The organism is Paraneptunicella aestuarii (genome assembly GCF_019900845.1).
GTDB lineage: Bacteria > Pseudomonadota > Gammaproteobacteria > Enterobacterales > Alteromonadaceae > Paraneptunicella > Paraneptunicella aestuarii.
Window position 1 is genome coordinate 2,364,531 of the sequence record NZ_CP074570.1, and the last position, 57,671, is coordinate 2,422,201.

Annotated in this window: 30 protein-coding genes and 1 pseudogene (2 of these 31 cut by a window edge); 24 read left to right on the top strand and 7 right to left on the bottom strand. The window is 42.8% G+C overall.

The window, feature by feature from the left end; all coding sequences use genetic code 11:
- From KIH87_RS09720 to KIH87_RS09765, 10 genes are all read left to right on the top strand, one after another.
- A protein-coding gene (locus KIH87_RS09720) for a methyl-accepting chemotaxis protein (RefSeq protein WP_232361339.1) crosses the window boundary here: on the top strand, nucleotides 1–2,227 show its 3' portion. It extends 110 nt beyond the left edge of the window; 2,227 of the gene's 2,337 nt are visible here — the last part of the coding sequence; the start codon falls outside the window, past its left edge; it ends in the stop codon at nucleotides 2,225–2,227.
- A 582-nt stretch (nucleotides 2,228–2,809) separates the two neighbouring features.
- Nucleotides 2,810–2,995, top strand: coding sequence for a hypothetical protein (locus KIH87_RS09725; RefSeq protein WP_232361340.1), 186 nt, complete (start codon nucleotides 2,810–2,812; stop codon nucleotides 2,993–2,995).
- Nucleotides 2,985–4,091, top strand: coding sequence for an LPO_1073/Vpar_1526 family protein (locus KIH87_RS09730; protein WP_232361341.1), 1,107 nt, complete (start codon nucleotides 2,985–2,987; stop codon nucleotides 4,089–4,091). Before KIH87_RS09725 ends, KIH87_RS09730 begins: the two co-directional genes overlap by 11 nt.
- 101 nt (nucleotides 4,092–4,192) lie before the next feature.
- The gene (locus KIH87_RS09735) at nucleotides 4,193–4,960 is read left to right on the top strand and encodes a hypothetical protein (RefSeq protein ID WP_232361342.1); all 768 of its coding nucleotides are present in this window, start codon (nucleotides 4,193–4,195) and stop codon (nucleotides 4,958–4,960) included.
- A gap of 428 nt (nucleotides 4,961–5,388) precedes the next feature.
- Nucleotides 5,389–5,571, top strand: coding sequence for a hypothetical protein (locus KIH87_RS09740; protein WP_232361343.1), 183 nt, complete (start codon nucleotides 5,389–5,391; stop codon nucleotides 5,569–5,571).
- Nucleotides 5,572–5,878: 307 nt separating this feature from the next.
- Nucleotides 5,879–7,399 (top strand): thymidine phosphorylase family protein, encoded by a 1,521-nt coding sequence (locus KIH87_RS09745; protein ID WP_232361344.1) that lies wholly within the window; start codon nucleotides 5,879–5,881, stop codon nucleotides 7,397–7,399.
- Between the two features lie 103 nt (nucleotides 7,400–7,502).
- On the top strand, nucleotides 7,503–8,399 hold the full coding sequence (locus tag KIH87_RS09750; RefSeq protein WP_232361345.1) for a ribose-phosphate diphosphokinase: 897 nt from the start codon (nucleotides 7,503–7,505) through the stop codon (nucleotides 8,397–8,399).
- Between the two features lie 115 nt (nucleotides 8,400–8,514).
- Nucleotides 8,515–9,525: a DNA/RNA non-specific endonuclease gene (locus tag KIH87_RS09755; protein WP_232361346.1), complete on the top strand. Its 1,011-nt coding sequence runs from the start codon at nucleotides 8,515–8,517 to the stop codon at nucleotides 9,523–9,525.
- 231 nt (nucleotides 9,526–9,756) lie between these two features.
- Nucleotides 9,757–10,374: a GTP cyclohydrolase II gene (gene ribA, locus KIH87_RS09760; protein WP_232361347.1), complete on the top strand. Its 618-nt coding sequence runs from the start codon at nucleotides 9,757–9,759 to the stop codon at nucleotides 10,372–10,374.
- Between the two features lie 67 nt (nucleotides 10,375–10,441).
- Nucleotides 10,442–11,734, top strand: coding sequence for a glycosyltransferase family protein (locus tag KIH87_RS09765; protein WP_232361348.1), 1,293 nt, complete (start codon nucleotides 10,442–10,444; stop codon nucleotides 11,732–11,734).
- A gap of 49 nt (nucleotides 11,735–11,783) precedes the next feature.
- On the opposite strand, the gene KIH87_RS09770 is transcribed toward KIH87_RS09765, so the two are convergent.
- Nucleotides 11,784–12,368, bottom strand: a complete 585-nt coding sequence (locus tag KIH87_RS09770; protein WP_232361349.1) for an NADPH-dependent FMN reductase — start codon at nucleotides 12,366–12,368, stop codon at nucleotides 11,784–11,786.
- A 695-nt stretch (nucleotides 12,369–13,063) separates the two neighbouring features.
- On the opposite strand from KIH87_RS09770, the gene KIH87_RS09775 reads away from it, so the two are divergent.
- The 7 genes from KIH87_RS09775 (at nucleotide 13,064) to katG (ending at nucleotide 42,529) form a co-directional block, all read left to right on the top strand.
- Nucleotides 13,064–14,464, top strand: a complete 1,401-nt coding sequence (locus tag KIH87_RS09775) for an amidohydrolase family protein (RefSeq protein ID WP_232361350.1) — start codon at nucleotides 13,064–13,066, stop codon at nucleotides 14,462–14,464.
- A 99-nt stretch (nucleotides 14,465–14,563) separates the two neighbouring features.
- Nucleotides 14,564–15,658, top strand: a complete 1,095-nt coding sequence (locus KIH87_RS09780; protein ID WP_232361351.1) for a TauD/TfdA family dioxygenase — start codon at nucleotides 14,564–14,566, stop codon at nucleotides 15,656–15,658.
- A 60-nt stretch (nucleotides 15,659–15,718) separates the two neighbouring features.
- Nucleotides 15,719–25,789 (top strand): non-ribosomal peptide synthetase, encoded by a 10,071-nt coding sequence (locus KIH87_RS09785; protein ID WP_232361352.1) that lies wholly within the window; start codon nucleotides 15,719–15,721, stop codon nucleotides 25,787–25,789.
- Nucleotides 25,786–37,833: a non-ribosomal peptide synthetase/type I polyketide synthase gene (locus tag KIH87_RS09790; RefSeq protein WP_232361353.1), complete on the top strand. Its 12,048-nt coding sequence runs from the start codon at nucleotides 25,786–25,788 to the stop codon at nucleotides 37,831–37,833. The genes KIH87_RS09785 and KIH87_RS09790 overlap by 4 nt, the downstream gene beginning before the upstream one ends.
- Nucleotides 37,834–37,883: 50 nt before the next feature.
- Nucleotides 37,884–38,948, top strand: a complete 1,065-nt coding sequence (sbnB, locus tag KIH87_RS09795) for a 2,3-diaminopropionate biosynthesis protein SbnB (RefSeq protein ID WP_232361354.1) — start codon at nucleotides 37,884–37,886, stop codon at nucleotides 38,946–38,948.
- A complete protein-coding gene (gene sbnA / locus KIH87_RS09800; protein WP_232361355.1) occupies nucleotides 38,945–40,027 on the top strand; it encodes a 2,3-diaminopropionate biosynthesis protein SbnA in 1,083 nt (360 codons plus the stop codon). The genes sbnB and sbnA overlap by 4 nt, the downstream gene beginning before the upstream one ends.
- A gap of 282 nt (nucleotides 40,028–40,309) precedes the next feature.
- Nucleotides 40,310–42,529 carry a catalase/peroxidase HPI gene (gene katG / locus KIH87_RS09805; protein ID WP_232361356.1) on the top strand — a complete coding sequence of 740 codons (2,220 nt, stop codon included), beginning with the start codon at nucleotides 40,310–40,312 and terminating at the stop codon, nucleotides 42,527–42,529.
- A gap of 192 nt (nucleotides 42,530–42,721) precedes the next feature.
- Here the strand turns inward: katG and KIH87_RS09810 are convergent, their stop codons facing one another.
- On the bottom strand, nucleotides 42,722–43,876 hold the full coding sequence (locus KIH87_RS09810; protein WP_232361357.1) for a S8 family serine peptidase: 1,155 nt from the start codon (nucleotides 43,874–43,876) through the stop codon (nucleotides 42,722–42,724).
- A 1,081-nt stretch (nucleotides 43,877–44,957) separates the two neighbouring features.
- Between KIH87_RS09810 and KIH87_RS09815 the strand changes: the two genes are divergently transcribed.
- The 4 genes from KIH87_RS09815 to KIH87_RS09835 all read left to right on the top strand — a co-directional run bounded on the left by KIH87_RS09815 (nucleotide 44,958) and on the right by KIH87_RS09835 (nucleotide 48,856).
- Complete coding sequence (locus KIH87_RS09815; protein ID WP_232361358.1) at nucleotides 44,958–45,536, top strand: hypothetical protein; 579 nt, start codon at nucleotides 44,958–44,960, stop codon at nucleotides 45,534–45,536.
- A 388-nt stretch (nucleotides 45,537–45,924) separates the two neighbouring features.
- Nucleotides 45,925–47,238, top strand: a complete 1,314-nt coding sequence (locus KIH87_RS19395; RefSeq protein ID WP_269751490.1) for a methyl-accepting chemotaxis protein — start codon at nucleotides 45,925–45,927, stop codon at nucleotides 47,236–47,238.
- 229 nt (nucleotides 47,239–47,467) lie between these two features.
- Nucleotides 47,468–47,875: a CBS domain-containing protein gene (locus tag KIH87_RS09830; protein ID WP_232361359.1), complete on the top strand. Its 408-nt coding sequence runs from the start codon at nucleotides 47,468–47,470 to the stop codon at nucleotides 47,873–47,875.
- 564 nt (nucleotides 47,876–48,439) lie between these two features.
- The gene (locus KIH87_RS09835; RefSeq protein WP_232361360.1) at nucleotides 48,440–48,856 is read left to right on the top strand and encodes a hypothetical protein; all 417 of its coding nucleotides are present in this window, start codon (nucleotides 48,440–48,442) and stop codon (nucleotides 48,854–48,856) included.
- 427 nt (nucleotides 48,857–49,283) lie between these two features.
- Here KIH87_RS09835 and KIH87_RS09840 read toward each other — a convergent pair.
- The 3 genes and pseudogenes from KIH87_RS09840 to KIH87_RS09850 all read right to left on the bottom strand — a co-directional run.
- Nucleotides 49,284–49,679: pseudogene (locus KIH87_RS09840) on the bottom strand (transposase); the annotation flags it as partial.
- 321 nt (nucleotides 49,680–50,000) lie between these two features.
- Nucleotides 50,001–50,639: a hypothetical protein gene (locus KIH87_RS09845; protein ID WP_232361361.1), complete on the bottom strand. Its 639-nt coding sequence runs from the start codon at nucleotides 50,637–50,639 to the stop codon at nucleotides 50,001–50,003.
- Nucleotides 50,639–51,544, bottom strand: a complete 906-nt coding sequence (locus tag KIH87_RS09850) for a DUF4747 family protein (protein WP_232361362.1) — start codon at nucleotides 51,542–51,544, stop codon at nucleotides 50,639–50,641. The genes KIH87_RS09845 and KIH87_RS09850 overlap by 1 nt, the downstream gene beginning before the upstream one ends.
- Nucleotides 51,545–51,787: 243 nt before the next feature.
- Here KIH87_RS09850 and KIH87_RS09855 point away from each other — a divergent pair, with 243 nt between their 5' ends.
- Nucleotides 51,788–52,219 carry a hypothetical protein gene (locus tag KIH87_RS09855; protein WP_232361363.1) on the top strand — a complete coding sequence of 144 codons (432 nt, stop codon included), beginning with the start codon at nucleotides 51,788–51,790 and terminating at the stop codon, nucleotides 52,217–52,219.
- A 971-nt stretch (nucleotides 52,220–53,190) separates the two neighbouring features.
- Here KIH87_RS09855 and KIH87_RS09860 read toward each other — a convergent pair.
- Nucleotides 53,191–54,936 carry a J domain-containing protein gene (locus KIH87_RS09860; RefSeq protein ID WP_232361364.1) on the bottom strand — a complete coding sequence of 582 codons (1,746 nt, stop codon included), beginning with the start codon at nucleotides 54,934–54,936 and terminating at the stop codon, nucleotides 53,191–53,193.
- Nucleotides 54,937–54,942: 6 nt separating this feature from the next.
- Complete coding sequence (locus KIH87_RS09865) at nucleotides 54,943–56,634, bottom strand: molecular chaperone HscC (RefSeq protein WP_232361365.1); 1,692 nt, start codon at nucleotides 56,632–56,634, stop codon at nucleotides 54,943–54,945.
- Between the two features lie 223 nt (nucleotides 56,635–56,857).
- Between KIH87_RS09865 and KIH87_RS09870 the strand changes: the two genes are divergently transcribed.
- Nucleotides 56,858–57,517 (top strand): response regulator, encoded by a 660-nt coding sequence (locus KIH87_RS09870; protein WP_232361366.1) that lies wholly within the window; start codon nucleotides 56,858–56,860, stop codon nucleotides 57,515–57,517.
- On the top strand, nucleotides 57,514–57,671 hold the 5' portion of the coding sequence (locus tag KIH87_RS09875; protein WP_232361367.1) for an ATP-binding protein. Its footprint extends 1,213 nt past the window's final position; 158 of the gene's 1,371 nt are visible here — the first part of the coding sequence; it begins with the start codon at nucleotides 57,514–57,516; its stop codon lies off the right edge, out of view. Before KIH87_RS09870 ends, KIH87_RS09875 begins: the two co-directional genes overlap by 4 nt.

The window sequence follows — 57,671 nt, forward strand, 5'->3', positions numbered from 1 at the left end:
CCTGGTAAAAGAGTTTGATGAACGTCTGGTTGGTATACGTGATGCGCAAAAGCACCAGATAGAATCCTATTTCTCCACCATTCAAAATCAGGTTATCACCCTTGCCAGTTCCACGATGACCCAAGACGCCATGCGAGATTTTACCTCGGCGTTCCAAACCTTCGAACAAGATGTCCGCCTGCCTGTTTCTCAAGAAGATATAACACGTAGTTTGAATAATTACTATCAAGATGAATTTGGCAAAAAATACAGAGAAATGAACGAAGGAAGGCAAGTAAATACCCATGAGTTAATTCAATCTTTATCAGAAAATGCCAAAACAATTCAGTATATTTATATTAGTGGCAATAAATTTCCATTAGGTGAGAAAGATAAGTTAATTAATGCAGAAAACCCATCCAGACATAATCAGTTTCATGAAAAATATCACCCGTCATATCGGCAATTCTTATACTCTTTCGGTTATTACGATATTTTTCTAGTGGATTTGAATGGAAACGTTGTTTATACCGTTTTCAAAGAGCTGGATTTTGCTACCTCACTAACCAACGGTGCTTATAAAAATTCAGGTTTGGCTAACACCTTTAAACGCGCCGTCGCACTTTCCTCTGGTGAAAGCGTGTTGGTTGACTTTGAGCCTTATAGCCCTTCTTACGAAAGCCCCGCATCATTTATCGGCACACCAATCGTTAGCGAAGGACGCACAATTGGCGTATTGATATTTCAGATGCCCATTGAACGCATCAACAGCATTATGACGTTTAATAAAAATTGGCATGGCAGCGGCATGGGGAATAGTGGAGAAACCTATCTTGTTGGGCAAGACATCAAAATGCGCAGCAATAGTCGATTCCTGATAGAAGCGCCTAACGAGTTCTTCAAAGCTGTGCAGGGAAATTTCGAGAGTAGCGTTATTGATGAAATGAAAAGTAAGGAAACCACGATTGGATTACAGACGGTGAACACCGAGTCAGTGCAAAGAGCATTAAAAGGGAATTCGGGCATTACTTTGGTCAAGGATTACAGGGGAGTGGATGTGATTTCTGCCTATACTCCTCTGAATATTTCGGGGGTGAATTGGGTATTGTTAAGTGAAATTGATAAGGATGAAGCATTTTCATCCTTAGGTTCTCTGGAAAGTGCGCTGACTGTCACGGGGTTGGTTATCGCGTTGATTTTGGGCATTGTAAGTTTCCTGCTATCAATCATCATGGCAAAAAGTATTGCTCGTCCTATTAATCAGATGATTTCCTTTATTAATAACAGTGCTTCTAATCTCGATTTCTCTAATCGTTATCAAATAACCAAAACGGTAGAAGCCAATGACGAAATCCGGGATTTGGCAATCAGTTTTAATACTATGGTTGGGTCTGTGGAATCCACAGTTAAAGACGTTAAGCAAGCGTCATCCGTGCTATTAAAAGCAGTATCAGAACTGATGAGCAAGTTTGAAGAAGCGAAAAACAAATCGGCTGAACAATCTAATCTTACCGTCCAGATCTCCGCAGCCATTGAACAGTTGGCCATGACATCAAAAAGAGTGGCTGAAATTGCCAATCAAACCAGTGAAATGAGTAATGAAGGTGTGGAAAAGTCTAATGCTGGACGCGATTTGGTTATAGTCAATCAGCAGAATAGCGAAACCCTGGTTAATGAAATGAGTTCGACCAATGAAGTTATGAAACAACTGGAAGAACAAACATCGAATATTGGCAAAGTGCTTGAAGTAATCGTTGCTATTGCCGAGCAAACCAATTTATTGGCATTAAATGCCGCTATCGAAGCCGCCCGAGCCGGTGAACAAGGCAGAGGTTTCGCTGTTGTCGCTGATGAAGTGAGAACATTGGCTAAGCGAACTCAGGATTCAACCGGGGAAATCAGTCAAATAATTCGAGACTTACAATCAGGTAGTAAAGTCACGGTCGCTTCCATTCAAGAAGCCAACGAAAGAGCAGAAGATACCAAACGTATAGCACATGACGTGGGAGGGGCACTTAACACCATTATTGGTATTATTCAGCAGATCGAAGCCTACAACACGGAAGTGAATACCGCAGCGTCGGAACAAAGCCATGTAACAGAGGATATGTCTCAGCGAATTTCAGCTGTTACGGTGTTGGCGGAAGATAATCGAGAGCTCATGGACGAAGCCGAAAAACGCGCCTTATGGGTTTCTGAAAAATCCCGTGAATTGGAAAATATGGTGAAAAACTATAAGGTGAGTTAGGGCGTATTTTGGAGCTGTTTGCTTTATTTTATTAGGTTTTTAAGTTGTCCCTCTTGTCACTGGTTATGTGGCGGTTTTTGAGTTCGAGTGAATCAATTCAATACATCGAACGCAAATAAAAGCTAATCGCGAAAAATTCGCCATGTCCAACTCGTTATAGCTAGACAAAACATTTTCAACAAATGGTGCTAAATGCTAGTAGTCATTAGCTTCATCAGCTCGATTTCACTTAAAGAAAATAATATTTCTCATTTCGTAGTCTTAAGCTATTGAAAGCGCTCTCATTCAACGGTTGTTTTTACTACCTTCGTAATTCTCGGTTTTCGTCTCGAACAAGCGATGGGTTTTAACTTATTGATTCTAATAAAAAGAAAACCTAAGATTTAAATTATCAGGAGCCTGTGAAAATACCAGTTCTTGCTTTCCTAAAATAATATATGGAAAAGATTCTGGTAATTCGATTTAACCTATTGCTAAAATTGGAGGAAGTTTTTCTAGTTGATTTTTTTGGTATGGTTCTAAAAATGCCCATAATGAGAATTCATAGTTATACACTGTTATAAATTTTTAGAGTAAGTCATAATGGATTGGATTATCGAAAATAAAGATTGGCTCTTTAGTGGAGTCGCGATTGCAATACCTCTTACAGTTATAGGTTGGTTGATTGCTACACGTGGAAACAAACAGATTCAAAAAGGTGGTAAAAACTCAACCAATATTCAAGTTAGTGGAAGTCTTAATATAGGCCGGAATAAGGATGATGAATAAGCAAAGTCAAAAAGGGGGGGATAGCTCAACTAACATTCAGACCGAGCAAATGATCGTGCAAGTTGGAATTGATGAAAAGCGTGCTCGCGAAATTTATCAAGAAATGAATCTTCAGCTAAAGAAAGATTACACTGAAGAAGCGCTAAAAATTGCAAATACAAGAGTTTTAGAGTTTGAAAATTTACTCATGCCTAAGATGGAAAGTGTCGAAGGTGCATTAGAGATATTCGCGGATCCTAGCTTTCAAATTTTACTCGTTGATGCGCAAAAGACAGTAGCCTCTACTGAAAGAACTGCTGACTATGAGCTCCTTTCCGAGTTGTTAATACATAGATTTCAGAGAGGTGAAAACCGTATTGTGAGAGCTGGAATTAGTCGAGCCGTAGAGATTGTAGATAAAATTTCTGATGATGCTTTAATTGGATTAACAGCATTTCATGCTGTAAGTTCATTCCTCCCTTCGACTGGAGATATTTTTCAAGGAATAGATCGACTAGATGACTTGTTCGGAAAGATATTATACGGGTCTTTACCATCAGGTATGGATTGGTTGGATCACTTAGACATTTTAGATGCTGTTCGCCTGAGTTCATTTGGTGGCTTAAAGAAAATCGAGCAATACTACTCTGAACAGCTACCTGGATATGTGGATGCTGGAATTAGAAAGGATTCGGACGACTATAATAAGGCACTGGAAATTCTTAAAGCTGAAGCTTTATCTCATACAATAATGGTTGAGCATGCATTGAATCCTAATTATGTAAGAATTCCGGTGCCGGACCGGCAGCAAATTGGATCTATTAGTTTAATTCAGCAAGTAATTCATGAGGGTAGTCTTATTCAGTTGCCCGTTGCACCTTCAGAAGAGCAAAAGGATGCAATGAACTCGGTATATGATCTGTATGACAAAGACCCGAGTATAAAGACTGAAAACATTCGTTTATTGATAGAAAATATAGATAAAAGAAAAAACTTAAATACTCTAAAAGAATGGTGGAACAGCTTGAATGTAGGCATTCAAATAACAGCTGTCGGAAAGGTGTTAGCGCATTCAAATGCGCAGAGATGCGATAAAAATCTACCGCCGCTCAACTAATAAAAATTAGGAATGGAGAGCAATGTATAATAAACCAATCAACTTCACGCCTGCGTCGCTTATCTTGGCGTTATGTGTGAAGATAAGGTATCGAATAAATTATGAATATCACTTTTGATTCAAATGTCTGGAGGATAATATCCTCGCCAGAAAAATTCCCCAATGAACCTTCAATTGAAGTTTTTAAGGCCATAAGAAAAGCAATTGAAGATAGTAAAATAACCCCTTTCCTTTGTGAAACAGTTTTTACACTTGAGGCAATAAAAAGGAAAGAAAGAAAAAGGTTCTTTTCAGCTTACAAAGCAAGCATCAACAGCTCAGTTGAGGAAGGAGAAAATGGGGAATTGAAATTATCGTTCTCTATGGGGCCAGATAAAACTGCACATCCAGGGAATAATAGCTATTTAGAAGCTCACCTAACTGATGCTATTGAAATTGGTTTTCAAATTATCAAGCTACCAAGATTTGCAGGAATAGTGAACCCCGATATAGAAGCATACTATTACCAGCATAGTGATTTGAACTCATACCACGACAAAGTACATAAAGTATGTAGGGAAATCGAGCAAAAAGGTGCGGGGATATCCCATATTAAGGAGTTGGGTGAAAGATTCAACCCCCAATGGGTTACTGGTATTAAACAAGCACCGGAAAGTGAAGAAGGTAATATTGCTAAGGCAATAGCAGAATGGGCTGATGGTGATTCAGTTGCTTGCCACATAGCTGTTGGCGGGGACTATTTTTGCACCAGAGACACGGCTAAGAAAGCTGGTGATAAATCGATATTGAGTGAGGACAATCTAACTTGGTTGAAACAAGAATATAATTTTCACACTATTTCACCAGAAGGTTTAGCTTCGAAATGTTAGAAGCTAAACACATAACAATCATATGTACTTGGACAGAAAAATGCAGATCGAGGAATGAGCGCCTCTTTTTTCTAACGGTGATGTGAAGCGTTATAGCAATGAAGTATTTAATTAGCCTTTTGTTACTCCTTATAGCTGTAATCTATAACATCAGATACTCGAATGATGAGCTTACTGTTAGCTTTACCAAAGTCATTCTCTTTTAACCTAAGTCTTTTGTTTTAGTTATATTGGATTTATACGGTAAAAATCAGAGAGGCTTTTTGTTGGTTTGGTATGCTTATTGCCGCCAAGCTGCACTGCGTCACAGTCCATCAATTAGTTTTTGATGTGTTTCTTTCCTTTCTTTGAAATAGCCATATTTGTCATAAGTCCCCATAACCTTAGGCAACTTGTCGTTTAAGCATCTCTCAGCCACATGAGGTTGAATGCCAAAGTTCGACATTAATGGTTCGGCTAATGTTAGTCAGGCTCCGATGAAAAATAAAAAGTGGGAAATGAAAACTAAAAGAAAAATGCTGAGAATACACTCCGGTATTCTCAGCAACAAAGAGCAAACTACAAAAGCAGTAGATATGCATTGTGGGGTAATCGCTAAGCATAAATACTGAAAATCCTAGGTGATCGGAAGTTAGGATCACACAGGAACTGCATTTCAATATCGCTCCACACATTTAGATGATAGGTCTGGCTTCTGCTGCGCACAATGCGACATTTTGTCGCACCCTGATTTTTATATGACGGATCCTTTGTTGAAGTGGATGTAAAAACTTAACTTTACAGGCTGATGCGTTGAATTTCTGAGAACTAAGCTGAATAGAAGACTAAGCTGTTTGTCAGAGGCGCATAATCAGTTAGGATTACCCGGCGCTAAAATTTGAAACCTAAAATAACGATAACTCCACAAGGAACCAAGCTTTGATCAAGAAACAGCATCTCCTGAAAGTGCTCGATATGGGTATTGATACCCATCAGGAACCTGTCGTATTTATTCGTTCTGACTGCCACGTGTGTAAGTCGGAAGGGTTTACGGCCAGTAACCGTGTTGCTGTATCAACCAATGGGTTCAAGATGCTTGCAACTCTGAATGTTGTTGAAGGAGATATCATTCCCAAGGGATATGCCGGTTTTTCCAAAGCCGCGATTAAGCGTCTTAAAGCCTTACCCGGTGACGATGTGCAATTCTCTCATCCACCGGTTTTACCTTCTTTAGGCTATGTACGAAAAAAGATTTTTGGCGAAAAGCTCAGCAAGCCTGAAATAGAAGCCATCGTAAAAGACATTAGTGACCATCAATATCGAGATATTGAGATTGCCAGTTTTCTTGCTATTTGTGCCGGTGGTCGATTGGATGCCGATGAAATTACTGATTTAACCATGGCGATGGTGAATTGTGGCAAGAGGCTGTCGTGGAATGGTCAGAAAAAAATTATGGACAAACATTGTGTCGGTGGTGTTCCCGGCAACAGAACCACACCTTTGGTGGTCTCCATTGTAAGCGCCGCTGGTTTGATTATTCCTAAAACCTCTTCGCGCGCCATTACTTCTCCTGCTGGAACGGCGGATACAGTTGAAACACTAACTGAAGTGAACTTGAGCATGGAAGACATGCAGCGCGTCGTTGCCGAAACGGGTGGCTGTTTAGCCTGGGGCGGCGCGGTTAATTTAAGCCCTGCTGATGACTTGCTCATTCGTATTGAGCAAGCGCTGGATCTTGATGGTGAAGGGCAATTGATTGCGTCCATGTTATCCAAAAAAATCGCCAGCGGTTCGACCCATGCCATTATTGATATTCCGGTTGGTGACACAGCCAAAGTACGCACTCAGAAAGATGTCGATCGTTTAGCTGACTTGTTCTACAGGGTAGGAACGGCATGTGGTTTAAAAGTGCGTTGCATCATTACTGATGGCAGCAAGCCTGTCGGTTTTGGCATTGGCCCGGTTGAAGAAGCCAGAGACTTATTGGCTGTGTTGAATGGTGAACCGGAAGCTCCCAGGGATTTAAGAGAAAAGTCCATATTATTGTCGGCTCATTTGCTGGATTTGGCGAATAACGACGAACAAAGCCGTGATCTTTCCAAGTGTATCGAACAGGCAACCCAGATACTCGACAGCGGATTAGCCAAGCAACAGTTTGAAAAAATCGCCCAGGCACAAGGTGGTTTGAAAACTCTGCCCGACGCGGGTTTCTTCCATATGGAAACCGCGCCAATATCCGGCACCATTACAGCGTTTGACAACCGTAAGTTAGCCCGTTTGGCGAAACTGGCTGGTGCGCCGTTTACTAAAGCATCTGGACTTAGATTACACGCTACTGTCGGCGATGTTGTCAGGACAGGCGCGCCATTGTTTACCATTTATAGTAATAGTAGTGGCGAATTGGATTATGCCATGCGCTACTACCAGGATAACCCTGATCTGGTTTGTATTCAGCCTTAGACGAGCCTGAATAAATCTTATATTTCAGGATGTTAGTTGCCAAGGTTAGGGCATAAGGAACAGGGAATAATAAGGATAAATCATTACATGATACGAGGTTTACATGTTTCAAGATTCACCAGGTAATCTGGTTTTGTTTGCTCCGACTCAGCACTCAATGTGTTATTCATTAAGTCAGCATTTGGGAGCCGAAGTCGGCGAAATAGAACATCGGCAGTTTCCTGATGGAGAAACTTACTTACGTGTACTCAATAATGTGAAGGGTAAAAAGTGCGTTATTTTATTGGACTTGGTAAACCCTAATCCCAAGTATTTGCCACTTATCTTTTTGTCTAACACATTACGAGATCTTGGCGCTGAATCGGTGGGATTAGTTGCTCCTTATCTCAGTTATATGCGCCAGGACAAACGCTTTAATGAAGGTGAGGCAGTGAGTTCTCGTATTTTTGCCAAAGCTTTATCTCATCATGTTGACTGGATGGTGACCGTTGACCCACATTTACACCGCTTTGCCAGCCTGGATGAAATCTACAGTATTCCAACCGTGGTTGTGCAAGCAGCGCCTGCCATTGCCGAATGGCTGAAAGGTGAATCAGAAGTTATGCTGGTTGGCCCTGACGCTGAAAGCCAGCAATGGGTTGAGCAGATCGCCAGTATTTCAGAGCACCCTTTTATCATTGGTGAAAAAAAGCGGGAAGGGGATCGCGAAGTTCATATCACCTTTGAAGCGATAGAAAATAACCTGCCGAAAAAGGTCGTGATTATCGATGATGTCATTTCCAGCGGACATACCATTTTGCAATGCGTCAATGAGCTCAAAACACTGGGTGTTCAGAATATCAGTTGTGCTACTGTTCATGGTATTTTTGCCGAAGATGCGGATTCCATGTTGATTCTCTCGGGACTAACTGAGCTGGTTACTTGCAATACGGTTGCTCATCATAGTAATCGAATCGATGTCAGTCGCTTTATTGCTGACGCGGTTTATCAATGTCTTTAACCTATAGCCTTCTTTTAAGCTGCTAAAAAACAGTTAACACAAGGTAATCTTTTAGGCACAATCGGTTAATTATTGACTCTCACTCTTGAATTTTTTGAATTCTATGGCTTGGGCTATGATTAATCGATTGCTTATCTCTCTTTCTTTTTCCTTGCTTGTATTGTTATTAACTTCCTGCTCGGGAGTGAAAGAAATACATCAACCAGAGCATGCTTCCCTTTCACAAAGCCCTGTTTTACAAGCTTCGCCTTTACAGGAGTGCGCACAAGTTTTTATTGATAGTCAACCCAACATGGCTCCGACAGTTTATGACAGCAGCCCCTTACTTCCTTATGGCAATAACCTGCAACTATGTTACCCACACGCATTTGCATTGGAATATTGGACAGGAAACCATTCGCCCCGTTGGGCTGCGTTTACCTTGCCGCTTTCTGACAATATGTTGACCGAGTGTTCTGGCGAAAAGCTGACAGAAGAAAGGTTTCACGTAGACGCTCAATTTCCTGAGAACAATCTCACGGCTGACAGTTACCAAGGTTCTGATTTCGTACCTGAATTATTGGTTCCTGAATTGCTATTTGAAGGAAACCCTTGTGCTCAATATCATGCCAGAGTGCTAACTAATGTGACTCCACAACATCAATATTTACAGCCACTGTGGCATGAATTAGCCAGGCAAATTCAGGCGTGGGCTAAGCAGTCTTCCAAATTGTATGTGGTAACAGGCAATGCATTTCAGAACTTTCCTTATCAAGCGTTTGAGGAATTTGAACAAGGCAAGTTAAATAAAGATAAGCTGATATTGGGTGGAACCCGGATTGCTGCGGTTAGCTCTGATCCTGCGTCTTTAAACGCGATGATTAAAGATGACACATTGCCAACCGCTTATTTTGCGCTGTTATATCGTCCTGAACAGAATGGGATTTCAGAGCAAATGATTGGCTTCTTGTTACCTCATACCCAACAGGATCTTAAACTGGCTAACGATAGTATCTGGTCTTTTGTTGCGCCACTCGAAACTATCGAAACGACTTCTGATGTGTATTTTCCTGGACTGAAATCGCATATAGATGCGCCTATCAAGAGTGACTGGTTCTTTAAAAACCGATCAATCAGGAGTAATTAACCTCGGCAGAGGTTAATTAAAATGCTCGCAACACTAGCATGAAAAATATTTACCAAAATTGACATGCATCAAATTGCTGGGTAGTATTTTAACCTCTAGGGGTTCTTAAAGGGCTGCTCTTAAAGAGCCATTACAACCTCCATACGAACAATATCAATTGTCCAGGTAAGGACTTTATTAAAAAGCTCGCGATACGTAGCAAAATATAAGGTTATGCGTATGAATGCTATTATGTCTGAAGGTTTTACTGTTACAGTCCGAACCCGTGTCAATATTCCTGTTATTAATGGAAAGTATTTCGCTGATTTAATCAGTTTTAATGGGTTAAGAGATAGTAAAGAACATTTGGTTTTAGGGTTCGGTGATTGGGAAAGTCATGAAGTTCCCAATATTCGAATACACTCTGAATGTTTAACCGGTGATGTGTTTGGTTCCATGAAATGTGACTGCGGTGCGCAGTTGCATGAAGCTATCGAAAATTTCGGTAATGACCACGGTATATTGTTATACATGCGTCATGAAGGGCGAGGCATCGGTTTATATAACAAATTGGAAGCCTATGTATTGCAACAAAAAGGCTTTGATACCTTTCAGGCCAATCAAATGCTGCATTTTCCTGATGATATGCGTGATTACGAGCCGGCCGCTGGTATGTTAAAAGCTCTGGGCATAACCAATGTTCGCTTGCTTTCCAACAACCCGGATAAAGCCAGTCAATTAGAAAAATACGGCATTAATGTGATTGAAAAGCAATCTACTGGCGTATATTGCAATGAGCATAATCAGAAGTATTTACGCTCTAAAGCCGAATACAGTAAGCACGACATTCAGTTTGATCCGTCCATATAATTCTACCGATGAGTAGTAGAGTTTTAGAAAACTGATTTGAAATTATTACCTGACTGGAGACAGGTGTTTGGATTGGATTAATATTGTCATTACCGGGTTTGATGGGCTGAATTCAAAGTTAACGGGGGCGGGCGTTGTTGTACGCTCTATCGTTGAAGAGTTTGAACAGCTCATTGCCGAATCCAGGGTTTTAACTCCTTCGAATACTCGCTTATTTGCGTTAACCGCTTATCTCAGAGAAGACGCTCCGGATCTTAATCGTGAATTACGAGACGAAACGCAGGCTTTTTGCCGCAAGTGGAACGGCGATCTGATTACTTATCGAACCTATTCGGATGGTTATAATCGCAGTCAGTTGTGGTCTCCAACGCAAAAAGGCGGAGGTTACAATCAGTGGCTGAGTAATAGCCTCTCTGTGGCGAACGTTGCCATGATGATTGAGCGTCAATATGGTCAGGTTTTACTTATTACGCACGACACTCCCTTTGCTCAGGTCTCCAGATATCTAATGCCCGAAAGTAACGTTAAACATTTTTGGGTGCCTCATAGTATGGGAGCGATATTTTTCGATAACTGGTCGAAAGCAAAAGCGAGATTTGAGCGAGTAGGGCTAAAACATATTGTCGAGCGAGGCGATTCTGTGGGGGCGACCACGGAAGAATTTGATCGCACCATGCGTCAGGAAGTTAAAGGTATTAAAAAACCTTTACGCAGTTATCTGTTAAGTAACAACTTTATTTCCATGAAGCGGGAAATGTTGGATGAAGAACGCCAATCAATTCTTGCCCGATACCAAATTCCGGCAGACAAAAAACTGATTTTTGTCTGGGGACGTTGCGTACCACAAAAAGGCTGGGATATCACTTTACCTACCTTAAAGCGTTTCTTTGAAACACCAGAGCATCAACAGCAATATCATGCCGTTTTGCTCATGCCTACGGGGGCAATGACTAACGATTATGCGCAGAATGCATTGCGTCTTATGGATGAATTGTCGGAACAACATTGCACTAAAATAACCACCTTCGACTATGACCTACCTTCCGCCATGTTAAACAGCCGCAATCTTGATATGGTGTTGTTAACATCGCGCTGGGAAGGCATGAGCCTTGTGGCATTGGAAATATACAATACGGTAAAAACCTCGGTTGCTATCGTTTATTCCGACATTCATTACTTCAATGTCATCTTTCCGAAAATGCATAACAGTTTTCAAATGCCGGAATTTAGTAGTGATGCGCTCTACGATACGGTTATTGAAGCGGTTGAAACGCCTCGTTCAGAGCAACCGTTTGAAGAAATGGAATCAGCGATTTCGACCTATGCCAAAGCGTTTGATGCAGAGTTAGAGAGAAAATAGGGGAAATTGGAGGCGAAAATTAAAGCAACGCCTCCAATTTGTAATTGGCTTATAGACCGTATGGGAAGTCTTTATGGTTAACCACGCCAGATTCTCTAACACCTTTTAATGCTTTTGAATATTCAGCCAAAATGTCCAAACCGTAAGTGAGTCTTTCACTGGCTGGATTTTCATCTGAGAAATCATCCGCATTGCGAACAATGACGTGGTCTGGAATATAGCAAATACGAGTATTTTTGTAGCTGCTCATGCGTAATTCTGCCACAGGGTAAGAACCGCCAATACCAGAGGAAACTGAAACGATGAGCGCTGGTTTGTGACCAAGCTCACGAGCACTACACATTAAAAAGAAGTTCTTAATTAATCCAGTTGCCATTCCTGAGTATTCTGGCGTGATAATGACAAATGCATCATCGTCACGTAGTGGAGCAATAACATCGCGCTTTATTGGAGCCCACTCTTCAGAACTTGTCCAATAATCTTCATTCCAATGGGGAATGTCAGTTTCAGCAAAGTTTAACTCGTTGATCTCACTAAAGCTTGCCTTTGCCAGGCAACGTTCTTTAATGATGTTGGCAATTTTACTGCTATTGGAATTCTGTCTGTTGCTGCCTGTTACTATTTTTAATTTCACTTACTACTCTCCCGAGGTTAAGGGCACATTGGCCAAATTATAATAATTATTAACCTGACAATCGGGTGCTATTCACTGCTCATTAAAGCACCTGTCTGATAGCAATCTATTTTTTAGAGTATGCATTCATCAAGTTACGGCGAGCATTCTATTCACTATTGGGAATAGATGCCAGAAAGGTTATATGTTTAAAACAAATAACTAAGTCCCGCATTTTATCCCTCCATTTACATCTAACTTATAAGTGTTTTGTCAGAACAAATCTTAATCATTTAAGCTTTGATTTTTTGTCAATGATAACAATGGTAATTAATTTCATTATGAATTTTGCTTCTTTATTTAAAAGAATTCATTTAAATAAAAATAAAGAAATTTATTTTACTTTTAAACCAGATTTACCATTCCAACGCCTCGTAAAATAACCGATTTAATGAAAATCATCCGTTTCAGGGTAATTATATTTCATCTTGATTGAGGTTAAAAAATAGGGCAGCCTTATTTAAATATAACATGCGTTAAAATATCAACCTTCCTTGCTTTTAATTTATTTTTTTATCTAAGGTAAAATTAAAATCAATTGGGTGGGTATTTTTTACTGCTGATTAATAAATTAAATCGTTCTGTAAAATATTTTTCTGATTTTAAGGGTTTAATTAAAGCATTGTCGCAAAAATAAACGTGGATGTAGTGTAAGTATGTCAGTAAATGTATTGCGTAAAATTTGTGGGATATCGTTACTTGGTATCGGATTTACTTTGAGTTCATCGCCTTATTGTGAAGTATTGCAATTCAAAAATGTGAATGTCATTACCATGGAGCAGGAACAGGTTTTAGATGGTTACCAGGTTATTGTGAATAATGGAGTTATCACAGCAATAAAGCCCGATTCAGAAGCAGCGCCAGAGAATATTGATCGAGTGATTGATGCTAAGGGGTATTATATGCTTCCGGGCTTGTCCGATACTCATTTTCACCAACACGGTGGCGATTATCATGAATATCAGTTGCAATTTAAGTCATTGATTGCAAACGGAGTTACCAATGTTCGCAGTATGGCGGAGTGGTCAGAGCAAGATACCATAGCAATACGTTATAGTGCAGATGCAAACAAGATCCTTGCTCCTTATTACTATACAACCGGGCCTCAATTAGCCCATTACAATATGAAGAACCCACAGGATGCAATCAATATGGTTCGTTTCCATAAAGATCGGGGGTATGACTTTATTAAAGTACATGGGGATTTTGATACTGAAACCTATTTTACCTTATTAAGAGAAGCTGAAAGGGAAGGTATTCCGGTTACAGGACATGCACAACGAAAGCAACCTCTTGAATATTCTTTACGTATGTATGGATTGGCACATATGGAAGAATTGGTGGTGGTGTTATCCGACGAAGAAAATTTAAAAATTGTCGATTTAGATCCTGAAACAGCAAAATCAATTGCTCAACAGGTTAAAGATAGTGGCATTTTTATTTCACCCACATTAAGCATTATCGCTGGAATTCAAAATTATACTGACGATGCTAAATTTGAAAAAATGAAAGCAAAGGAAGCGTCTAAATATATTTCATGGAAGGAATATGAGCGTTTTACCAACCCAGAGAATCAAACCTATTACAGTCCATTCTTTAGAACCGAGAAAGTTTTGAAGTATGTGGATGATCTGATTAAAGCAAATACAATTTTAACCAAATATCTCAATGATGCGGGTGTTCCTCTTTTAGTGGGCACTGATAATTATGGTTTTCAGATTACAGGTTTCTCGATTCATGACGAGCTTCAGCTCATGCATGAGGCAGGGATGTCAAATTACGATGTGCTAAAAGCAGCGACGATTAATAGTGCTCGTTTCCTTAAGCGTCAGAGTACAGCAGGTACTATTAGTGTTGGGAAAGAAGCGGAATTTATTTTGCTATCTGAGAATCCTCTTTCAGACATTAAAAATACCAAGTCAATTCAAGGTGTTATGTTGAGAAATCAATACTTCGATAGAGCAGGACTGGATGCCATGCTTGATGAAGTATTGAAGGCTCGACAAGCGGAATTTGAAGACGCAGCACAAGCAGCAAGCAAAAAAGCACAGCAATAAATAGTTAGGCAAAAACAACAAAGTCAGGCTCGTCATTGATTCGGTCAATGACGAGACCGGTGATGTAAGACCAATAATAACAATGACTGGGGTAAGCCAATGACTGTTTCTACAACACAACCACCTTTTCAACGTCGGAAAACCTCTCGAAGGACGGCTATTAGTCTCGATAGTCAGGAGTTGGTGAGCTTTAAAGCACTATTTTCTGACCAGAGTGATAACGAAAGCGGAAACGACAACGATCATGATAAAAGCGCGCTGCTCGTGCAAGCGAATGTACCCGGAATTCAATTAGCAGAATGGTGTAAGGACAAGCTTTCGTTGCTTAATGACAAGCTCTATCAACACGGCGCTATTTTGTTTCGAGGCTTTGCGGTTGAGCACGATGATGATTTTGTTCGCTATCTGAAGACCATGCCTTATGAGTTGTTAGGTTATTTGGAGCGCTCTACTCCCAGAAAAGAGGTTTCAACTCGCGTTTATACTTCAACGGTTTATCCGGCAGAAGAATCCATTGTCTTACATAATGAAAACTCTGCCGCCAACACCGTAGCTTTACGCCTTTGGTTTTATTGCTCGTTACCATCTCCTGTTGGGGGAGCAACGCCCATAGCGGATTCACGCAAAATACTCAGTTCTATCGACCCGGAAATCGTCGAAAAATTTAAGCGTTTAGGCTGGATGCTGGTTCGTAACTATACCGAGCAATTCGGTTATCGTTGGCAAGATGCGTTTGATGGTATGAGCCGGGCTGATGTGGAACAGTATTGCGATAACAACCACATTGAATGGGAATGGAAAAGTGACAGCCATCTTTGGACGCGTCAAACCCGTTCCGCTGTCATGTCTCATCCTCATACTGGTGAAGAGTCCTGGTTTAATCATATGGCATTTTGGCATAGAGCCAATTTGCCTCCTCTGGTATTGCAACAAATGATCGCAGAGGTGGGGAATGATGGGTTGCCCTACGACACCCTGTTTGGTGATGGTAGCCGTATTCCCGATGACGTTGCGCACCACATTCGAGATGCCTATCTCAAACAAAAACGTCTGTTTCAATGGCAAAAAGGCGATGTTTTAGCGATTGACAACCTGCTGTGTAGTCATGGTCGAGAGCCTTTTGCTGGTGAACGAAGAGTCAGAGTGGCTATGGCTGAAGCCTACACTCGACCAATATTTTCTCCCTCAAAATAAAAATAACAATAATCACACTTACGTATTTATGCATTAACTACAAGCATCGGGATTTGAGATATGACACACGGGTACGCATTGTCTCCAGAATTACGCCATTACTGGAAACTGTTTGAAAAAACACCGAACAACGCACGAACAATCATTCGTATTCAGGGCAGTTTGCATCAGGATGCACTGAAATTAGCGTTGGAAAATGTGGCGTCCAGGCATGAGATTTTGCGTACTCACTTAGCCTTACCTGAAAACATGATCATGCCACTTCAGGTTATTGCTGATGAAGTCCCCATTCATTGGTTTAATTCGGTAACCATGGTGTCTGAACGAACTGATTATTCCGGCCTAAAAGATTCTCACATTAAAGAACAAGCTAATGTCTTGTTTCAGAAAATGCACGGTTCTCAGATTGATTCCCCGGCTATACAGGCACAATTAATTCAGGTGGTGGCTCCTGATTCAGAACAGAATGAATATTACCTGTTATTGATGCTGTCAGGGTTTCAGGCAGATACTCAAACTCTCTACAATTTAACTGCCGAACTCGCCGCGTTATACGAACAAAACCTGTATGGGCAAAGTACCTTGCCACTGGTATCTGAGCCTGAGCAGTATGTGGATATTGCCGAATGGCAAAATGAGGTGATGCAATCACCGGATGGTGAAACGGGCAAGCAGTATTGGCGTAACCTGAATTTCTACGAAGCGGCACATACACCGATTTATCCGCTGCATAAGCGCATTCCTGAGCAATCCAAACCAGACTCAACGCAGTTCGATTTTTCTATTGCAGAGCCGCAATTGCTGTTATCGCTACAAAACCTGGCTCAACAATACGAAATTTCGTTGCCACACTTGCTATTTACCGCATGGCAAGTCTTGTTATATCGGTTGGATAAGCGTAGCGATTTGGTGCTTGGCTATGCGCAAAATGGCCGAGATCAGGAAATGGCTTCGTTGATGGGGCTAATGACCAAAACCTTGCCAATCAAGGTGAATATCAAAGACGAGTTAACCTTTTTGCAACTGTTGCAGCAAAATAAGCGCTCATTTGATGCGCTGGAAACCTGGCAGTATTGCTTTGACTGGCAAGAGCTAGGGCTCAATATAGATAAGCATGTAGATAAAAATCAGGAAACAAAAACAGAGCATACACCCTATTACTTGCCTTTCGCCTTTGAATACTCATGTTCTCACGCAATACACGCTAGGGAGAACCGCTTTGAGTGCATAATGCCTGATGCCAAATTTGATACCAGTGATTTACGGCTGAGCATTATCGAAGATAGCGCTAATCAAACGCTTTCCTGTCGATTCACTTTTGATAACAATCGCATTTCTGCTTCAGTCGTGCAGAGACTATCGGGGCAGTTTCAGGCATTGTTAGAACATCTTGTATCAGAACCGGAATTAACGATTGGAAAGCTGAATATCCTGCCTAAAGAGCAAAGGGACTATTTGCTCTACGGCGTAAACAGCAACCGCAAAGATTTTCTAAGCGACTCACCATTTTATGATTCGAGCCATGCAAATGACTATTTAGAGCACTTATGTGTTCACCACTTAATTGATGAGCAAGCACAACGCTATCCGCAAGCCATTGCCATTGAATTTAATGGTGAACAGCTTACTTATGCAGCGTTGCAGCAACGCTCAAATCAACTCGCTCATTTCCTTTTGGATAAGGGCGTTCAACAAGAACAAATTGTTGGCGTTCTATTGAATCGCAGCATTGACGTGCTGGTGTCTATTCTGGCGATATTTAAAGCGGGCGCGACTTATATGCCTGTGGATGTGTCCTATCCGGAAGATCGCATTCATTACATGCTGGATAATTCTGAAGCGGCAGTGGTGATTAGTCGCTCTGAATTCAGTAGCAAAGTGGCTGATCGGGCTATTCAGTCTCTGGAACTGGACGGCGTTAATTGGAATGATTTTCCTGATTCAGCGCCTGAACAAACAATCAATACTCATCAAAATGCCTATGTTATCTATACCTCTGGCTCAACGGGTAAACCCAAAGGCACCTTGATACCGCACAGGGCCTTGTTAAATCATTGCCTGGGAATACAGGATTTATACCAATTTACACCTGACGATCGCGTGCTGCTGTTTGTTCCCTTTAACTTTGACCCTTCACTGGAACAGTCTATTCCTACGCTTATGTCGGGTGCGACAGTAGTCATGAAAGGCGATGAAACCTGGCCGTTGGCGGATGTCAGTCGCATTATCGCCGAGCAAAAACTCTCGGTTATCAGCTTTACGCCCGCTTATTGGCATTTGCTGGTACAAAGCTGGGTAGGGCAGCTCCCAAGAGAGGACATTGCTCATTTGCGTTTAATCTCTGTCGGTGGTGACAAACTGCATCCTGAACTTGTACAACAATGGATGGACTTTGGCCTTGAGCATATTCGCTTGCTGAATTCCTATGGCCCCACAGAAACCACCATTACCCCGTGTATTGCCGAGCTTAACACTTGCCCGTGGCAGCAATATGGCATTGTGTCGATTGGTAAACATCTGCCTAACCGTAATGCTTATGTGCTGGATGAATACCAACAACCCGTGCCATTCGGATGTGCCGGTGAATTACACATGGGCGGTGAAAGTATCGCCTCCGGCTACCATAAGCAGCCCATGTTAACGGCAGAAAAGTTTATATCGGATCCATTCTGCGGTGATCCACAAGGCAAGATGTACCGAACCGGCGATCGGGTTTTCATGTCCGAAGAAGGCGATTTCTATTTTCTTGGGCGTGTTGATGAACAGATTAAAATTCGTGGTTATCGCATTGAAATGGGGGAAATTGAAAAAGCCATCTATCAACACCCCGATATTCAGGAAGCCGCAGTGGCGGCAATGCGCATTAACGACAAGGATCTGGATAAGCAGTTAGTCGCTTTTTATGTGTCTAAAAGTGGTCAGGATCTCAAGCGTGAGCTGCAAGCGTTGGCACAAAACGCATTGCCTGAATTTATGCGTCCTTCATTGTGGGGACAATTATCGGCGTTGCCTTTACTCCCTAATGGCAAACTGGATCGTAAACAACTGACGCTAGATCTCATTACTGCTAATGCCGAAGCAGAAAATCAAGCGCCAGAAACGCCGGAAGAAAAACGACTGGCAGCCATTTGGCAAGAGCTGTTTGGCATTGAGCAGGTGGGAACTCAGCAGCAATTCTTTGAACTGGGCGGACATTCATTATTGGCTATTCGTTTAGCTGCCAGTGTACGTCAGGCGTTTGAGGTGGAACTGTCCATCAAGGATATTTACAACGCTGAAAATATGGCTCAAATGGCTGCCATGATCGCTAGCAAACAAGTGCCGAGCAAGCAAGGTCAGAGTGAAACAGGTGCAACCCCGTCTGAATCCGATATCCGTGCGTTAGATAGCAAAACCGCGCCATTGTCTTTCTCTCAAGAACGATTATGGCTACTGAATGAGTTGGGTTTTGGTACTCAATATCATATGTATGGCGTGTTGCAATTGCCTCAAGCCATCATTCAGGAAGAAGGTTTTGAGCCGGAATTATTACAACAGGCACTGAATCAGCTCATTGCTCGTCACGCCAGTTTGCGGACTGTTTTCGAGGAAGCGAAAAAGAAAGAACCAGAGCACGAACAAGAACAAACCTCATCGGCTTTTGTGCAACAACGCGTTCTGGATCAGCTTGATGTCGCTCTGGGATATGTTGAATTAAGAGCGGAACAAGATTCTTTTGACGAGTACATCCGCCATTGGATTGAACAACCTTTTGATTTGTCCCAGGCGCCATTAATTCGGGCAACGCTGATCAAAACCAGTGACGATGACTTGAGATTCGCACTGTGTATGCACCACATCATTGCCGATGCATGGTCGGTGAGCATGTTATTGAAAGAACTAAGCCAGATTTATCAAGCGCTTAAAAACGACAATACCATTGAACTTCCTGAAATTGCTCGTCAATACACGCAATTTGCCCACTGGCAACGAGAAACCTTCAGCAATGACATTGTGGGGCGGGAATCGGCTTATTGGTTGTCGCAACTGGATGGCTATCAAAACTTCGATGGTTTTAGTGATTTTCCTCGTAAAGTCGTTCTGCCCGGGGAACCCGCACCTGCAGGAAAACTGGTTAGAACCCATCTTAATGCCGAAACGTTGAATGCTTGGAAGGGCGTCTGTTCACAGCAGAAAATCACCCTCAACACTTTATTAATGAGCTCGGTTTATATTCTGTTAAGCCGTTATGCCAATCAAACCGATTTTTGCCTGGGTATGCCGGTCGCGGGTCGACAAGAAGCCGCATGGCAAGATGTGGTGGGCTGTTTCATTAATGTGCTACCTATTCGCATTAAAACCGGTTTACACAACCATAACGTTAAGCAATTTATGGATGCCGTGCAGCAAGTTATTCTGGCGGCTCAGGAGCATCAATCGTTCCCATTTGAGAAGTTGGTTGAAGAGTTACAACCTGAAAGAGACTTAAGCCGCAATCCGGTATTTCAGGTCATGGTAAACCATATCAATGCAGTACAAAGCCTCAGCATAGTAGGGCATAAAGCCACCATTGTTGATTTGGAATACGTTGCTGCTAATTTCGATTTGTCGATGGACTTTATCGAACACAGTGATAACAGTCTGGAATTAAGCATTACCTACCGTACTGATCTGTATCGAGACAGCTCTATTCAACAGTTAATGAGCCATTGGTTGTACCTGATAGAACAGATGTTGCAAGCGCCAGACGCTATGACGAACAGCCTGGAATTGCTCAGTGATGAAGAAAAGCAGCAGGTTTTGCTGGATTGGAATCAACCCGATATATTTGAACCCGAGTCTAAAACAAAGCAGAACCGCTCTTTGTTGCAACATATCGCCGACAATGCCCGTTTATATCCTCAAAACACCGCGTTGGTTTGTGGTGCCAATCAGGTTAGCTATCAGGAATTAGAACAGCAAGTTGATCAACTGGCTGCCCACATTCTAAAACAAGAGCAAGCTAATGGTTTAATGGGTGTTTATCTGGATCGCAGTATTGAGATGGTGGTTGCCATGTTGGCTATCTGGAAAGCCGGAGCCACCTATGTACCGCTGGATCCGGAATTTCCAGCCAGTCGACTGCAATATATGGTTGAAGATGCGCAACTCAGCTGCATTGTCAGCCATTCAGCTTTGCATGCCAGTAATGATTTTTCCAATGCTCATGTCATCAATATTGATGCCGTTCTGAAACAAAAAGAACCGATTGAACTTCCAATACCCGCCTTGAATCACAACGATTTGGCGTATGTTATTTACACCTCGGGTTCAACCGGGCAGCCCAAGGGCGTTGCTATAGAGCATGGAGCGCTAATCAACTTCTTAAATGGGGCAAGCCAGCGTGTTGGTATAGACAAAAACAGCTACTGTCTAGCAGTGACAACCATGGCTTTTGATATTGCAGGTTTGGAGTTGTTTGCGCCTTTGATGCAAGGCGGCAAGGTGTATATTGCCAGCGTTGAACAAACCCGAGACGGCGAACAGTTGGGAGACATTCTCAATCAACAACCCATCTCGCTGATGCAAGCCACGCCAGCAACCTGGCAAATGCTGCTGGATAGCCCGTGGCAGCCAAGATCTGATTTAAACAGCATGACTATTCTGTGTGGTGGTGAAGCTTTACCGAAAGGCTTGGCGCAAAGACTTACAGAGCGGTTTGGTCGAGTGTTCAATTGCTACGGCCCAACCGAAGCGACGATTTGGTCTCACATGGACGAAGTCCATTTTTGCGACGATGCCGTCACTATTTGCGGGCTATTGCCGGGCTATCAACAATATGTGGTTGAACCTGACACGCTGCAATTGCAGCCTGATGGCGTTGTAGGTGAATTGCTGTTGGGTGGGGACAGTCTGGCTCAAGGATATTGGGGTAAACCGGCATTAACCGAAAAGCAATTTATTACTGCACCTTTCTCTGTAAATAACCAGCCCCCCAGGCTTTATCGTACTGGCGATTTAGTGCGAAGAATAAATGATGGCAGCCTGGCCTTTGTCGGGCGTAGCGATCAGCAGGTTAAGATCCGTGGTTACCGTATTGAACTGGGCGAAATTGAAGCGCAATTAGCAGCCATTAAACACAATCAGGACGCCGTGGTGGTGGCTCAGGCCGACAATAAAGGCAATCAATACCTGGTGGCCTTTTTGGTGCTTTCCCATTTTGCCAGTGACAGTGTCAAGGCTGAGTTAATCCGCGAATATAAAGCTGTGTTGTCGGAATCACTGCCTGCCTACATGGTTCCAGAGCATTACGTATTCCTCGACAAGCTTCCTTTAACGCCCAATGGCAAAGTGGATCGTAAAGCGCTGCAAAACCGTGAAAAACGCGATTTATATTCTCTGCAAACACTTGAGTCACACTATGTCGCACCACGTAATAAACAGGAAGCTGCGCTGTGCGCCATTTGGCAACAAGTATTGAATGTCCCCAAAGTGGGCATTGAAGATAACTTCTTCGCATTAGGTGGGCATTCTATTCTAGCCAGCCAGTTAGCCAGTCAGGTGCGCGCACAATTGAGCATCAACCTGACCATGCGCCAGTTGTTTGAGTATCCGACCATTGCACAGCTAATGCAGCAGCATGAGCAAAGCGCTTCGTCTTTGTTATCTCAAGAGCTGCCAGAACTGCTTCCTGCCAATCGTGAATTGCCTTTAAGCTTGTCTTACGCGCAACAGCGCATGTGGTTTATCGATCAGTTTGGCAAAGGTAGTGTTCAGTACAATATGCCTGCGGCTTTTTCTCTCAAAGGCGAAGTGCGTGTTGAAGCGCTTAAACGGTCTTTATTGGCGTTAATTCAACGCCATGAAATCTTACGAACGGGCTTTATTACCGGGCGTCGTGATGTTGAGCAATATGTACGACAAGCTTTCGACCTGCCATTTGTTGAGCGTGATCTTAGCTCTGAAACTGATAGCAGTACCGAATTTAAAGATAATAACCATCGCAATAAGCTGGAAGCCTTGGTTGAAGAAGAAATTCTGCGTGAGTTTGATCTACTTAACGAGCTTCCTATTCGTTTCTTGTTACTGAAACTTTCCTCGAATGAGTATGTTGCGGTTTTAACCTTGCATCATATTGCTGCTGATGGCTGGTCGTTAGAAGTTCTACTGCGAGAATTTAATCAGTTGTATGCGCAAGGTTTGGGCAAAGACCCGGCTTCTTTAGCTCAATTATCTCAATTAGCAGATCTTCCCATCCAATATGCGGATTACGCCCAGTGGCAGAAGCAATGGCTAAACGACGAGTATCTGCAAGCGGATATTCAATATTGGCAGCAACAGCTTAAAGGTCTGCCGCAAATCCATAGTTTGCCGTTGGATTATCCTCGTCCAGCACAACAAAGCTTTCATGGCGATGCGCTTGTTCAACAAATCAGAGCAGAACAACTGCAAGGGATACACAGCCTGTGCCAGCAACATGAAACCACCTTGTTTATGTTCTTGCAGTCTGTGTTTGCGGTGTTACTTTCAAGATTCAGTAATGAATCTGACATTGTGATAGGCGCGCCCATCGCGGGCAGACAAAACGCTCAGCTTGAACAATTGGTTGGCTATTTTGCCAATACTCTGGTGTTAAGAAGTCATGTTGATGGTGAAACGTCATTTGCCGCGCTCTTGCACGCCAATAAACAAATGATCCTGAATGCCTATACCCATCAGGAACTACCGTTTGAAATGCTGGTTGATAAACTCAATCCTGAGCGCAGCATGTCGCATAGTCCGCTGTTTCAAGTGGTGTTGGTATTGCAAAATCATGCTCAGGAAGCCTTGCAGTTACCGGGCATTGAATCTGAACTGATGTCGATGAATTCACCCTTGGTTCGCTTCGATTTAGAGTTAGTGGTTGAAGAACCTTCGACTCACAATAACGGCTTAACACTGTCATGGCGTTATAACCGGGATTTATTCGCTCGTGAAAGCATAGAACGCATGAGCGATGCCTTTGCCACGTTGCTGGAAGGTGCCATTCACCAGCCTGAATCCCCCGTTAGCCAATTACCGCTGTTGTCGGCCGCTGAACGAGAACAGCTTTTGTCACTGGCAACCTGTCAACCGGCCAATAGCGAAAACCCGGATCATAAGATTTGTATGCATACCTGGTTTGAACAGCAGGTACAAGCAAATCCCGATAGCATTGCGTTGGTCATGCCTGACGAGAATGGTTCCGAAGTTGTCTTGGGAGACGTGAGCAATACCGCGCAGAAACTTACTTACAGAGAACTGAATCAAAAGAGCAACCAGCTTGCTCATTACTTGCTAGAGCAGGGAATTCAAGCCAATGATTTGGTGGGGATCTGCGTTGAGCGCTCTGCAGAGATGCTTATTGCGATACTGGCAGTATTAAAAGCGGGCGCAGCCTATATCCCGCTGGATCCGGATTACCCGCCAGATCGTTTAGCCTTTATGATGCAAGACAGCCAGGCTCGATTGCTGCTGTGTCAGGCGCATTTACATAATTTGCTGTCTTCCACTTCAAGCGACATTATGCCAATCATTCTTGATGCTCAAGACATGAAGGAAGAACTGCAATCCTATCCGGACACCAATCCTGAACTCACTCTTGGCAGTGACAATCTGATGTATGTGATCTATACCTCGGGCTCAACCGGTACGCCCAAAGGGGTGTTGGTGGAACATGGTAATGTATCGCGCTTGTTCACATCGTCGGAATCGTTATTCCAGTTCGATCGTCAGGATGTCTGGAGCCTGTTCCATTCCTTCGCCTTTGATTTTTCTATCTGGGAAATGTGGGGCGCACTGGCTTATGGTGGCAAACTGGTGATTGTACCTAAAGCGACAGCCCGAGATACCCGTGCATTTGCACAACTGCTATTGCAGCAACAAGTCACCATGCTATCGCAAATTCCTACCGCCTTTTATGGGCTCAGCCGCGAGCTGGCAAACCTGAATATTAGCGCGGATATTAACTCGAATATTAAAGCGCCTATCGCACATCATGTTCGTACCGTAGTGTTTGGTGGCGAAGCACTGGACTACAGCCAGTTAAGCCTTTGGTACAGCATGTACGGCGATGACCATACCCAACTGGTGAATATGTACGGTATTACCGAGACCACGGTTCACGTGACTTACAAAGCCATTTCCAGTGCAGATATTAACCGCTACACCAGTAATATTGGTTTGCCGCTGCCTGATTTGTCGGTGTTTGTGTGCGACAGACATTTACAGCTATTGCCACAAGGTGTTGCCGGTGAATTGCTGGTTTCTGGTGACGGTGTGACCCGAGGCTATTTGAATCGCCCTGAACTGACCGCATCGCGTTTTGTGCATACTGACTTTGCTTCTGGCACGTTGTATCGAACCGGGGATTTAGTGCGTATTAATCAGCAAGGAAATCTGGAATATCTGGGAAGAATTGACCATCAGGAAAAAGTGCGCGGCTTTAGAATGGAACTAGGTGAAATAGAGTTTCAATTGTCTCGCCTGGAGCAAATTAACGAAGCCGTTGTTTTAGCCAAAGCCAATACTGACAGTCGCTACAGCAGTGACAAGCAACTCGTTGCTTATATAACATCATCTATCACTTCGCCAATAAATGTAAGCGAAAAAGAGGGTATGCGTAACCAGTTGATCAGCGAAATCAAGTCTTCACTGCAAGAGGTTTTGCCGGAATACATGATCCCGGCGGTGTATGTAATGCTGGATGCCATGCCGCTAACGCCAAGTGGCAAAATTGATCGTAAAGCCTTGCCAGAAGTCGGCGATCAAGATCGTCAGCAACAAGAGTATGTTGCTCCGTCGAATACCATAGAGCGTATTTTGTGTGACGTGTGGCAAGAGCTGCTGCACGTTGAGAAGATTGGCGTTCATGACAACTTCTTTGCCTTGGGTGGCGATTCCATTCGCGCCTTAAGTGTTGTTGCCAGTGCTGAAAAGCGCGATGTGTACTTTAGCGTTACGGACTTATTTAAAACCCCGACCATTTATGAACTTGCTCACGCGATTGGACAGTTGCAAGTTATTAATGAATCCATGATCACCTCTGATGAAGATTTACTGAGCCAGATTGAAGGACTAAGTGAAGAAGAGGTCGCGGCTATGCTAGATACATTGGATACCTTGGTAGAGCAGGACGAGGAGGATAATGTATGAGCCAGAAGCCGTTATCCGCCGAAAAACAACGCTTGTTTGAACTGCTAAAAGCAAAAAAAAGCGCAACAGAGCAGGTTAAAAACACAAAAGCGGCCTTTAAATCGGCTGAACCTTTTTCGCTTATTAGTGAAGAAGATAAAGCGCTATTACTAGAAAACAATCAGATTGATTTAGAGGACGCTTACCCGGTTGGGCAAATCCAATTGGGAATGCTCTATCATATGGAATTTGACGAAGTTCAACATGAATCAGCCGCTCAGGAAAGCGGCGCACCGCCTGACTCTCTATCCTCAAATAATCATCCTCCGGATTATCATAACGTCACAACATTTCGGATGCGTTTTAAAGAAGCGTACCAGCATAGTGATTTCGTCAAGGCGGTGAATGCGGTTGTTGCCAACCAGTCCAACTATCGCACAACCTTTGATTTAACCTCTTATAGTGAACCTTTGCAGCTGATCCATAAGGCATGCCCAATTACAGTGCCTTATGAAGATTTGCGCTCGCAAGAGCCGGCACAACAGCAACAGGTTATTCATGCCTTTATTGAGCGTGAAAACCTGAATCCGGTTGATATGACCTGTTTACCTCTGGTGCGTTTTTACATTCATCAGCTGGAAGACAATCAAGTCAGTTTAACCTTTACCGAGCCTCATTCCATTGCCGATGGCTGGAGTTTGCATCTGGCCTTTGTGGATATTGTTGATGCTTATTTGAAATATCGCCAGCAACAAGAGGTCGTGTTCACTCAGCCTAAAACCTCTTATGCCGACTTTATTCGCGCCGAGAAACAGGCGTTACAGTCTCAGGAAGCGAAAACCTTCTGGCGCAGTCAATTGGCGGAATGTGTCACAACTGTGCTGCCTAAACAGGTAGAAATGGCGGTTTCCAGCCACTTACCTCAACAGTTTGAATTAAATACACACATAGACGCTCACCGCGGTCGCTTCACTTTGCCAGCCAACGTAGTTCAGGCGCTACGAAAGCTGGTGCAACGAACCGGTTTTCCCATGAAAGCCATTTTCCTTGCGGCGCATTTCCGAGTGCTGAGTTTAGTCACCGGCCAACGTAAAGTCACAACGGGGTTGAGTTTTAACGGACGCTTGGAGGTAGAAACTGCCGAGCAAGTAAGAGGCATGTTCCTGAACACCTTGCCGGTAACGCTGGATTTAACGGGGGGAACCTGGCTACAGCTGATTGAACAAGCCCATAAAGCAGAAATGGCGATTGTGCCTTACCGACGTTATCCGGTGAGCGCGCTTACCCGTGAATTTAATCATGGCGCGAATAAGCAACAAGGCGATCAGATACTCTTTGATACTATGGTGAGCTTTCTGCATTTCCATTCCATGGAATCCACCATTAAAGACGGTCACGTTGAGATAGAGCCCACGGAAGACCTGTCCAAGTCCAATTTTGGTCTGGCCGGGCATTTCCACATGGACACCGAACGGGAAAACAGTATTCAGTTTATTGGTGATGCGGATCTCAACAAGATCTCGCGCAGTCAGTTTTTGGCTATGCTCGATTATTACCAGCGCGTTATTGCACAAATCGCGTTTCATCCTGATAGCAGTTACCACACGGAACACTTTTTGCCAAAGGCCGAATATCGCAAGCTGATGACCGAATGGCAGGGAGCAAAATTAGACTGTGAACAAGTGAATATTCCCGCCATGTTTGAGCAACAAGTGGCTCGAACACCCAATGCCATTGCTTTGCAGTGCAAAACGGGATCACTGACCTATCAAGCATTGAACGAAAAAGCCAATGCGCTGGCTCATTACCTGATCTCACAAGGTATTAAGCCCGATTCACTGGTGGCGATTTGCTTTGAACGAACATTGGATATGGTTATTGCCCAACTCGCCATATTAAAAGCGGGTGGGGCTTATGTGCCAATGGATCCCGCCTATCCCAAAGATCGCTTGGCGTACTATCTGCAAGACAGCAAAGCCGCTATGTTGCTGACTCAGGAAAAAGTGAAAGCCCATTTGTCTGAGATAGCAGAAGAGACATTGGTTATTTCTCTTGATGATCCTGCATTTAAAATGCAATTAGCCGCTCTAGAACAATCACAAGAGCAATCACAAAAACAACCACTAGAGCAAAACCCCAACTACGAATTTATCGGTCTTGCTCCCCATCATTTGGCCTACGTTATTTATACCTCCGGCTCGACCGGAAAACCCAAAGGGGTGATGGTTGAACATGGTAATACGGTGGCTTTTTTGCAATGGTGTTTAACGCAATTCAGCCCGCAAGAACTGTCTCGCGTTCTGTTTTCCACCTCAGTGTGCTTTGACCTGTCCATATTTGAGCTATTCGTGCCATTAAGCTGTGGAGGCACAGTGGTATTGGTTGATGATGTATTGGAACTGACGGCTTTATCAGACGATAAAGCCGATGAGCAAAATAAGGATCATTTGCAACAACTGACCTTAATCAATACCGTGCCTTCTGCCATAAAAGCCTTGCTGAAAACGGGGGATATTCCAGATTCCGTTACCACGGTGAATTTGGCTGGAGAGCCGTTATCGCAAGATGTGGTGGTTGCCCTTTATGCCCGTGGCGTAGAAAAGGTTTACGACTTATACGGCCCATCCGAGGACACTACCTACTCGACTTATTGCCTAAGAAAAGCTAACGGCATTGCCAGCATTGGCCGTCCTATCGCCAATACTCAGGCGTATGTGCTGGATAGTCATCAACAACCGGTTCCTATTGGCGTGCCTGGAGAGCTTTATCTGGCTGGAGCGGGCATTGCTCGCGGCTATTTAAATCGCAAAGAGCAAACCGACGAGCGTTTTTGTTATTTGCCCTGGTTGCAGCTACGCGCTTATCGTACTGGCGATCTGGTGCGCTATTTACCTGATGGCAATCTGGTATATCTGGGGCGCATGGACGATCAGGTCAAAATACGCGGATTCCGCATAGAATTGGGCGAAATTCAAACCCGGTTATTGCAGCAGGATATGGTGAAAGAGGTGGTGGTTATCGCCTGTTCCGATGATGAAGGCCAAAAACGCTTAGTGGCTTATCTGGTGCTGAATAGCAGCCAAAACGATAGTTTTGATGAACAAGCCATGATTGAGTCACTGACTCGTGCATTACAGGTTAACCTGCCGGCTTACATGATCCCAGGCAGCTTTGTCGTGCTCGAAGCTTTGCCGCTAACCTTAAACGGCAAGGTGGATAAACGTGCGCTACCCAAACCGGATTTTTCTAATCTTGCGACTCGTAAGGGCAATGAATATGTCGCGCCAGAAACCCCATTGCAACAGCAGTTGTGTGTACTTTGGGAGTCGGTGCTGCCACAAGAAAAAATAGGCATTCACGACAATTTCTTTGCTGCCGGTGGCGATTCTATATTGGCAATTCAGTTGGTGTCTAAAGCCAGAAAAAATGGTGTTCGATTTAGCGCCAAACAGCTGATGAAGCATCAGACCATCTCTGAATTAGCACGCGAATTAGCACAGGTATTGGCTTGCCAATTAGATCAAGAATTAGATCGTGAATTGACTCAGATTGTAAGTACGGCTGCGGATCAATCCGTATCGGACTCATTGCTTATTGCAAGGGTGCAAGAACCCACAACGTTAGAGCTCTTTTCTTTAGCGCGTTTTCCTTTAGCCCAGATCACTCAGGAAGAATTTGAAACCTGCTATCAACAATTCGGTGGTGTAGACAATCTGTACCCCGCATCGCCACTGCAACAAGGCATGTGGTTCCATTCAGTATTGGATAAACGCGCGTATCTGAATCAGCTGGAACTGAATATTACTGGCGAGCTTAATGTCGAAGCGTTTAAGCAAGCCTGGCAACGCACTGTGGGGCATTTTGAAGCCCTGCGAACGGTATTTGTGGGGGCGGCTGAAAATCTGCATCAATGGGTACTTGCTGCTAAGACTGTCAATTATGAATGGTTCGAATCTGAACAGGAACTCACGCAATTATCGGAATACCTTGAGCAGGATAGAGAGCGTGGATTTTTGTTTGATAACCGCAATGATGACGAAAGCAATAAACAGCCATACCCGTTAGCGCGATTTGCATTGTTCAAGCTCCGCAACGCTGAACAAGTCGATATACAAACGCAATACCGCTTTATCTGGACATACCATCATAGTTTGCTGGATGGCTGGAGCTTGCCATTAGTCTTTAAGCAACTTATGAGTGAGTATTATGCCTTGCTTGATGGTGTTGTGAATACCAACGCTGAGTTCAGAGCAGTTAATACTCAAAGCAGCGGAGCGCAATTTATTGCCTGGCTTCAGGCGCAAGATAAACGCGAAGCGTTAGCGTTTTGGCAGCAATATCTGCAAGGTATTGAGCTTCCTTCGTCCTTGGCAATGGATGCTGAATCAATCAGACAAGCCGATTCCATTTATAAAGAGACGGGTTATCAAGATCTGAGTTATCAAGAAACTGGTTATAAAGAAACAGGCTTCACTTTAAGCTCCACAGCAACCCAGCGATTGCAGCAAAAGGCAAGGGAATGGAATGTCACCATGAACACTGTGCTGCAATACGCCTGGGCAATGCTGTTACATCAATATGGTGGACATCAGGGGCGCGGCAAAAGCTCAGATAACGCACATTCTCATTACATGGTCATTGGCTCACCTGTGGCTGTGCGCCCGGACGATATTGACGAGGCGATTGAAGACGAAGAGATGGAAGACGAAACGATACAGGAAGGAGCCATGGACGAGGCAGTAGGACTCTTTCTCAATACCCTTCCGGTAAAGGTCAATTGTGGCATCTCTGCGCAAAAGTCGATCCAGCAACTGCATCAGGATATGCAGAAGGTGATGCAGTACAGCTATGTTTCACTAGCGGAAATTCAAAAACAGCTTGAGCAAAAGAAAATAGCCAGTAGCCCCGGGCAATCACTGTTCGATACATTATTGGCCTTTGAGAACTATCCTTTGGGCAATGCCCCTGACGCTCAAGAGCAGCCCCTGAATATCGAGGTTGTGCCGGGCAAGGCGCAAACCAATCATAAGCTGACGTTAAGCGCCAGTTTACAACCGTCTAAAGCTAATACTGAATCCCAACTATCTTTAAAAATCAGTTATCTGGCAGAGCATTTTGCATCCAATACCGTTTCAAGATTGACCTCTCAGTTAGAGCATATTCTGCAAGGGTTGGGTGAATCGACAGGCGAGGAAACCTTTAACTCTGGATTGCCTGATGCTGAATCAGCTTTAATCAGGGAATGGAATCAAACACAGGTCGATTTCCCAGACAATATCTGCATTCATCAGCTTTTTGAGCAGCAAGTCAAAGCCACGCCAAAGGCCATTGCGCTGATCTTCAATGAGCAACAACTCACCTATGAAGAGCTTAATAACAAAGCCAACCAGGTTGCACATTACCTGATCCAGCAAGAGATAAAGCAGCATGATTTAGTCGGCGTTTACATGCTGCGTTCAGTGGAAATGGTGGTTGCGCTATTGGCGATCCAAAAGGCTGGTGCGGCTTATGTTCCATTAGATCCGGATTACCCGGAAGCCAGACTTGAACACGTATTGCAAGATACAGCACTATCGCAGGTGCTAAGCCATTCAAAACTGCAAGATAAAGCCTTCTATTCAAAGCTGGCGCAAAGTGCCGGCAAGACGATAACGCCGCTTGATCAATTTGTTGCTTCCAATTTCAGCGCTGAAAAACCGGATGTGCAACATACCGCATCACAATTGGCTTACATCATTTATACCTCGGGGTCTACAGGGCTACCTAAAGGCGTGATGATTGAACATAAAGCGCTGGTCAATCGTATTCACTGGATGCAATCCGAATACAAGTTAGATGCAAGCGACGTGGTGTTGCAAAAAACGCCGTTTAGTTTTGATGTGTCGGTATGGGAGTTCTTCTGGCCATTGATTACTGGAGCAAAACTGGTGATGGCTGAGCCGGATGCTCATAAATTTCCAGAATATCTTGCAGAGGTCATTCAGGCACAAAAGGTCACGACATTACATTTTGTGCCTTCCATGTTAAATGCCATGTTACATAGTGGGCTATGGTCGCAATGCGATTCGGTGCGCCGTACTTTTTGTAGTGGCGAAGCCTTGAATGTCGAAACGGTTAAGGCATTTCATCGTGCCAGCAAGAGCGAATTGCATAACCTGTATGGGCCAACCGAGGCGGCGATTGATGTGTCGTATTGGCAGAGCCAGCCGGAAAATGCAGACGCATTGAACGTCGTGCCTATTGGCAAACCAATCCAAAATATTCAATTACAGGTGCTGAATGAGCAATTCCAGCCTGTACCTATTGGTGGTATTGGTGAGCTGTATATTGGTGGCATTGGGCTGGCGCGAGGTTATTTAAACCGTGATGAACTGACCAAAGAACGCTTTATTGAACTTGATATTAACCGTGAGCGGAATCGTTATTACCGCACAGGGGATTTGGCGCGATGGCTACCCAATGGTGAGCTGGAATATCTGGGGAGAAATGACCATCAAATCAAGCTGCGTGGTTATCGTATTGAACTGGGTGAAATAGAAGCCAAACTCCGTTCCTGCGAACAGGTTCAGGATGCCGTTGTGCTCGTTGCTTCAATACCAGCCTCTTCTCAAGCTTCCGCTTCATCCTCATCTAAAGCACAGGAAGCGCAACACCAGCAACTGGTTGCCTATGTGGTTTTTCAGGCAAATGAGAAAAATAAGGAAGAGCGTCTATTACAAACCAAACGAGATTTGGCACGAGATTTACCTTCCTTTATGGTTCCTGATAGCTATGTCGTGCTTGATGCTTTGCCACTGACGTCCAATGGCAAATTAGACAGAAAAGCGTTACCCAAGCCTGATCACCAGCACTATAACAAGGACAGAAAAGCTCAAGTTAAAGAAAAAGCGAATACAGCGAATGCCAGAAACCGTGTGGAGAGCTTGCTACAGCAAGCCTGGCAAGACGTGCTGGGGCTTGAGTTCATCGATCTTGAGGATAGTTTCTTTGAACTGGGTGGCAATTCACTGTTGGCGGTGACCTTGAAAGAGCGTATCCAGCAAGCATTACAAGCCGATTTTCCGGATTTGGCTTCGTTGATTAAAGTGACTGATATCTTCACTTATCCCAGTGTTGCAGCCATGAGCGGTTTTTTAAGGCAATCAGCAGGGGATAGTATCCCTTGGGAACCCGAAGTATCTGACAGACATACGCCTCAAGCCATTGGTTCAGATATCGCCATTATCGGCATGAGCGGCAAATTCCCGGATGCCAGTAATGTTGACGAGTTTTGGCACAACCTGTTGGATGGACATGAAGCGCTGGAAGAGTTGTCTGATGATGAATTACGCCAACGCGATGTGCCTTTAGAATTAGTTAACAATCCCGACTATGTAAAACGCAGTATGCGTTTCACCGGGCGGGAATGGTTTGATAACGACTATTTTCACATTCCAAACAAGCAAGCGTCGATGCTTGATCCTCAAAATCGTTTATTGCTGCAAACCGCGGTGCATTGTTTGGAAGATGCCGGATATCCGCCGTATTCGAGAAAAGCTCAAGGTGTGAATGCGAGAATTGGGGTTTATGTGGGCAAGTCCAGCAACATTCCCTGGTTGCAGATGATTAGCGCAGCAATGGCTAATACTGGCGCTAACGATGCCACAAGCGCTATTACTGCGCTAACGCAGGTAGAAAAAGACTTTCTGGCGACTCAGATTTCTTACTATCTCAACCTGACCGGCCCCAGTATTAATGTCTCCACAGCTTGTTCCACCTCGCTCGTTGCGGTGGCTGAAGCTTGTAAGGCATTGATGTTTGGTGAGTGCGAAATGGCGTTGGCTGGCGGGGTAAGTTTGATGCCAATGGAGCCCGCTGGCTATTTGCACCAAGGCGAGTTTATCGAATCAAAAGATGGCCATTGTCGTCCTTTCGATCGCGACGCCAGCGGCATGGTGCAAGGCAATGGTGCCGGGTTGGTATTGCTCAAGCCCTTGTCCTTAGCGATGGAAGATAACGATCAGATCCATGCGATAATTAAAGGCTGGGGCTTGAATAATGATGGCGCTCAGAAGACCTCTTTCGGTGCGCCTAATCTGCAAGGTCAGGCTGAGGTTATTCGTGAGGCTTACCGTAAATCGGGCATTGAACCGGGTTCCATTCACTATATCGAAACCCACGGAACCGGTACCTATATTGGCGACCCGGTGGAACTTGGTGCGTTGTCTCAGGTATTTTCCGCTTCAAATCCTAAAACAACCCCGTGTTGGTTAGGTGCCGTCAAAGCCAATATTGGTCATTTGGATGCGGCGGCTGGTGTTGCGGGTTTGATTAAAGCGGTTCAGGTACTGAAAACGGGTATCGTGCCGCCTAATCGGAATTTTCATGTTCCTAACCCGGAATTAGCCGAGTGGGTGAATCAGGACGGAGCTTCTTTTGCTACTACGCCTTTTGCTATTAGCAATGAAGTTCAAAAAATTGAGTCGGAAGGCGCAAGGCGAGCGGCAGTAAGCTCCTTTGGCATTGGCGGCACCAATGTGCATTTAATATTGGAGCAAGCGCTAGAAATAGATGTTCAACAAGCAACAAACGATAACAACCAAAGCGCGATTAAACACTTGTTGCCGTTATCCGCCAAAGACGAATCGGCCTTAAAACGCAGCGCAAGTCGCTTGTTAACGCACCTTGAAGCCCGTCCTGAACTGTCTCTTGCCGATGTCGCTTATACCTTGCAAACAGGACGACGCCATCATAGTCACCGGTTACTGTGGCAAGAACATAGCCTGGAAAACTTTAAAGCCAGTTTGCGGCACATTGTTAGTAGCGACTCGGAGCTAACACCCGTTTTAACCGAAGCCGTTAAACCGAGTGATATGGTGTTTATGTTTCCGGGGCAAGGCAGTCAGTATGCAGGTATGTTTGCTGAACTTTATCAACGGGATCCCAGCGATTACTCTTGTTATCGGGAAAACATTGATGCTTGTATCGCTGAATTTGAAAGGCAATGGCAAGTCTTTGCTCAATCTAACCCCACGTATACCTTGGATGTGCAGTGGTTAACGGATTCGTTGCGTTCAATATTATGTGCTCCCAAACCCGTCGTTGATGAGTCGTTTCAAACCGAACTGGTACAACCGGCATTATTCTGTGTGGAATATGCCCTTGCCAAATCACTGATGGAGCAGGGGGGAACGCCCAAAGCCATGATAGGGCATTCATTAGGGGAATATGTCGCAGCGACGCTTTCGGGTGTCTTTGAATTGAGCGATGCCATCAAGTTGGTGACGTATCGCAGTCAATTAATGCAATCGCTTGAAGCTGGGAGAATGATCTCGGTTCAGGCCAGTCAGGATGTGCTGCAAACCTATGCTCAGCAGTATGATTTAAGTATTGCGGCAATTAATGGTGATCGTTTGGGAGTGCTGTCGGGAAGTATAGAGAAAACAGAGCGTTTCTTGTCTTATGCACAGAAAACAGGGATGCGCTATCGGCTATTAAACACCTCTCACGCATTCCATTCATCCATGCTTGATCCGGTTTTGCCTGCCTTTAGAGAGGTATTAAGCAGCATTAGCTTACATGCCCCAAAAATGCCATTTATCTCTAACGTTACAGGGGAGTGGATAACATCTGAACAAGCAACAGACAGCCAATACTGGGTTGAGCATTTACGTGGCACTGTGATGTTCTACCCGGGTGTGCAATGCCTCACTCATAACAGTGACTCTGTGTATTTGGAGGTGGGGCCAGGCAACACCTTAACCGGGTTGCTGGGGCGTTATATTCCAGAGCAGTTACCGCGCATTCTTTCTGCGGATAAGCCTGTTTATCAAGGTGTGGAAAGCGAGAACGGGTTGCAACAATTATTGGTTGATGCCTGGTTGCAAGGCGCCAATATTGATTGGGATAGATTTAATATCAATAAGCAAGGAAAGACCGTTTCCTTACCCGGTTATCCTTTTGCGGAAAAAGCACATGCTGTGCCTAAGAGAACGGCGATTTCTAATGTAATGAAGCCGCAAACCCGATTTAGTCTGGACGACTGTACTTATCTTCCGATTTGGAAACCGGTTGGGCTGGCTCACGAGTTCTCACCGATAGCCTTGTCGGATAGCAAATCGGTTCTGTTGTTTACCTATACGGATGAAACTCAAGCTAGCTTAGGTAGCTCGGGTATTACGCAACAAATGGCAAGTGCATTGAAAACGCATTTGGGTCTTTTAGATTCTGCCGAGTTGGATGTTTATCAAGTTCATATCGGCAGTGAGTTTAAGCAAATCAACGAGCAGTGTTTCGAAATAAACCCGGAAGCTCCGGCGGATTACCAACGGTTATTGCAACACTTGCAAGATACTCGCGGTGCGATCCCTGAGTTAATTCTTCATGCGTGGAACCTGACTCTTAACGAAACAGATAGAGACAAAGACGAGCTAACACTGGCGCAAATGCAGCCAGCTCAAACCATCAGTGTTTACAGTGGTGTTTATCTGGCACAGGCGTTGTCGCCTTACCTTTCCAATAACACCATTGCCCTGCGCTTTATCAGTAGCAATGCGCATCCTGTACCGGGTGATCATCGTTTTGTTCCGCAACACTCAGGAATAACGGCTGTCAGTAAGATTATTGGCGTGGAGTACAACCGTTTATCCTGCCAATCCATTGATGTTGATTTATCTCAACCGAATATCAATGTCGTCAGTCTGGCAGGGCAAATATTAGCGGAAGCCTTTGGTTTTAAAGATGACGCTAAACCAGACGATCTGGTTGCCATCCGTCATGGCATGCGCTTTTTGCCTTCCTATGAGCAAGTTCGCTTACCAGAAGTGAAAACTCAAACCCGATATAAAGAGCAGGGTGTGTACCTGATTGTTGGCGGGTTAGGTGGCATGGGATTGGTGTTTGCTGAACATATCGCCAAGCATGTAAATGCCACGATTGTGTTGCTTAACCGTTCGACCTTTATTGCACGCGATAAATGGGAAGAGTATTTACTTGAACATGCATCCTCGCAACAAGAAGAACATCTCATTACCTGTAAACGTATCCGCGCCATTCAGCATATTGAGAAGCTCAGTAGCCGGATTGTGATACAGCAAGCTGATGTAGCGAACCGTTCAGATATGACCCGAGTGATTGAATACATTTACAAGCAGTGCGGGCAAATAAACGGATTAATTCATAGTGCTGGTGTGGTGGATTACGGTGGCATTATTCAGCGTCGCGATAAAGCCACTATTGAGCAATATACGCGCTCTAAAATTCAGGGCACGCTTTTGTTAGATGAGTTGTTAGAGGGGCTACAGGCAGATCATCCTCTGGATTTCATGATACTGGGTTCCTCCATTGCCAACGTTGCCTATTACTCGCGCTATGCTCAAGTGGGTTATGCCATCGCTAACGAGTTCCTCGATTGCTTCTCCTACTATAAGAATTCAGTGAGCGAAACCTTTACCAGCACCATCAATTGGGATGATTGGTATGAAGATGGGATGTCTGCGCAAATTCTGGATAACGCCGGAAGAAGCGATTTTGACCGTGAACAGGTGTCTTTGCTCAATGATGAAGGGGAAGAACTTTATAGCCGCATACTGAATAGCTCCCACTCCAGAGTCGTAGTTTCTACCCAGCCGTTAACCCGGTTGATGAACTATTACTACGATTTAGTGATGTCTACCTATCACGAACTGGAACTCAGTGATGATCAAACCGAAGAGCTTTCAAGTGACAAACAAAGCTTTAGCGCCGAAGAGATCAGGGAACAGGTTATCGCAGCGGTCACAGAAGTGTTTGGTACTCAGGATGTTTCAAGTACATCTGAAAGCGGAGAGAGGGATGGAGAGCTGGATTTTGTCGCACTTGGCGGCGATTCACTCATCGCACTACAACTGATTAATAACTTACAAAAACGTCTGGGTATACGCATTGGTGTGGAAGATATCTTCGCTGATACCCGGATATCCAGCATTACAAACAATCTTATAAAACAACATAGTCAAAACCAGTTAATGGAAGTGGTAAGCAGTCACCATAATCAGGATGAAGACAGCGAAAATGCTGAACACAGCAGAGAAACGGGGTTGATTTAGGTTGTTGATTAGGCACTAAAAAAGCAAATACACACGGGATAATTATTCATATGAGCATAAGCACAACAAGCAAAAATGAATTTCGAATACTGGATGGTGATTGTATTCGAAAGCTCTTGGCTGGTAACGAAGCCAATGTTGTACAGATAGTGAAAAACGCTTATACCACCTACGGTAAAGGTGCATTTTCACTGCCCCATTCAGTTTTTCTGCGTTTTGAGGAACAACCCGCGAACCGGATCATTGGGCTGCCGGCTTATCTTGGCAACGAATTCAATGTTGCCGGTTTGAAATGGGTGTCTTCGTTTCCGGGAAATCTGGAAAAAGGCATTGATCGTGCTTCTGCTACATTAACCTTAAATGATATGGAAACCGGGCGGCCTATCGCCTTGCTGGAAGCGTCGTCGATTAATGCTTGTCGCACTGCGGCAAGTGCGGCCTTAGCGGCGCAGCTTTTACATGATAAAACAAATGCAACCCATTGCAGTTTGATTGGTTGTGGCTACATTGGCTTTGAGTGCTTGAACTACCTTAAGCACTGCATACCGTCGTTAACTGACGTTACCTTGCTGGATTTGGATGAGAGCCGAGCGAAACATTTGGCGCAACGGTTAGATGAAGCGCACATCGACCTTCGTGTGCAATTTACCCAAGATATCGCTCAAGCCTGTCAGGCGGATATTGTGGTCTTCGCTACAACGGCGGGTACGCCCTGGTTATTGGATGAAACGCTGTTTTCGCCAGAAACAACGGTTCTGCATGTGTCCCTGCGTGATTTGGGAACGCAAGTGATGTTGTCCGGACAAAATATTGCAGACGATATCGACCATGTCTGCCGAGCCAATACGTCACCGCATCTGACAGAAATGGAAACGGGCAACCGTGATTTTATGACGACCAGCTTGCCAGATGTTTTAGCTGGAAATGTCCAATATCAACGAGACAAAACCAAACCATTGATTTTCAGCCCTTTTGGTTTAGGCATTTTGGATATCGCAGTTGGGCAATGGTTGCTACAACAAGCCATAGAAAAAGAGCAGGGAACCGTTATCCATAACTTCTTTCCCACTCCCTGGAAAACAGATTCAGAAAAAGATTCAGAGGTGTCGTTATGATCAATGCAAACCTGTTAGATTTGGTCGGTAACACGCCCATTGTTAATCTCAAGCCCTTTGATGAAAACGATTTTTCTAACGGCGATTGTAGTGCGGATATTTACGCCAAGCTGGAGTATTACAATCCAACCGGAAGCATTAAGGATCGCCCTGCGGCTTACATTATTCGTCACCTGCTGTTAAGCGGAGAAATCAATAAAAACAGCACCATTATTGAGTCTTCATCTGGCAACTTTGGCATTGCATTGGCGGCAATTTGTAAGTCGGAAGGCATTCGATTTATTTGTGTTATCGACCCTAATATCCTTAGTCATAATGAGTTTTTATTGCGCCAATATGGTGCTGAGATCGTGAAAGTATCAGAGCGTGATGATACTGGTGGTTATCTGAAAACCCGATTACAGAAAATCCAGGAGTTGAAAGAGCATAATCCGGATTTTGTCTGGATCAACCAATATGCCAATCCGCGTAATGCCATGGCACACTACTATGGCACTGGAATGGAAATCTATAAAACCTTTGCCGATCAAGGGTTGGACTATATTTTCATTGCGGCGAGCTCAGGCGGCACGATTGCCGGAACCTCACAAATCCTTAAAGAGCAGTTTCCGCAAATTAAGGTGATTGCCGTTGATGTGGAGGGCTCTGTGATATTCAGCGATGAGCCCAAGAAACGTTATATCCCGGGGATGGGATCCAGCATTCGCCCGGAACAGGTGAAAAGGGCACATATTGACCAGATTATTCATGTAAAAGAAAAGGATATCATTGATGGCTGCATGGAATTAATGCATCACCACAGTCTGTTTGTTGGTGGTTCATCGGGAGCCGTTTATGTTGCCATGAAGCAGTTTATTCGTTCAAAAGAGTTTGTCAGTTCCTATATCAAACCCAATTACCCCGACAATAAAGGTTCCAAGAACACTCAAAGCTGTCATCCAAAGATGTTGATGTTATTTCCGGATCGTGGTGATCGCTATACATCGACTGTATACAATGAGCAGTGGGTAAAAGAACATTACGTGGACAATTTAACGTTAGAAAGCATTATTGAGGAAAATCGCGAGATAGCTCTATAGCCCTTGTTTTTATTGACGACGTCACAAGTAAATATCAAAAATAAAAAGGCAATATTTGAGCGCCATTTATTGCCTTTTAACCTTCCATTTCCGTCCTCATCTACTCTTCTTCTACATCGTTTTTTCGAATTAATCAAAAGTCATGATAGCTATTTTCGATTATGACAATCAATTTATTGGGTTTAGTAAATTCTCCAAACCTGACTATAACTACAAGAGTTTATTAAACCTGATCAGCTCAGGTTGTGAATGTTCTAAAACAAGTAATAAGGAACAACAATCATGTTAAAGAAGTCAATACCCGTAGTAGCAGCTATTACGGTGGCAGTGTCCTCTCTAATGTCTGTAAGCAGTGTACAGGCAATGGGCGAAGCACGAAGCAATCACTTTTGGTGGCCAGAGCAACTGAATCTTTCACCACTAAGACAGCATTCGCCTGAGTCCAATCCTTATGGTGCTGATTTTGATTATGCGAAAGAATTCGCGACGCTTGATCTGAAAGAAGTGAAAAAAGATATCGAGCAAACATTAACTACGTCACAAGATTGGTGGCCGGCGGACTGGGGGCATTATGGCCCGTTTATGATCCGTATGGCATGGCACAGCGCCGGTGTTTACCGTGTGCATGATGGTCGTGGCGGCGCGGCAGGTGGTCAACAACGTTTTGATCCTCTAAACAGCTGGCCAGATAACGCAAACCTCGACAAAGCGCGTCGCTTATTGTGGCCTGTAAAACAGAAATATGGTCGCAAACTGTCTTGGGCTGATTTGATGGTGCTAGCGGGTAACGTCGCACTTGAGTCTATGGGCTTTAAAACCTTCGGATTTGCCGGTGGTCGTTCTGACGATTGGGAGCCTGATTTGGTTTACTGGGGGCCAGAAAGCAAGTTTCTTGATGATAAACGCCGTGATAACAAGGGTAAATTGAAAGGGCCTTTGGCAGCAGTTCAAATGGGGTTGATTTATGTTAACCCGGAAGGCCCAAATGGGGTTCCTGATCCTTTATTAGCGGCAGAAGATATCCGTATGTCATTTGGTCGCATGGCAATGAATGACGAAGAAATTGTTGCTTTGATTGCTGGCGGTCATACCTTCGGTAAAACCCACGGTGCGAAAAGCCCGGAAGGTTGCGTAGGTAAAGAACCTGCGGCCGGAGCCATTGAAGATCAAGGCTTGGGCTGGAAAAATAAATGTGGTTCTGGTAAAGGTGCAGACACTATTACCAGTGGTCTGGAAGGCGCGTGGACGGTTACCCCAACGCAATGGTCAACCAACTTCCTTGATAATTTGATGACCTTTAACTGGGTTAAAACCAAGAGCCCAGCAGGTGCAACACAGTGGGTTCCGGAAGACAAAGCAGCTCACCAATTGGTGGCTGATGCGCATATTGAAGGAAAACGTAACCCGCCAACTATGTTGACAACCGATATTGCATTGAAGGAAGACCCTAAATTCCGCGCTATTGTTGAGCGTTTCCGTAGTGATCCTTCTCAATATGAAATGGCCTTTGCAAAAGCATGGTTTAAGTTAACTCACCGTGACATGGGGCCTCGCGCACGCTATGTGGGCTCGGAAGTACCTCAGGAAGTGCTAACCTGGCAAGATCCTATCCCAGCGGTTGATTATAAGCAGGTAAACAGTAAAGACATCAGCAAGTTGAAAAAACAAATTCTGGATTCGGGTTTAACCATTCCTGAGTTGGTAAGAACGGCATGGGCTTCAGCTTCCAGCCATCGTGTGACAGACATGCGTGGTGGTGCAAATGGTGCTCGTATACGCTTGGAGCCGCAAATCAACTGGGCGGTTAATAACCCTGCTGAATTGAAAAAAGTGCTGGATAAATTGGAGTCAATCCAAACGGCATTCAATAATAAATCCGGTTCCAGAAAGGTTTCTCTGGCTGATGTGATTGTGCTGGGTGGTGCTGCGGCAATTGAAAGTGCAGCGAAAGAAGCAGGTCATAAAGTGTCGGTTCCTTTTGCTCCTGGTCGAGCTGATGCCTCTCAAGAGCAAACAGAAGTATTGTCTTTCTCTTATCTTGAACCTACCGCAGATGCATTCCGTAACTATTACAGTGAAAACAGTTACATGGGGCCAACTGAAATGATGGTGGATAAAGCCAACATGTTAGGTTTGACTGTTCCTGAAATGACTGTTCTGCTGGGTGGTTTACGTAGTCTGGATGCCAACATCGGTGGTGCAAAACACGGTGTGTTCACAGATAAGCCAGGAACACTAAGTAATGATTTCTTCGTTAACTTGTTAGACATGTCTACTGAGTGGAAAAAGTCATCTAATCCTGGTGTTTATGAAGGTAAAGACCGCGTTTCTGGTGAAGTGAAGTGGACAGCAACGCCTGTAGATCTGATCTTTGGCTCTAACTCTGAATTACGTGCAATAACAGAGGTTTATGCTTCTTCTGATGCGCAAGACAAGTTCTATAAAGACTTTGTTGATGCGTGGGTAAAAGTCATGAGACTGGATCGCTTTGATCTGAAATAGACATGTTGAAACGTTGAAATAAATTGCTGAAGAATCCGTTCTAACTATTTCAACAAATCAATTTCCAAGCTAAGGGCCTTTCAATCTTCGTGATGAAAGGCTCTTTTTTTATGCCTTATGCGGGCTTCACACAGAAAAAAGCCAGAGTCTTTCAACTCTGGCCTTCACGTTTACACACTATCGAAAAACGAATTACAAGTGGATGATTGAATCCGCGTTGCCATCTGGGTCGCCAGATACTTTGCCGTCTGTACCAGGGTTGCCGTTACGCATCATGATAACGGCACAAGCTGCTGGAGAAGCCATTGAAGTACCAGACATAGTCGTTGTACCACCACCATTTTTAGTAGAAAGGATGCTTACACCTGGTGCAGCATAATCTACTGGTGGGTTACCATAGTTAGACCATGACGCCAGAACATCATTGCTGTCAGAAGCAGAGATGGTGAATACACGGCTACCATTTGCGCTGGCAGGAGAGTGGTTGTTAGCGTGATCGCCGTCATTACCCGCTGCTAGTACAAAGTAAGCACCAGACTGTTGAGAAGCCGCAATTACTGCATCATTAAGAGCAGCACTGTAACCCCCCCCCAGGCTCATGTTGGCACAATCACCAGCATTTGCATTAGCACCTACATAATCAATACCGGCGATAACACCAGAATAGGTACCTGAACCACGAGAATCCAATACTTTAACTGGAACTACGGTAGCGCCAGCCGCAACACCAACAACGTCAATGCCGTTATCTAATGCTGCAATGGTACCCGCTACGTGAGTACCGTGACCGTTTCCATCATCAAAACCAGCATTTTTACCAGTAGTGAAGGCAGAGAAACCACGGCTTGCATCAACGTTCAAATCAGCGTGATCCAGGTCGATACCTGTATCGATAACCCATGCAGTGTTGCCAGAACCATCAACTGGACCACCTACACGAGTAACGCTCCAAGGAACAGTTTGGCCTGAACCGCTACCGCCACCGCCACCTGGAGGACCAGGCATCATGGTAACAATACCGTCAGATTCCATGCTCAGAACATCAACATTGTCACCAAACGCTTCTTGAGCAGCAGCACAAGACATATTGATGGTGAAACCTTTGATTGAGTTCTTGTAAACGTATTGCAATGCCGCTTGAGCGTTACCGCGAGCTTGAGCTGCTGCAACCATTCCACGAGCACGACCGTCAACGTCGAACTTGGATACGCCATCATTCAAGCGAACAATACATCTGTTTTGAACGTTAAGGATATCAGCGTTTGCTGAGTTTGTGGGTGCAGGGGTGGCATTAACAGCCCCTACCATAGCCATTGCGATGGCTGTAGCAATCGTAGATTTATACATATTTTTTTCCTATCAACTTGTTGTTATTTTTGCTTATGATTTTTTTTATAAAGCAATTTCAGTATAGGGGGAATATTTATTACCTTGCAAGTGTAATTAATATTTTTTTAACAAAATAAAAGTTCTTCTAATGGATAGGAAATCCTTTAAACCCTTTAGTGTCAAAGGATGCATGAGATATTAAAAATGACTTAAAAATTAATTTTCAGTGGCTTTTTTATCAAGAAATAGTCTGAAACTTGAAGGTGGAATAGTAAAAAGATAGTGGAATGAACAGAGTGTTTAAAAGCCCCTAACCGTACTTTTCAATATAGACAGCAGGGATATAGAGGCTTCTTTTTATGTATATCAGAGTTGATTAGTTATGCAGATAGAATATGCCAATAGTGACTTGACAATAACGCAACAGAAGCAACTGATAAAACAACGATGTCGATAACTTTCTTTTTCATGGCATCACCTTTATTTCAACTCATTTTACAACGGGATATCACTAAAACATTTTTCTGAAATAGTGATTTCCTTTTTCCAATATATTCCGTTTTACTTTCTACAACGTCCCGATGACGGGATAACAAATGTATAGCAAAGCTGGGCGAAGAGCGCCCGATAAAATCGAACTCATCAAGCGCTAAAATCTTCACGAGCGACCAAAAAACAAACTAAACGTATCATTGGAAGAAGCTGTTTTATGACGTTGAAATTTCATAACTTTATGAAAATTAATGGATTAATTTGAATTTTCCGGACTACCAAAAAGAGGGGGCGTATCGATATGACACGCATCTAGTAAATTAGTCTAATATAGATGTATCGCATATTATTTTGTCGTCATGAAAGACGTATTTATGTTCTGCTGAGTAATTTCATGAACTCATTTAGATGTCTACTTTAACTACCAGCTGTCAGAAAATCTTGTCTTAAATTTTCCGTTAATCAAATTATTGTTTTCACATTTAAGAATAATTAGAAAGCCTGTATAGCAAGTAATATACAAGCAGAATTAAACGTTCATTGCCCATTACATTGGTGATTACAGAGCAATCTGTTTATTTAGCGATGACCAAGAAGGGGTTGAGTAATGAGTACAGGTGAACATTTAATTGATGAGATACTAAAGAACGATAAATTAATGAGTATTGATAACTGCCCAGGAGTACCAGTAAATATTGGACTGGCAGTGTATGGTTCTGTTCAGGATGACAAAGGTGGAGTTGTTATTGAGCCTACCGACAAAGATTTATCGAGTGCTATCAATAAGGCCATCGGGTTTAGTGGCGCAAATTCTGAAACCTCAGTCTGGCATTTTCAGATTGGAAAACCCACACATCATTTTGTTGTTATTCCCTGGTACAGACATTCAACACCCGATTACGGTCAGGTATATACCGTTTTTATGGCATGGGAGAATGCGTATACGGTTCAACAATATGTGAATGGAAGTGATCCAGCTCCGGATATTGGTGGTACAGGATTCAAACATGTCTGGACCGTTAGTGAGCTCAATAAAATGCTGACAGACTTAATGACCAAAGACTCGGCATGGGAAGACTACTTTGGTCAGGTGGGGCAATCGCGAGCCAGTAAACTGGAATACTGGAAGTACAAAACAATGAGTATTGATAAAGCAGTGAGTAATGTGACCGCTTTTTCTGATTAACTGGCTTGAAATAACTCGGCGTTTGCATGAAAGCTTCATTTGGGCTACTTAGATTTTGACTACTTAGCCAGAAATACATTTCATGCGGACGCGCATTCCCTTTTCTCTACATATTTACGTATATTTTCCGATATAGCATTTATCTATGCATAAAACTGAGCATTTAGGTAAATGCATCATCCCTCTATCTGGAGCTGTTTAGCCACAGGGTAAGAGCATAAAATAGGTTTTGTATTAGATTTCCTTTTATAAATATTGAGTTATTGGTTCTTTAAACTGCTCTTGACCATACTTTCGGTAAATGTTGAACTAAAGGGCTTATAATCAAATAACTCGAAACTCGTTTAAAACTATAAAAATAACTTAAGTCAGCACAAATGGGGTAGCTATGCTGTTTAACCGTAAACAGAACGATAAATTGGATAATCGTGATGATTTAATCAAGCAACTCAAAGCAGAAATAGACAGTATTTCCGAATATTGCACTGTTATTTATTTCTCTCCACAAGGCGAAGTTTTGAGTGCCAGCCCAAGATTTTTAGCATTCATGGGGTATTCCCCAGAAGAGATCATTGGCAATCATCACAAGATGTTTTGTCCGACAGAAGTGGCAAACTCGTCAGAATATAGAAGCTTTTGGTCTGATTTAGCGAAAGGCAAAAGTAAATCAGGTCAATTTTGGCGTAAGAGAAAAGACGGAAATGATATTTGGGTAGAAGCGACTTACATCCCTATTGTGTCTAATGGTCAAGTGACCAAAGTCATGAAGATTGCAAACGACGTTACCATTGCCCATGAAAAAGCTGTTAGTAGCCAAGCATTAATTAAAGCCATTCACCGTTCAAATGCAGTCATTGAATTTACCCCGGAAGGTATTGTTGTGGATGCCAACGAAAATTTCTTGCAAACGCTTGGATACCAAAACCTGAATGAAATTGTCGGTAAGCATCATAAACTATTTTGCGACGACGACTTTTATCAAGAAAATCCTGATTTCTGGAAAGAACTTAGGTCTGGTCAGGTCAAAGATGGTTTGTTCCGTCGCGTTGATAAGAAAGGCAATACAGTCTGGATAGAGGCAACTTATAACCCGGTTTACGACCAACGTGGTGAAACAATAAAGATTGTTAAAATTGCCACCGATGTTACTGACCGGGTAGAAAGACAGTTAGCTATTCAAAAAGCGGCGGAAGTGGCTCACAGCACTTCTGTTGAAACGGCGCAAGTATCTGAAAGAGGCGCTCAAATCTTAAAAGAGAACCTGAAAAACTCTGAAAAGATAGCCATTGATATTGGTAAATCATCGGGGCTGGTTGAAGAACTTAATGCTCAGTCAGCAGAGATATCCAAGATAGTAACCACCATTAAGGCGATTGCAGACCAAACCAACTTGCTAGCGCTTAACGCAGCTATAGAAGCCGCAAGAGCAGGGGAGCACGGTAGAGGTTTCGCCGTTGTTGCCGATGAAGTTAGAACGTTAGCCAGCAGAACAACCACTTCGACAGAAGAGATCAACCAAATGGTTGATAGAAACAATCAACTAGTGGCTCAGTCCAGAACCAGCATGGTAGAAGTGACAGAACAGGCTAACCGAAACGCGGAATTAATTTCAGAAGCGTCGGGGATTATCGATGAAATCCTCAAAGGTGCGGATTATGTCTCGGATATCGTTGGTCAGTTAATGGATAATTCAAACCGATAGCGAACAACGAATTCATTCTTCACTTTTTTGCGCCCGTTAATTTAATATGATGGGCGCTTTCCTAACTCTTCATTGCGTATTTTCATTATTCTGGTTAACCCATCCCGGTATAACCATCAGCCCTAAAATTTTCTGCTGAGACTCGCGCTTTAGTGATGTGTTGCTAAACTTACTTAAAGGTAAATTTGTATGCACTTTACTAAGCATTACCCGGAAGGAGTCACAAGCAATGCATCATCTTTCTATTGGTAAAATTATGGGCGGCTATCATTCGCAAATGCACTTTATCAGGGCTAATGATGATATTAGAAGCGCAGCCAGAAAAATGCTGAAATTGGATGTATCTGCATTGCCGGTTATCGGTGACGAAGCTGATATTGTAGGGCTTTTGACATCAAGGGATATATTGAATGGCTATGTGTCACATGATGATGTGCCTCTGGTTTTAAGCGTGATGAATAAAGACTTTGTTGCCGTCAAAAAATCAGATTCAATCCAATACGTTGCCAATATAATGGGTAAGCTCGGTGTTCATCACATCATTGTTGAGCATAATGGATTAGTCTGCGGCATTGTCTCTAGTTACGATTTTTTGAGGCTTTATAAAGAACCCGAAGAGACTATTGAGACTACCTGATAGAGCCTGGCTATTGAAGCCGGATAAACTGCATGTATCAAATTAAATTGCCCCGCAAAGTGGTAAGGCTTGTGTTTACCGGATATCTATGAACTGTGCTTTTCTTTTTTGCGCCCCAAGAGGTAATAAGCAATAACGGATAAGCTAGCTAACGGTATGCATAATGTAAAATATCCTATGGGGTAAAATACAACACCCCCGCCTTTATAAATGAAGTGAAAATGAAAAATGCTAAAGAAATAATAAGTAACAAAGGGTTGAATGGCCAGGGCGACTCCACCGAACAGGGGGCGGTAGTGATTCATAATACCTACACACGTGAGGCTAATAATAGAAAAAATAATAAATAGCATGCCTGTTACATAGAACTCGGTTGGTTAAAGAACTTTTTCATGAGTCTCAGTTTCGTTTTGTTTTTTCTGCATAATGACGGGCATTATAACCGATGCTCTGTTATACGCTTAACGCTTCGTTTTCAAGTTAAGCTTTCACCATTGAACATGATCACTATAGCCTCTACACTTCCCGATAAATATTTTTTATCTTCTTGGCGCGGTAAATGTAATGCGCAGCGTTTTTTTCATTGGGGGAATTCTCCCTTTTCTATTAACGAGTTGTACTTACTCACTTGACGAGCATTTTATATTTGAATGTCATTCCCCTGATGAAATGTATAACGCGCAATCTATAGCAGTACAAGGGGGCGGGGCGGCAGGAAGTCAGTATATCAACATCTACATTACAAAAGCAGATGATGAAGAATTCAAGACCAGAGTTATGGTTACTTCAACATCAGATAAGCTTATTCTTGAATGGAAGAAAGGAAATAATCTTATGATTACCGTAGATGATGTTCGCATATACGAGTTCAAAAACCATTTTGATGAATCCGTATATTGGGAACAAACAGGACAAGGGAAAATAGAATTTCAATATAGGGCCTTTAACGATAGCGAAAAAGTAAGCCAATGCATCAATTAGAGGTATTAAATCACTCATTCGCATAATGCTATGCGTTCTTGCTATGGTTTCTTATTCAACGTACGCAGTTGCAGAACCAAATGATAGGAATGATTGCTCCGTCAATTCCGGCACCCTGAAATATACACACAAAGATGAAACAGCCAGTTGTTTTATCTTTAACAGGAATTTACTACTTCTGATGCACAATGCAAAATGAGCCCGGCACCGTAAGTTATACGATATTTATTGATTGGGCTAGGGGCGTGGATGGTCTTCGACTTTGGTTATTTCGTTAACTCGTCGCAACAGTTACAAAAGGATAGGGTGTGCATTGAGAACCAATGGCACTCGGGCACCACGGCGGGCGAATTAGCACTATCAAAAGTGATCAGAACCCGTGCATGGCCTGCATTGAGGGTGTTCAAACTTCTGTGTCAGCTAAAAGTTAAAGTTCGACATATTGTTCGACCCGCCCTTCAAAATGGATGCTCAACTGTGACAGTGTGAGATTCCAATTCTGGACTGGGTGAGTCCACTTTTCGGTGGCCTTCAACATACCCGCGTAGAGAAGTTTGAGCAAACTGTTTTCATTCGGGAAACCGCCTTTGGTCTTGGTCAGTTTGCGAAACTGACGGTGTACGGCTTCTACAGCATTGGTGGTGTAAATGGCTTTTCTGACATCTTCGGGATATTTGAAGTAGGTAGATAGTTGCTCCCACTTACTACGCCAGGATTTAATGACCAAAGGATATTGCTTGCCCCATTTGGCTTCCAGCTCATCCAATGCTTGCTCTGCTGCGTTTTTGGTCAAAGCGCGATAAACGCATTTTAAATCTGCCATAACAGACCATCCTGACCATGCAGACCTTGACCAGATTGAAGTCCTTTAGCAAAGGCTTCAACATCAATTTCGAATTTTTTGGACATGTGCCATTTCCTTTTTGAGGAAGTTTAAAGAAATGACACAGAATTTTGAACACTACCCCTGCATTCAAAATAGAGCCGATAGTTTTTCCAGATGGCTGCTCGCCCTTCATGTTTTACCTTTCATAAAGCAAAACTCTCCAGCGTAGAGCCCTTCGATTAGTACATAGATTCTGGTATGGGTTAGGGGTTGGGTATTAGGCTTTCAGCCTCTAATCTATGTACTGAAATATTAGCCTTAAACTTGAATATTTGGATGTGTAAATATGTTTACTTTAATCTTTTTTTTGAAACTGCTTCTTGCTGGCTTATTGTTTAATCTATATTCATCAGCGACAGTTTTTATACTTACTCTCCCTAAAACAGTTATATATTCAATTAAATCTATGACCATTTTAAAAGAGTAAACTGTTAATGTGGATTCAAGAAAAATGATTTTAATATTCGCATTATCAAAAACTTGCAACATAAAGGAGATAAGCAAACTAATCCCCATCCCCATAAGAGGGTAACCAATATTAGCCGGCAATTCCCTTACAGAAGTTTTTGTTACGCTATTGTCTAATAAGTTTAAAAATGTGGATGGTAGTACAAATATCAACGCAAATACACCAATACCAAACCCTAAAAGGCTTGGTATTGCCCCAATAATATATTCTCCAGCATCAAAATCATGATTACCGTAATGATGTGCATAAATAGTTATCAAACTACCTAAAATAATAGACCAGTAAAATGAAGGGAAAACCCTTTCACACCACATGCTTAAAGGGGCAAAATTTTTAGTATATGTAGGATCACCTTTGCAGGCATAAGCATTGGCGAGCCTGAAAAAGCTACCGATAAAAGGCGCCCTAAAAATATACCTAGCTATCACTATCGAATCCTAGTTCTATCCATAGCTTCTCTAATTTTTTGAAACATCTTGATATGAAATGCTTTTTCTTCATCTTTCTTTTTTGGAACTGGGATTTTTACAGGGAACTTCTTGAATGAAAAGTTTGCCCATTTTTTCAAAAACTTATCAAAATACCTAATCTTTGCATCTCCATTTTTACTTGCAATTTCTAGATATGCCTTTGTTACATTGGGCAATTGATTGATTTCACCGTTCTTCGCAGGAGTTTGTATTAACTTTGTTTTTGCTATTCCACTATCTCGAGATTCTTTATCTATAAAAGCCTCTAAGGCTTCAATGTCCCGCCAATCATTCGTATATGATATGTCTATCTCTATTTTTCCGAACCTTTCAGCTTCTTCTAATCTTTCGATTGCAGCTCCTTCTTTTAATACTTTGCATGTTACTTGATAATCCTTGAAATCAGTAAACTTTGATTTTATATCTTCAAAAAAATGAATTAGCACTTCTTCTACGGTCGTTGGTTGAGGAAGTTTGCCACCTCTATTTTCTATACAAAGAATATGATTTTCATAAGAAAACACAAAATCAAACTCACTTCTCTTGGTAGTTGCAGATTTATCTTGGGGAACCTCATACAATTGTTCATTAGTGTAAAACTCGTTCAACCTGTCAACTTTGTCGTATCTTCTTAGCTTTCCTCTTACATAGTTCGGTTCTGGTTTTAGATTAATTGGAACCATATAAAATTCGCTTCGCTTCAATCTAACGCCATAATCGTGCAGCTTTTTATCAGTTTTTTTCAGAGTGGTAACTTCAGCTAATTTCTCGGATATTTTTTTATACCCATCAACCCCAATCAATCCATTTTTTTTTGAATTTACTGGTATAACTTGAATATTAAAGAATAGGCAGGTTGCCATATTTTGAGATTCCTTTGCTATTTGTTACGGTTATTAGTGCTTGCCTATGCGTATACAACTTTGCAAGGGTTAGGATGTTACACTTTAAAAGAGTGATGTTCTACCCAAACTGATTAACAAAAGTACAATTCATTAAAAAATCGTGCGCTATCTGAAAGTAAGTGAGCTCCTGTAATAAGATTCATGTAGCGCAGCGTTACGTATACTAAACATTATTAATTTCAAACCAATAGAAGTGACATCATGGCAAATAAGGTTTTAGTAACCGATGTGGGAACTGCGATCGTAGGAATACAAGGAGTATTTAAGGGGCGCTATACACCATATAAAGGAACAAAGATAATTAGAGCCCTTAAACGGCTTGAAGATGCTGACGAATTTATTACTTACAACGGTAAAGGAACTGATGGAAGTGGCATTGGTTTTGATTTAAAGCAGTTGAACGAATTCTCATTAATGTATAGGGATACCGAATTTAGCCCTAAAGGAACTCATACAGATATGAGGGAGATTTTTTGGCCTAATATTATTGGAAGCTGTCTATTTGATACATTTAATAGATATTGCAAATTTGATAGAGAATTTGCTGACAGTTATGAAGGAGATAACCGTAGAGATGTTTACATGACATTAATGCTTTGGAAATGTTGGAAATCAGGAGAAACTTTTCAATAACGCCGATAATAATTTCAAAAACTGCAAACCAGTTCACAGTGTGAACCGATAAAGATTATCTCGACATCAATTCAACATCGGCACAGAGTCCGGCACCAAGTAAATTCAATTCAACCATTTCAAGAACCACATTAAAAAACAATTCATTCGTTCCAACAAATCAGCGCTGCGGCACCGAACGCAAGTGCAAGAAACCTAACTAAACACGTTTTAAAAACAGAAATAGGCCAGATGTCTGATTCAGGCCAGAAACGCACTTTGGCACACTCCAATATCTAATTACCTATAATGTATATTATGTTAAATTAAATAAGTTATTATATATCAGTTAGTAAGCTATGAAGCCACCCACTCATTCATTATCTATTTGTTGTGGTTCATCTAAAGACTTATTATGAAGCTGTTGCATATTGTTTTCTTTGAGAGTGGGAATCCCTCAGCTCGAAATCCTTATCTCTGTAAAATGTGCGTAACTCACGTAGAGAACGATTTTGAAATTCCTTCGTATTTTTGCTGTTTTATTTGTTCTTCATAAACCTGATATTCAAATATTTTACAGCTCTCAATGAAATCGAAATTAAGAATTACATAGATGCTATTCTTCTACTAATTCAGCCTTAAATCACATTAACTGTAGGTGTAATATATTAACCTCTGTTTTTTATTATCAGTTAAATTGATTAAAGGTACTAAAATGAAGAACATAAATAAGAAGATTCTGACGCTTGTCAGCTTTTTTGTTGCATGCGGCTCAGCAAGTGTCAACGCAGATGAAATTTTAGAAACAATATGTGTTGGTAATATTTGTTTGTCGATACCAATCAGTAGTGATGGTAATGTATCCAAAGAATCAGAAAACATACCAAATGATACGGGCCCAGGGTGTCCCCCTGATTGTAAAGATCCATGGCCTTGATACGTTTATTTATACATTTCATTAGACAAAGCCGCTTTTAAGCGGCTTCAATTATTCACTCAGGCTGTTCAGTTGCCCAGTGCAGTTGATTTAATAACTTACGCTCTATAGCGCTTTGAATATCATTAAAGAAGGTTTTTTTGTCCGTAAATATCGACGTGTAAATAGCCGGTTTTTGTTGTTGAAATAAACCCAAACGTTCGCCCGCTTGTTCAATTTCAGATTGGGCATATCCTTTATTTTTAAACAATTCTATCGCTTCTTTCTGATATTCTATTGCATGTTCAAAGTCTTTATTGGCGGCATAAGCGGCTGCAAGAGTATCAACATAAACCGGATCTTTTGCGTAGCGTTTATCCTGAATAATGGATTTAGCCAGTTCGACAATTTTATCGGTGGAAATAAGGTGCTGGTCTGATGAAGTTGATAATTCCCAGGCAACATTATTAGCTCCTGTGGGAAATTCTTCTAAAGAGGCTTGAAGAATTAACTCTTTGGCTTTTTCTTCATTTTGTTTAATTTCAAATCCATTGGCGTGAATGAGTGCGATTTTATACAAGTCAACTGTATCTGGATTGGCCTTTTGAGCTTTTTCTAACAACCATAATGGATTAGCCGCTCTGGGAAATACATTCATATCCAGATAGTAAAGCGTGGCCAAATATGCGGTTGCATAGGCATTGCCTTTATCCGATAGATTAATGATTCCTTTATAACCAATTTCCTGATCTTTTTCGGTTTTTCCGTACAGTAACAATATGATTTCTTTAATTAATCTTGCTGACTCATCATAATAACTCGCTCGAGATACCCATTTATAAGTTTCAATAATCGCTTCTTTATCTTCGGAATCAAAATACAGGCCAGCAACTCTCATTTGAGCATAAACACGCCCTGATTCCGCCAGTTCCAAGCAGGCTAAAAACGCCTCTGAATCCCCTACTTCACTGGCTTGATTGCACACCTCAAGATCCGCATCCCAATAGGGTTCTTGCTGTATGACTACGGTTTCACTCTCAATATTTTCATCTTCTACTTCAATCTTGTCGGACATGAATCGGGTAAATATTGAAAGCATGAATAGCCACAACGCAGCATAGGCCACAAACTTAATGACTCTCTTGGTTCTATTTTCCTGTGGCGCTATGTATTCAGCTTTTTGATTGATGGCAGCACTACCATATGCCGCATAGAAAACAGCATCCATTTCTTCCAGCGAAAAGGCTTTGGAAAGCTCAAGCTCTTGTCCTTGCCAGTCAAAAATGCGAGCAAACTCAGGAACAACATAATCCGGGAGATTGGAGGGGCTCCAATCTTCGCGAGAATGGCATAAGTGCCCTGCCAATAATTTGAATACCTGATAACTGAGCAATTGTCGGCATTCTGAAGATTGCATCAGTTCGTTATTGAACAGAGCCTTCCAGTCGCCATCGTCGGTTCGGGAGTTATCAAGCAGTTCGGTGAGAGATGCAAGAAATTGTTCTATCTTATCTTTCAAATAAACTTCCTGTTCTGTCACGGGTTCGATCTCTGCTATCCATTGAGAGCCTTGTTCTTCATCCTCTTGCACTTTATCGAATGAGTCATTATTCGAGTCGTCGCCAGTCTGCTCTAAAATCGCATCCTCATTATGAGATTCAGAAAATTCGTAACTTAATGCCGCTTGATACGCTTCATTTAGCCGCTGAAATTTTTCTGGTTCATCTTCTGGATGACAGTCACGCAGTAATTTCGCATATGCGCGTTTGATCTCTCTTTCATTGTCCGTTGGCGCTATACCTAAAACTTCCCAACAATTCATTAATCGTTATCCCTCGATTTGCTTCATTATTGATAAAACCTGATTACGTGCGGAGGCTATTGCCTGTTCATTTTGGCTGAGCAAGGTATTTTCAAAATCTTGCAAAACCTGAGCGATGTAAGTACGCATATCACCGAGATGCTCTTCATAAAGCCTTTCTAACTGTGCAATGATTTGTTTGTTCAATGCGTTTTCGCGAGGATGAATTTTAATATCGTTCAATTTTGCCAGACTTTCTTCAATTTCTTCCGGGCTCATATTGGTTGCGGAATTATTAATAATTAAACGTTCCGTTTTCCCGGTGGTTCCAACTTTTAGTATAGCTTCCAAAATACCATTGATGTTGTAAGTAAAGCGTATATCAACGAACTGTTCACCCGCCTTGTCTTTCGGCACATCACTTTGGATCTTGCCTATACTGATGTTGTTTTTGGTTAGCCGGCTTTCGCCTTGAAAGATCTCGCACACAATCTGTTCCTGATTGTCATGAACCGTATGCAGCCTTTTTTCACGGCTTACCGGCACTGTCATATTACGCTCGATAATAGGTAGAAAATGTCCGGATTCGTATTGATTAACGCCACGTTCCACCACAATTCCAACCCCCAGTGTATAAGGGCAAACATCGGTTAATACAATGTCGTTTAAGGCTTCGTTTCTGGCTTTTAATGCTGCTTGAATCGCGGTTCCTCTGGCAACCACTTCATCGGGATCAATATGGCTGGTTGGCAGCATTTTAAACATCCGAGACACTTCACTTCGAATCCAGGGCATTCTGGTTGCACCGCCAACCAAAATCACTTTATTTAGTTGAGAACTTTCAATCTTGCTATCTCGTAGCGCGCGTTCAATGGGTAAGGTGAACTGCTTTATTAAATGTTGAATGCACTTTTCAAATTCAGTGCGGGTGCAGTGCCACTGAATCTCTCTGCCGGCCAGAGATATTGAGACTTCCCCTTCATGTGATATCGACAGTGCATGTTTCAGTGTTTCAATATGAGCATTGAGTCGAGATTGTTCGTTCTTGTCTAATGCAATGAGTTGAAGATTGTTTTGTTTTAAGAACAGTTCTTTTAACGCTTGAGTAAAGTCCTCTCCACCAAGAAAATTGTTTCCTGATGAAGCTCTTACTTCAACGATATTATCGAACACATCCAAAATAGAGACATCCAGGGTTCCACCACCAAGGTCGATAACCATGAACATCTGTTCTTCCAACCCTTCATGTATTCCATAAGCGAGTGCTGCGGCTGTGGGTTCATTGATCAACCGTTCCACTTTTAGCCCTGCCAACTCCCCTGCTATTTTGGTTGCCGAGCGTTGAGCGTCACTAAAATAAGCCGGCACACTAATAACGGCTTCCGTTACTTCGCATCCCAGGTAAGCTTCTGCATCCTGTTTAAGTTGTTTTAACATCAGAGCAGAAAGCTCTTCCGCTTTAAAGGTACGATTACCTAATGTGATTTGCGCTTTTGTTCCCATTTGGCGCTTAAATGTTGCGACACTTAATTCTGGGTGGCTGATTAAGCGCTCTTTGGCTGACTGCCCAACAATTATTTCCTGACTTTTTTCGTCATAACTGATGACTGACGGTGTGAGGTTGCTACCTAGAGCATTCGGTATGAGTGTTGGTTGTCCATCTTTCCAAACACAAATCAGGCTGTTTGTTGTGCCCAGATCAATTCCCAGTAAAGCCATATATATCCATCATATTGAGTTCAGTATCACGGCTAATTTTGCCTGAATCATTTCCTTATGAATAGGCTCTGTTGAAAAGTCATCGAAAAAGTACGGCTTTCAGCCGCCATTTCATTATGCAAGCTTAAGATTTTCTTAAGTTTTGACTGCGATTATCGAGTATCAATGCTAAAGTTTTACAGAATTCCCCTTTCACTTATATTTTAATGGACACTCATTCCAAATGAGAATTTTACTGGTTGAAGATGATATTCAATTAGCCGATGCGCTAAAAACCTCACTCAGTCATGAGGGATTAACCATTAATCACGTCACGTCTGGAGCGCAAGCGCTTTCCAGCATTCAAGCTGGTGACTGCGATATGCTGATCCTGGATCTCGGCTTACCGGATATGGATGGAATAAGCGTTCTCAAATCGATTCGTAATTCCAAGAACCTGTTACCTGTTCTGATCCTGACCGCCAGAGATTCAATGGATGACAAAATACGTGGTCTTGATACCGGAGCCGATGATTACCTGATTAAACCATTCGAGATGCAAGAGTTGTTTGCACGTATCCGGGTCATCGAACGCCGCTTGGGCACTGCTGAACAGTCCGTAATCAGCATAGGTAATGTTAGCCTAAATACCGCGGAACATAGTGTAACCCTTGATGCTCAGCCTTTAGAACTGTCGAAGAAAGACTACATGGTATTACGCTCTTTAATGGAAAACGCTGGCCGAGTGGTATCCAAAGATAAACTGGAATCCTCATTATATGAATGGGGCGAAGAAATCAGCAGTAATGCCATTGAAGTCAGGATCCATCATTTACGCCGTAAACTGCCCGATGGCTTTATTAAAACCATTCATGGCGTCGGTTACACCATTAAGAAAGTATGAATTCCATCACTCGATTTTTGGTTAGCATCATCATATCAGTGCTCACATTAGTGACCTTCTCTGCCGCTATTCGCGGCTACAATGTGAGTATGAGCAAAGCGAGTTATTTGTTTGATAAAGACTTACAACTCATGGCCGACACCATTCGTTCTTT

What these genes read in the sequence shown, in the direction of transcription:
- KIH87_RS09725 (WP_232361340.1), top strand. Translation starts at nt 2,810, where the DNA reads ATGGATTGGATTATCGAAAATAAAGATTGGCTCTTTAGTGGAGTCGCG.
- KIH87_RS09730 (WP_232361341.1), top strand. Translation starts at nt 2,985, where the DNA reads ATGATGAATAAGCAAAGTCAAAAAGGGGGGGATAGCTCAACTAACATT.
- KIH87_RS09735 (WP_232361342.1), top strand. Translation starts at nt 4,193, where the DNA reads ATGAATATCACTTTTGATTCAAATGTCTGGAGGATAATATCCTCGCCA.
- KIH87_RS09740 (WP_232361343.1), top strand. Translation starts at nt 5,389, where the DNA reads ATGCCAAAGTTCGACATTAATGGTTCGGCTAATGTTAGTCAGGCTCCG.
- KIH87_RS09750 (WP_232361345.1), top strand. Translation starts at nt 7,503, where the DNA reads ATGTTTCAAGATTCACCAGGTAATCTGGTTTTGTTTGCTCCGACTCAG.
- KIH87_RS09755 (WP_232361346.1), top strand. Translation starts at nt 8,515, where the DNA reads ATGATTAATCGATTGCTTATCTCTCTTTCTTTTTCCTTGCTTGTATTG.
- ribA (WP_232361347.1), top strand. Translation starts at nt 9,757, where the DNA reads ATGTCTGAAGGTTTTACTGTTACAGTCCGAACCCGTGTCAATATTCCT.
- KIH87_RS09775 (WP_232361350.1), top strand. Translation starts at nt 13,064, where the DNA reads ATGTCAGTAAATGTATTGCGTAAAATTTGTGGGATATCGTTACTTGGT.
- KIH87_RS09780 (WP_232361351.1), top strand. Translation starts at nt 14,564, where the DNA reads ATGACTGTTTCTACAACACAACCACCTTTTCAACGTCGGAAAACCTCT.
- KIH87_RS09785 (WP_232361352.1), top strand. Translation starts at nt 15,719, where the DNA reads ATGACACACGGGTACGCATTGTCTCCAGAATTACGCCATTACTGGAAA.
- KIH87_RS09790 (WP_232361353.1), top strand. Translation starts at nt 25,786, where the DNA reads ATGAGCCAGAAGCCGTTATCCGCCGAAAAACAACGCTTGTTTGAACTG.
- sbnB (WP_232361354.1), top strand. Translation starts at nt 37,884, where the DNA reads ATGAGCATAAGCACAACAAGCAAAAATGAATTTCGAATACTGGATGGT.
- sbnA (WP_232361355.1), top strand. Translation starts at nt 38,945, where the DNA reads ATGATCAATGCAAACCTGTTAGATTTGGTCGGTAACACGCCCATTGTT.
- katG (WP_232361356.1), top strand. Translation starts at nt 40,310, where the DNA reads ATGTTAAAGAAGTCAATACCCGTAGTAGCAGCTATTACGGTGGCAGTG.
- KIH87_RS09810 (WP_232361357.1), bottom strand. Translation starts at nt 43,876, where the DNA reads ATGTATAAATCTACGATTGCTACAGCCATCGCAATGGCTATGGTAGGG.
- KIH87_RS09815 (WP_232361358.1), top strand. Translation starts at nt 44,958, where the DNA reads ATGAGTACAGGTGAACATTTAATTGATGAGATACTAAAGAACGATAAA.
- KIH87_RS19395 (WP_269751490.1), top strand. Translation starts at nt 45,925, where the DNA reads ATGCTGTTTAACCGTAAACAGAACGATAAATTGGATAATCGTGATGAT.
- KIH87_RS09830 (WP_232361359.1), top strand. Translation starts at nt 47,468, where the DNA reads ATGCATCATCTTTCTATTGGTAAAATTATGGGCGGCTATCATTCGCAA.
- KIH87_RS09835 (WP_232361360.1), top strand. Translation starts at nt 48,440, where the DNA reads ATGCGCAGCGTTTTTTTCATTGGGGGAATTCTCCCTTTTCTATTAACG.
- KIH87_RS09850 (WP_232361362.1), bottom strand. Translation starts at nt 51,544, where the DNA reads ATGGCAACCTGCCTATTCTTTAATATTCAAGTTATACCAGTAAATTCA.
- KIH87_RS09855 (WP_232361363.1), top strand. Translation starts at nt 51,788, where the DNA reads ATGGCAAATAAGGTTTTAGTAACCGATGTGGGAACTGCGATCGTAGGA.
- KIH87_RS09860 (WP_232361364.1), bottom strand. Translation starts at nt 54,936, where the DNA reads ATGAATTGTTGGGAAGTTTTAGGTATAGCGCCAACGGACAATGAAAGA.
- KIH87_RS09865 (WP_232361365.1), bottom strand. Translation starts at nt 56,634, where the DNA reads ATGGCTTTACTGGGAATTGATCTGGGCACAACAAACAGCCTGATTTGT.
- KIH87_RS09870 (WP_232361366.1), top strand. Translation starts at nt 56,858, where the DNA reads ATGAGAATTTTACTGGTTGAAGATGATATTCAATTAGCCGATGCGCTA.